Annotated in this window: 67 protein-coding genes (2 of these 67 cut by a window edge); 31 read left to right on the top strand and 36 right to left on the bottom strand. The window is 66.2% G+C overall.

Translation table 11 applies throughout. From position 1 onward, the window contains the following. Both QTI51_RS04175 and QTI51_RS04170 read left to right on the top strand, forming a co-directional pair. Positions 1-175, top strand: the 3' end of a protein-coding gene (locus QTI51_RS04175) for a phosphatidate phosphatase App1 family protein (RefSeq protein WP_286512687.1). The gene continues 977 nt to the left of window position 1, outside the view; only the last 175 of its 1,152 coding nucleotides appear in the window; the start codon falls outside the window, past its left edge; the stop codon is at positions 173-175. Positions 176-325: 150 nt separating this feature from the next. After that, complete coding sequence (locus QTI51_RS04170; protein ID WP_116908074.1) at positions 326-565, top strand: hypothetical protein; 240 nt, start codon at positions 326-328, stop codon at positions 563-565. 21 nt (positions 566-586) lie between these two features. On the opposite strand, the gene gdhA is transcribed toward QTI51_RS04170, so the two are convergent. Beyond that, positions 587-1,930 carry an NADP-specific glutamate dehydrogenase gene (gene gdhA / locus QTI51_RS04165; RefSeq protein WP_116908075.1) on the bottom strand — a complete coding sequence of 448 codons (1,344 nt, stop codon included), beginning with the start codon at positions 1,928-1,930 and terminating at the stop codon, positions 587-589. A gap of 173 nt (positions 1,931-2,103) precedes the next feature. Beyond that, positions 2,104-5,292 (bottom strand): EAL domain-containing protein, encoded by a 3,189-nt coding sequence (locus QTI51_RS04160; protein ID WP_116908076.1) that lies wholly within the window; start codon positions 5,290-5,292, stop codon positions 2,104-2,106. A gap of 389 nt (positions 5,293-5,681) precedes the next feature. Here QTI51_RS04160 and QTI51_RS04155 point away from each other — a divergent pair, with 389 nt between their 5' ends. Both QTI51_RS04155 and QTI51_RS04150 read left to right on the top strand, forming a co-directional pair. Continuing rightward, positions 5,682-6,953 carry a tyrosine-type recombinase/integrase gene (locus QTI51_RS04155; RefSeq protein ID WP_286512690.1) on the top strand — a complete coding sequence of 424 codons (1,272 nt, stop codon included), beginning with the start codon at positions 5,682-5,684 and terminating at the stop codon, positions 6,951-6,953. Between the two features lie 60 nt (positions 6,954-7,013). Then, the gene (locus QTI51_RS04150) at positions 7,014-8,270 is read left to right on the top strand and encodes a hypothetical protein (RefSeq protein WP_286512692.1); all 1,257 of its coding nucleotides are present in this window, start codon (positions 7,014-7,016) and stop codon (positions 8,268-8,270) included. Positions 8,271-8,339: 69 nt separating this feature from the next. Here QTI51_RS04150 and QTI51_RS04145 read toward each other — a convergent pair whose 3' ends face one another. The 27 genes from QTI51_RS04145 to QTI51_RS04015 all read right to left on the bottom strand — a co-directional run bounded on the left by QTI51_RS04145 (position 8,340) and on the right by QTI51_RS04015 (position 36,036). Beyond that, entirely contained in the window at positions 8,340-8,873 is a 534-nt protein-coding gene (locus tag QTI51_RS04145; RefSeq protein ID WP_286512694.1) for a hypothetical protein, read from the bottom strand. Continuing rightward, positions 8,870-9,160, bottom strand: a complete 291-nt coding sequence (locus tag QTI51_RS04140; protein ID WP_286512696.1) for a ubiquitination-like system serine protease family protein — start codon at positions 9,158-9,160, stop codon at positions 8,870-8,872. Before QTI51_RS04140 ends, QTI51_RS04145 begins: the two co-directional genes overlap by 4 nt. Before the next feature lie 17 nt (positions 9,161-9,177). Continuing rightward, positions 9,178-9,774, bottom strand: a complete 597-nt coding sequence (locus QTI51_RS04135) for a glycoside hydrolase family 19 protein (protein ID WP_286512699.1) — start codon at positions 9,772-9,774, stop codon at positions 9,178-9,180. After that, positions 9,771-10,256 (bottom strand): hypothetical protein, encoded by a 486-nt coding sequence (locus QTI51_RS04130; RefSeq protein ID WP_286547590.1) that lies wholly within the window; start codon positions 10,254-10,256, stop codon positions 9,771-9,773. Before QTI51_RS04130 ends, QTI51_RS04135 begins: the two co-directional genes overlap by 4 nt. Further along, entirely contained in the window at positions 10,256-10,729 is a 474-nt protein-coding gene (locus QTI51_RS04125) for a hypothetical protein (RefSeq protein WP_286512702.1), read from the bottom strand. The genes QTI51_RS04130 and QTI51_RS04125 overlap by 1 nt, the downstream gene beginning before the upstream one ends. Positions 10,730-10,731: 2 nt before the next feature. After that, positions 10,732-10,956: a hypothetical protein gene (locus tag QTI51_RS04120; RefSeq protein WP_286512704.1), complete on the bottom strand. Its 225-nt coding sequence runs from the start codon at positions 10,954-10,956 to the stop codon at positions 10,732-10,734. Between the two features lies 1 nt (position 10,957). After that, entirely contained in the window at positions 10,958-12,847 is a 1,890-nt protein-coding gene (locus QTI51_RS04115; RefSeq protein WP_286512706.1) for a hypothetical protein, read from the bottom strand. After that, complete coding sequence (locus QTI51_RS04110; protein WP_286512708.1) at positions 12,840-13,250, bottom strand: hypothetical protein; 411 nt, start codon at positions 13,248-13,250, stop codon at positions 12,840-12,842. Before QTI51_RS04110 ends, QTI51_RS04115 begins: the two co-directional genes overlap by 8 nt. Further along, positions 13,247-14,698: a LamG domain-containing protein gene (locus tag QTI51_RS04105; protein WP_286512710.1), complete on the bottom strand. Its 1,452-nt coding sequence runs from the start codon at positions 14,696-14,698 to the stop codon at positions 13,247-13,249. Before QTI51_RS04105 ends, QTI51_RS04110 begins: the two co-directional genes overlap by 4 nt. A gap of 3 nt (positions 14,699-14,701) precedes the next feature. Further along, positions 14,702-15,898: a hypothetical protein gene (locus tag QTI51_RS04100; protein ID WP_286512711.1), complete on the bottom strand. Its 1,197-nt coding sequence runs from the start codon at positions 15,896-15,898 to the stop codon at positions 14,702-14,704. Between the two features lie 17 nt (positions 15,899-15,915). Continuing rightward, positions 15,916-19,497, bottom strand: coding sequence for a hypothetical protein (locus QTI51_RS04095; RefSeq protein ID WP_286512713.1), 3,582 nt, complete (start codon positions 19,495-19,497; stop codon positions 15,916-15,918). Between the two features lie 2 nt (positions 19,498-19,499). After that, entirely contained in the window at positions 19,500-19,892 is a 393-nt protein-coding gene (locus tag QTI51_RS04090) for a hypothetical protein (protein ID WP_286512715.1), read from the bottom strand. Positions 19,893-19,894: 2 nt separating this feature from the next. Next, positions 19,895-22,741 carry a phage tail tape measure protein gene (locus tag QTI51_RS04085; RefSeq protein WP_286512717.1) on the bottom strand — a complete coding sequence of 949 codons (2,847 nt, stop codon included), beginning with the start codon at positions 22,739-22,741 and terminating at the stop codon, positions 19,895-19,897. A gap of 124 nt (positions 22,742-22,865) precedes the next feature. Next, complete coding sequence (locus QTI51_RS04080; RefSeq protein WP_286512719.1) at positions 22,866-23,657, bottom strand: phage tail tube protein; 792 nt, start codon at positions 23,655-23,657, stop codon at positions 22,866-22,868. 24 nt (positions 23,658-23,681) lie between these two features. Continuing rightward, positions 23,682-24,092: a hypothetical protein gene (locus tag QTI51_RS04075; RefSeq protein WP_286512721.1), complete on the bottom strand. Its 411-nt coding sequence runs from the start codon at positions 24,090-24,092 to the stop codon at positions 23,682-23,684. 2 nt (positions 24,093-24,094) lie between these two features. Then, positions 24,095-24,391 (bottom strand): head-tail joining protein, encoded by a 297-nt coding sequence (locus tag QTI51_RS04070; protein WP_286512723.1) that lies wholly within the window; start codon positions 24,389-24,391, stop codon positions 24,095-24,097. 11 nt (positions 24,392-24,402) lie between these two features. After that, positions 24,403-24,735 carry a DUF2190 family protein gene (locus QTI51_RS04065; protein ID WP_286512725.1) on the bottom strand — a complete coding sequence of 111 codons (333 nt, stop codon included), beginning with the start codon at positions 24,733-24,735 and terminating at the stop codon, positions 24,403-24,405. A gap of 37 nt (positions 24,736-24,772) precedes the next feature. After that, positions 24,773-26,806 (bottom strand): prohead protease/major capsid protein fusion protein, encoded by a 2,034-nt coding sequence (locus QTI51_RS04060; RefSeq protein ID WP_286512727.1) that lies wholly within the window; start codon positions 26,804-26,806, stop codon positions 24,773-24,775. 56 nt (positions 26,807-26,862) lie between these two features. Then, a complete protein-coding gene (locus tag QTI51_RS04055) occupies positions 26,863-28,392 on the bottom strand; it encodes a phage portal protein (protein WP_286512729.1) in 1,530 nt (509 codons plus the stop codon). A gap of 4 nt (positions 28,393-28,396) precedes the next feature. Then, positions 28,397-28,609 carry a phage head-tail joining protein gene (locus tag QTI51_RS04050; protein WP_286512731.1) on the bottom strand — a complete coding sequence of 71 codons (213 nt, stop codon included), beginning with the start codon at positions 28,607-28,609 and terminating at the stop codon, positions 28,397-28,399. 89 nt (positions 28,610-28,698) lie between these two features. Beyond that, a complete protein-coding gene (locus QTI51_RS04045) occupies positions 28,699-28,962 on the bottom strand; it encodes a Mor transcription activator family protein (protein ID WP_286512733.1) in 264 nt (87 codons plus the stop codon). A gap of 37 nt (positions 28,963-28,999) precedes the next feature. After that, entirely contained in the window at positions 29,000-30,952 is a 1,953-nt protein-coding gene (locus QTI51_RS04040; RefSeq protein ID WP_286547589.1) for a phage terminase large subunit family protein, read from the bottom strand. An 8-nt stretch (positions 30,953-30,960) separates the two neighbouring features. After that, on the bottom strand, positions 30,961-31,569 hold the full coding sequence (locus QTI51_RS04035; RefSeq protein WP_286512736.1) for a hypothetical protein: 609 nt from the start codon (positions 31,567-31,569) through the stop codon (positions 30,961-30,963). Between the two features lie 2 nt (positions 31,570-31,571). Continuing rightward, complete coding sequence (locus QTI51_RS04030) at positions 31,572-32,351, bottom strand: hypothetical protein (protein ID WP_286512738.1); 780 nt, start codon at positions 32,349-32,351, stop codon at positions 31,572-31,574. Further along, positions 32,341-32,592: a hypothetical protein gene (locus QTI51_RS04025; RefSeq protein WP_286512740.1), complete on the bottom strand. Its 252-nt coding sequence runs from the start codon at positions 32,590-32,592 to the stop codon at positions 32,341-32,343. The genes QTI51_RS04030 and QTI51_RS04025 overlap by 11 nt, the downstream gene beginning before the upstream one ends. Positions 32,593-32,885: 293 nt before the next feature. Then, positions 32,886-35,327 (bottom strand): DUF5906 domain-containing protein, encoded by a 2,442-nt coding sequence (locus tag QTI51_RS04020; RefSeq protein WP_286512741.1) that lies wholly within the window; start codon positions 35,325-35,327, stop codon positions 32,886-32,888. A 172-nt stretch (positions 35,328-35,499) separates the two neighbouring features. Continuing rightward, positions 35,500-36,036: a phage regulatory CII family protein gene (locus QTI51_RS04015; RefSeq protein ID WP_286512743.1), complete on the bottom strand. Its 537-nt coding sequence runs from the start codon at positions 36,034-36,036 to the stop codon at positions 35,500-35,502. 20 nt (positions 36,037-36,056) lie between these two features. On the opposite strand from QTI51_RS04015, the gene QTI51_RS04010 reads away from it, so the two are divergent. Together QTI51_RS04010 and QTI51_RS04005 are read left to right on the top strand one after the other, a co-directional pair. Further along, positions 36,057-36,329 (top strand): hypothetical protein, encoded by a 273-nt coding sequence (locus QTI51_RS04010; RefSeq protein ID WP_286512745.1) that lies wholly within the window; start codon positions 36,057-36,059, stop codon positions 36,327-36,329. Between the two features lie 72 nt (positions 36,330-36,401). Further along, on the top strand, positions 36,402-36,770 hold the full coding sequence (locus tag QTI51_RS04005; RefSeq protein WP_286512747.1) for a hypothetical protein: 369 nt from the start codon (positions 36,402-36,404) through the stop codon (positions 36,768-36,770). Positions 36,771-36,825: 55 nt separating this feature from the next. Here the strand turns inward: QTI51_RS04005 and QTI51_RS04000 are convergent, their stop codons facing one another. After that, positions 36,826-37,095, bottom strand: coding sequence for a hypothetical protein (locus tag QTI51_RS04000; protein WP_286512749.1), 270 nt, complete (start codon positions 37,093-37,095; stop codon positions 36,826-36,828). Between the two features lie 30 nt (positions 37,096-37,125). After that, complete coding sequence (locus QTI51_RS03995) at positions 37,126-37,431, bottom strand: hypothetical protein (RefSeq protein WP_286512751.1); 306 nt, start codon at positions 37,429-37,431, stop codon at positions 37,126-37,128. A gap of 98 nt (positions 37,432-37,529) precedes the next feature. On the opposite strand from QTI51_RS03995, the gene QTI51_RS03990 reads away from it, so the two are divergent. After that, positions 37,530-37,760 (top strand): YnfU family zinc-binding protein, encoded by a 231-nt coding sequence (locus QTI51_RS03990; RefSeq protein ID WP_286512753.1) that lies wholly within the window; start codon positions 37,530-37,532, stop codon positions 37,758-37,760. Between the two features lie 55 nt (positions 37,761-37,815). On the opposite strand, the gene QTI51_RS03985 is transcribed toward QTI51_RS03990, so the two are convergent. Continuing rightward, complete coding sequence (locus QTI51_RS03985) at positions 37,816-38,076, bottom strand: carph-isopro domain-containing protein (RefSeq protein WP_286512755.1); 261 nt, start codon at positions 38,074-38,076, stop codon at positions 37,816-37,818. A gap of 73 nt (positions 38,077-38,149) precedes the next feature. Here QTI51_RS03985 and QTI51_RS03980 point away from each other — a divergent pair, with 73 nt between their 5' ends. The 17 genes from QTI51_RS03980 to QTI51_RS03900 all read left to right on the top strand — a co-directional run bounded on the left by QTI51_RS03980 (position 38,150) and on the right by QTI51_RS03900 (position 46,045). After that, positions 38,150-38,827: a LexA family transcriptional regulator gene (locus QTI51_RS03980; protein WP_286512757.1), complete on the top strand. Its 678-nt coding sequence runs from the start codon at positions 38,150-38,152 to the stop codon at positions 38,825-38,827. A gap of 170 nt (positions 38,828-38,997) precedes the next feature. Further along, positions 38,998-39,198 (top strand): hypothetical protein, encoded by a 201-nt coding sequence (locus QTI51_RS03975; RefSeq protein WP_286512759.1) that lies wholly within the window; start codon positions 38,998-39,000, stop codon positions 39,196-39,198. 3 nt (positions 39,199-39,201) lie between these two features. Continuing rightward, complete coding sequence (locus tag QTI51_RS03970) at positions 39,202-39,561, top strand: hypothetical protein (protein ID WP_286512761.1); 360 nt, start codon at positions 39,202-39,204, stop codon at positions 39,559-39,561. Then, the gene (locus QTI51_RS03965; protein WP_286512763.1) at positions 39,558-39,761 is read left to right on the top strand and encodes a hypothetical protein; all 204 of its coding nucleotides are present in this window, start codon (positions 39,558-39,560) and stop codon (positions 39,759-39,761) included. The genes QTI51_RS03970 and QTI51_RS03965 overlap by 4 nt, the downstream gene beginning before the upstream one ends. After that, positions 39,758-39,895: a hypothetical protein gene (locus QTI51_RS03960; protein WP_286512766.1), complete on the top strand. Its 138-nt coding sequence runs from the start codon at positions 39,758-39,760 to the stop codon at positions 39,893-39,895. The genes QTI51_RS03965 and QTI51_RS03960 overlap by 4 nt, the downstream gene beginning before the upstream one ends. Then, on the top strand, positions 39,892-40,308 hold the full coding sequence (locus tag QTI51_RS03955; RefSeq protein ID WP_286512768.1) for a hypothetical protein: 417 nt from the start codon (positions 39,892-39,894) through the stop codon (positions 40,306-40,308). Before QTI51_RS03960 ends, QTI51_RS03955 begins: the two co-directional genes overlap by 4 nt. Before the next feature lie 115 nt (positions 40,309-40,423). Continuing rightward, positions 40,424-40,597 carry a hypothetical protein gene (locus QTI51_RS03950; RefSeq protein WP_286512770.1) on the top strand — a complete coding sequence of 58 codons (174 nt, stop codon included), beginning with the start codon at positions 40,424-40,426 and terminating at the stop codon, positions 40,595-40,597. Then, positions 40,594-40,977, top strand: a complete 384-nt coding sequence (locus tag QTI51_RS03945) for a hypothetical protein (protein ID WP_286512772.1) — start codon at positions 40,594-40,596, stop codon at positions 40,975-40,977. The genes QTI51_RS03950 and QTI51_RS03945 overlap by 4 nt, the downstream gene beginning before the upstream one ends. A 21-nt stretch (positions 40,978-40,998) precedes the next feature. Beyond that, on the top strand, positions 40,999-41,340 hold the full coding sequence (locus tag QTI51_RS03940; RefSeq protein WP_286512774.1) for a YfdP family phage-associated protein: 342 nt from the start codon (positions 40,999-41,001) through the stop codon (positions 41,338-41,340). A gap of 3 nt (positions 41,341-41,343) precedes the next feature. Continuing rightward, positions 41,344-42,186, top strand: coding sequence for a DUF2303 family protein (locus QTI51_RS03935; protein WP_286512776.1), 843 nt, complete (start codon positions 41,344-41,346; stop codon positions 42,184-42,186). 4 nt (positions 42,187-42,190) lie between these two features. Beyond that, positions 42,191-42,883: a deoxynucleotide monophosphate kinase family protein gene (locus tag QTI51_RS03930; protein WP_286512778.1), complete on the top strand. Its 693-nt coding sequence runs from the start codon at positions 42,191-42,193 to the stop codon at positions 42,881-42,883. Between the two features lie 2 nt (positions 42,884-42,885). Continuing rightward, a complete protein-coding gene (locus tag QTI51_RS03925; RefSeq protein ID WP_286512780.1) occupies positions 42,886-43,359 on the top strand; it encodes a hypothetical protein in 474 nt (157 codons plus the stop codon). Next, positions 43,356-44,228 carry a DNA adenine methylase gene (locus tag QTI51_RS03920; protein ID WP_286512782.1) on the top strand — a complete coding sequence of 291 codons (873 nt, stop codon included), beginning with the start codon at positions 43,356-43,358 and terminating at the stop codon, positions 44,226-44,228. The genes QTI51_RS03925 and QTI51_RS03920 overlap by 4 nt, the downstream gene beginning before the upstream one ends. Then, positions 44,225-44,455, top strand: coding sequence for a DUF7220 family protein (locus QTI51_RS03915; protein WP_286512784.1), 231 nt, complete (start codon positions 44,225-44,227; stop codon positions 44,453-44,455). The genes QTI51_RS03920 and QTI51_RS03915 overlap by 4 nt, the downstream gene beginning before the upstream one ends. Beyond that, positions 44,452-44,895, top strand: a complete 444-nt coding sequence (locus QTI51_RS03910) for a hypothetical protein (protein ID WP_286512786.1) — start codon at positions 44,452-44,454, stop codon at positions 44,893-44,895. Before QTI51_RS03915 ends, QTI51_RS03910 begins: the two co-directional genes overlap by 4 nt. Beyond that, positions 44,892-45,521 carry a hypothetical protein gene (locus tag QTI51_RS03905; protein WP_286512788.1) on the top strand — a complete coding sequence of 210 codons (630 nt, stop codon included), beginning with the start codon at positions 44,892-44,894 and terminating at the stop codon, positions 45,519-45,521. The genes QTI51_RS03910 and QTI51_RS03905 overlap by 4 nt, the downstream gene beginning before the upstream one ends. Further along, positions 45,518-46,045 (top strand): hypothetical protein, encoded by a 528-nt coding sequence (locus tag QTI51_RS03900; RefSeq protein ID WP_286512791.1) that lies wholly within the window; start codon positions 45,518-45,520, stop codon positions 46,043-46,045. The genes QTI51_RS03905 and QTI51_RS03900 overlap by 4 nt, the downstream gene beginning before the upstream one ends. Before the next feature lie 2 nt (positions 46,046-46,047). Here QTI51_RS03900 and QTI51_RS03895 read toward each other — a convergent pair whose 3' ends face one another. Next, complete coding sequence (locus tag QTI51_RS03895) at positions 46,048-46,287, bottom strand: hypothetical protein (RefSeq protein WP_286512793.1); 240 nt, start codon at positions 46,285-46,287, stop codon at positions 46,048-46,050. Positions 46,288-46,319: 32 nt separating this feature from the next. Between QTI51_RS03895 and QTI51_RS03890 the strand changes: the two genes are divergently transcribed. The 7 genes from QTI51_RS03890 to QTI51_RS03860 all read left to right on the top strand — a co-directional run bounded on the left by QTI51_RS03890 (position 46,320) and on the right by QTI51_RS03860 (position 50,179). After that, the gene (locus QTI51_RS03890; protein WP_286512795.1) at positions 46,320-46,517 is read left to right on the top strand and encodes a hypothetical protein; all 198 of its coding nucleotides are present in this window, start codon (positions 46,320-46,322) and stop codon (positions 46,515-46,517) included. Continuing rightward, a complete protein-coding gene (locus QTI51_RS03885; protein WP_286512797.1) occupies positions 46,507-47,493 on the top strand; it encodes a phage Gp37/Gp68 family protein in 987 nt (328 codons plus the stop codon). The genes QTI51_RS03890 and QTI51_RS03885 overlap by 11 nt, the downstream gene beginning before the upstream one ends. Next, complete coding sequence (locus QTI51_RS03880) at positions 47,490-48,101, top strand: hypothetical protein (protein ID WP_286512799.1); 612 nt, start codon at positions 47,490-47,492, stop codon at positions 48,099-48,101. The genes QTI51_RS03885 and QTI51_RS03880 overlap by 4 nt, the downstream gene beginning before the upstream one ends. After that, positions 48,098-48,466 carry a DUF4031 domain-containing protein gene (locus QTI51_RS03875; RefSeq protein ID WP_286512801.1) on the top strand — a complete coding sequence of 123 codons (369 nt, stop codon included), beginning with the start codon at positions 48,098-48,100 and terminating at the stop codon, positions 48,464-48,466. The genes QTI51_RS03880 and QTI51_RS03875 overlap by 4 nt, the downstream gene beginning before the upstream one ends. Further along, positions 48,463-48,729 carry a helix-turn-helix domain-containing protein gene (locus tag QTI51_RS03870; protein WP_286512803.1) on the top strand — a complete coding sequence of 89 codons (267 nt, stop codon included), beginning with the start codon at positions 48,463-48,465 and terminating at the stop codon, positions 48,727-48,729. Before QTI51_RS03875 ends, QTI51_RS03870 begins: the two co-directional genes overlap by 4 nt. A 129-nt stretch (positions 48,730-48,858) precedes the next feature. Continuing rightward, entirely contained in the window at positions 48,859-49,644 is a 786-nt protein-coding gene (gene xth / locus QTI51_RS03865; protein WP_116908077.1) for an exodeoxyribonuclease III, read from the top strand. 4 nt (positions 49,645-49,648) lie between these two features. Continuing rightward, positions 49,649-50,179, top strand: a complete 531-nt coding sequence (locus tag QTI51_RS03860; RefSeq protein WP_116908078.1) for a hypothetical protein — start codon at positions 49,649-49,651, stop codon at positions 50,177-50,179. A gap of 84 nt (positions 50,180-50,263) precedes the next feature. On the opposite strand, the gene ntrC is transcribed toward QTI51_RS03860, so the two are convergent. The 3 genes in view from ntrC to QTI51_RS03845 are tightly spaced (at most 26 nt apart) and all read right to left on the bottom strand, a layout consistent with a single transcriptional unit that may run on beyond the window. Beyond that, positions 50,264-51,847: a nitrogen regulation protein NR(I) gene (gene ntrC / locus QTI51_RS03855; protein WP_116908079.1), complete on the bottom strand. Its 1,584-nt coding sequence runs from the start codon at positions 51,845-51,847 to the stop codon at positions 50,264-50,266. A 26-nt stretch (positions 51,848-51,873) separates the two neighbouring features. Then, positions 51,874-52,953 carry a nitrogen regulation protein NR(II) gene (gene glnL, locus QTI51_RS03850; RefSeq protein WP_116908080.1) on the bottom strand — a complete coding sequence of 360 codons (1,080 nt, stop codon included), beginning with the start codon at positions 52,951-52,953 and terminating at the stop codon, positions 51,874-51,876. A gap of 1 nt (position 52,954) precedes the next feature. Further along, a protein-coding gene (locus tag QTI51_RS03845; protein ID WP_116908081.1) for a hypothetical protein crosses the window boundary here: on the bottom strand, positions 52,955-53,246 show its 3' portion. It continues 224 nt past the right edge of the window; the window shows 292 of its 516 coding nt (coding positions 225-516); the start codon falls outside the window, past its right edge; it ends in the stop codon at positions 52,955-52,957.

The raw sequence follows: 53,246 nt of genomic DNA, 5'->3' as shown, positions 1-53,246 counted from the left end.
CGCGCAAACGTTTCGCGCGCACCCCGGGCGCATCGAGGCCATCGTGATCCGCGACGTGACGGGCGAAGACCGCCTGTCGCAGCGCTACCGCGAAAGCTTCGACGGCATCGCGCCGGTGCACTGGCACATCGTGCTGCCGGACACCACCGCGTGGCCGGTGCAGCCGCGAAACTAGGCCTTCGGTACACGCCGCGCAAACACCGAAACGTGTCGGCGTGCAGGCGGAAAGGCATGCGCCGCGCAGGGTTTAGAAAGCCTTTAGACAACGCTAATTGTTTGTGCGCAAAATGGCCGTCACGCCCTCAAACCCCCAAGGAGACGGCACATGTCCATGGAATTTCTTCGGGTGCTCGCCGAGCAGAAATTGCCATACGTCGTTCACACGCCCGCAGACATCGACAGGCTGCGCGTGCTGCGTGCGGCGGAGCTGGTAACGGCCTTCATTCCACCGTCGGACCGCGCGGGCGATGCGCGCGCGATCCGCCAGCTGGCGCAGGTCGAATCGATCACCGTGAAGGGCCAGCTGGCCTTGAACAAGGCCACCTCGGCGTTCATCGAACTCTGAGTCCAGCCTGCGCCCGGCGCGTCAGACGACGCCCTGCGCCAGCATCGCGTCGGCCACGCGCACGAAGCCGGCGATGTTCGCGCCATCCACGTAGCTCACGCGCTTGTCCTTGCCTTCGCCGTAGTGGATGCACGAGGCATGGATGCCCTGCATGATCTGCAGCAGCCGCGCATCGACCTCTTCGCGCGTCCACGACAGGCGCGCCGCGTTCTGGCTCATTTCCAGCCCCGAGGTGGCCACGCCGCCCGCGTTGCTCGCCTTGCCCGGCGCGTAAAGCACGCCGTGGCCCTCGAACACCTTCACGGCCTCCATGGTCGACGGCATGTTGGCGCCTTCGGCCACGCAGAGCACGCCGTTCTTCACCAGCATGCGCGCGTCTTCCTCGTTCAGCTCGTTCTGCGTGGCGCTGGGCAGCGCCACGTCGACCGGCACGTGCCACGGCGTGGCGCCGGCCACGAAGCGCGCGCCGGTGCGCTCGGCGTAGTCGCTCACGCGGCCGTAGAGGTGGTTCTTCACGTCCATCAGCACGGCGAGCTTCTCGGGCGTGAAGCCGTCCTCGTCGACCACGGTGCCGCTGGAGTCCGACACCGTCACCACCTTCGCGCCCAGCGCCATGGCCTTCTCGACCGTGTACTGCGCGACGTTGCCCGCCCCCGAGACGCTCACGCGCAGGCCGTCGAAGCTTCGGCCCTTGCGCTTGAGCATTTCCTGCGCGAAGTAGACGTTGCCGTACCCGGTGGCCTCGGGGCGGATCAGCGAGCCGCCGAAGCTCAGGCCCTTGCCGGTGAACACGCAGTCGGCGCGGTTGGTGAGCTTCTTGACCATGCCGGCCATGAAGCCGATCTCGCGCCCGCCCACGCCCACGTCACCTGCGGGCACGTCGGTGTCGGCGCCGATGTGGCGAAACAGCTCGCCCACGAAGGCCTGGCAAAAGCGCATGACCTCGCCCTGGCTCTTGCCCTTGGGGTCGAAGTCGGCGCCGCCCTTGCCGCCGCCCATGGGCAGCGTGGTGAGCGAGTTCTTCAGCGTCTGCTCGAAGGCCAGGAACTTGAGGATCGACAGGTTCACCGACGGGTGAAAGCGCAGGCCGCCCTTGTACGGCCCGATGGCCAGGCTGTGCTGGATGCGAAAGCCGCGGTTGACCTGCACCTCGCCATGGTCGTCCACCCACGACACGCGGAACATGAGCACGCGCTCGGGCTCGACCAGCCGCTCGAGCAGGCTGTGGGCGGTGTACTTCGGGTGCTGCGCGATGTAGGGCCAGAGGCTTTCCATGACCTCGGTCACGGCCTGCAGGTACTCGGGCTGTCCGGGGTTGCGCTGGGCGACATGGGCCAGGAAACCCTCGGCGGTGGCGTGCTTCATTCCAATCCTTCTATTTGCCAAATCGGTGCATAACCTTATGCGGATCTTGCATTTTGCCGGATAGGAGAACCAAATACGGGCACAAAGCCCCATTCAGGTGCAGACAAAGGCGCACCTACACCCTTGCCGCCCCAAAACATTGAAAACCGGCGAGCCTTCGGCCAGCCGACCTGTCAGATGGACGTCGCGCCCATGCGGCTGTCCTGCGCAATCCACGCCGCCAGCTTCGCGGCCGGCATCGGCTTGGCGATGAGGTAGCCCTGCAGTTCGTCGCAGCGGGCCGCGCGCAGGGTGTCGGCCTCCTCGCGCCGCTCCACGCCCTCGGCCACCACGCGCAGCCCCAGCGTGTGGCCCAGGCCGATGATGGCCCGGGCAATCGCCATGTCGGTGGGGTCGCCGAGCATGTTGTGGATGAAGGAGCGGTCGATCTTCAGCTTGTCGATGGGAAAGCGGTTCAGGTAATTCAGGCTCGAGTAGCCGGTGCCGAAGTCGTCGATCGACAGCATCACGCCCAGCGACTTCAGCGCGTGCAGCTGCACCAGCGACTGCTCGGCCGCGTCCATCAGCGTCGATTCGGTGAGCTCGATTTCCAGGTCGCCCGGCGGCACGCCGTGCAGGGCGATGGCGTCGCGCAGCACCGACACCAGGTCGCCCTCGCGCAGCTGCAGCGCCGACATGTTGATGGCCACCCGGATCGCGCCCAGCCCGTCGCGGCGCCAGGCCGCGTGCTGCGCGCAGGCCTGCTCGATGACCCACGAACCGATGGCCACGATCTGCCCCGACTCCTCCGCGATGGGAATGAACTGCGCGGGCGGCACCGGCCCCAGCTCCGCGCTCTGCCAGCGCAAGAGCGCCTCCACGCAGATCAGCTCGCCGCTGTGGGCGTCGATGCGCGGCTGGTAGTGCAGGCTGAGCTCGTCGCGCTCGATGGCGTGGCGCAGGCTGCTTTCCAGCTGCAGCCGTTGCTGGGCGCGCTCGTTCATCTCGGGCGTGAAGAAGCGCGCGGTGTCGCGTCCGCTGGCCTTGCTCTGGTACATGGCCACGTCGGCATGGCGCATGAGCGCGTCGATGTCCTGCGCGTCGTCGGGGTACACCGCGATGCCCACGCTGCAGGACACATGGATCTCGGCGCCGTCGATGTCGTGCGGCTGGCGAATCAGCTGGATGAGCCGGCGCTCGACCAGCGACAGGATCTCTTCGCCGTCGGCCACGTTGGCCAGCACCACCACGAACTCGTCGCCACCCAGCCGGCTCACCGTGTCGCCGGGCCGCACGGCCTGCGTCATGCGGTGGGCCACCGAGCGCAGCAGCGCGTCGCCCACATGATGGCCCAGCGAGTCGTTGATGTTCTTGAAGCGGTCCAGGTCGATGAACAGCACCCCCACGCGCTGCCCCTTGCGCTGCGCCTGCTGCAGCGCCAGCCCCAGCCGCTCGATGCACAGCGAGCGGTTGGGGAGCTCGGTCAGCACGTCGTGGTGCGCCAGGAAGCGGATGCGCGCCTCGCTGCGCTTGCGGTCGCTCACGTCGATGGAGGTAAAGATGTAGTGCGAGATGCGCTCCGGCCCGTCGCGCACCACGCTGGCCACCAGCCACGCGGGGTAGCTGTCGCCGTTGCGCCGGCGCACGCTGACCTCGCCCTGCCAGGTGCCACGCTGGTCGAGCACGGGCCACAGGTCGGCAAAGTGCAGGGTGTCGTCGCTCATGAGCCCCTCGGGCGGCTCGCCCACGAGTTCGCCCAGGTCATGGCCCGTGAGGCGGCACAGCGCGCGGTTGGCCGTGAGGATGCGGTGCTGGGCGTCGATGATCAGGATGCCTTCGGACGAGGCCTCGAACACCTTGGCCCAGAGCATCAGGCGCTGCTCCATCAGCTTCAGGTGGTTGATGGGCGTGAAGGCCGTGAGCAGCGCGTCCTGCCCCTGGTACACCAGCCGCCGCGCCGACAGCACGGCCCACGAAGGTTCGGTGCCGCCGAGCCAGCGCACCTCGAACTCGTCGACGGCGCCGCGGTCGGCCAGCTGCTGGAAGAAGCGCGAGCGCACGCCGGGCGCCACGCCCAGCGCCCACGGGTCGCGCGTGCCGCCGCCCAGCCAGGCCTGCGCGCTGGGGTTGGCGTTGAGCACCTCGTGGTTCGGAATGGCCGTGACCATCAGCGGAATCGGAATGGCCGCCACCAGGTCGCGCTGCGCCTCGGCCGCGCGGGCGCTGGCCGCGAGCTCCTGCTGCGCCTGCCGCTCGCGGTCGAGCTGCGCCAGCATGTCGTTGAAGCCGAGCACCAGCACGCCGATTTCGTCGCCGCTGTCCCAGTGGGCGCGAAGGCTGTGGTCGCCGGTGCGGCGCACGGTGTCGACCACGCCCGAGAGCCGCCGCAGCGGCAGCGAGATTTGCCGCGCCACGTAGAACACCGCCGTGAGGATCATCAGCAGCAGGAACAGCGCTGTGCCCAGGTGCATCCACATGCGCGCGAAAAAGCCGTGCTCGCGCGACGTGAGCATGGCGTTCAGCTCGCCGACGGCGCTGAACCAGGCGCCGTCGAGCTCGGCGAACAGCGCCTGCTGGGCCGTGTCGAAGGCGGCCAGCCCCCGGTAGTTGCCGCTGTTGTCGGTGCTGTCGCTGGACGCCAGCACCTCGCGCGAGGCCCGGCGGAAGGCCTCGATGCTCGCCAGCAGGCGGGCGCGCGACGGGTCCAGCCGCGCCTGCAGCGGCCCCTTGGCGGCGGCGAAGGCCTCGGCGTAGTCGCTCTTGATGCTGGCCGCGATGGCGTCGATGCGCCCTTCCAGGATGAAGTACTGCGTGCGCGCCTCGGTCGCTGCGAGCCCGCTGGCACCGGGCGCGTGCAGGCGCGCGGCCATGTCGGAGCCGAGCTCCAGCAGCTCGGGAAAGCGCAGCAGCACCAGCGACATCGTGTAGTAGCTGTCGAGGTCGGGGTCGAGGATGAGGTTCGACTGGTTGCCGATGCGCGTCACCAGCGCGCGGCCCTGCTCGAGCGCCTCGCGGGTGGCGGTCTCGCGCGCCGTGGTTCCGACGCGCCCGGCCTGCGACGCCGAGGCCAGCGACTCGCGGAACTGCTGGCTGAGCGCGGCGCTTTGCATGCCGTCGCCGTACTGCTGCTCCAGCTGCGCCAGCGCCTGGGGCGGCGCGGGCTTGGCGCCCTGCCAGCCGGCGGTGGCGAGCAGGGTCGAGCGCAGGCGGTCGATGTAGGCCGCGCCCGCCATCTCCTTGCGGCCGAAGTCGATGGCGATGAACTTCTCGTTGATGAGGATGCCGCTGATGAAGATCACCGCGCTCAGGTCGAGCAGGTAGATGACCAGCAACTTGCGGCCCACGCTCAGCCGGCTCAGGCGGCGGGTAATGAAATGCACCATATCCCTCCAGGAACAGGCACATGCATGCAATCTTTAGGCCTCTTTGTTGCGATTGGTGACAGATTTGTGGAAACAACCCTAAGAAACCGAAAGAGCCCTGCGCCGACTTCCAGCCCCGCGGCCTTTGCTAAGCTGTTCGCCGACTCTTTCCCACTCAACGAATCCTGGGTCCGTCGCCACGACGGGCACCACGCAGCCCCATGAAAATTGCCACCTGCAAGTTTCATTGGCGGTTCTGCATGTGTCACAACGTCGCAGAAATTTTCGCAAGTCGTTGATTTCTCAGGGAAAGATAGTTCCTCGTGAATCTCGATGTGTCACACTGGCGCACGTTGGCCGGGTAGCTAGGTGGGTAGCTAGACGGCCTAGCTACCCACCCTCTACCAACGATGGCCAAACTAAGTCACCTGCTTTCCGACCTCCAGATCAAGCGATGGATTGCCAAGGGCGCATCCGTCGCGAAGTCCGATGGGGACGGCCTGACGTTCACTTTGTCGAAGGGGGGCACCGCCTCGTGGGTGCTGCGCTATCGCCAGGGAGCGGGCACCCGCAAAGAAATAACGATCGGCAACTATCCTGACGTCAGCCTGGCCGCTGCGCGGGAAGAAGCACGAGCGCTCCGCGCGGCCGTCGACAAGGGCGCAGACCCGGCGCTGCAGAAGCAGGAACGGAAGTCGCGCGCCGCAGCCGCCTGGACGATTTCCGACCTTGTCGCGGACTACCGGGAGAAGGTGCTGCTCCCAAGCGTCTTCGCTACGGGCACGATCTACTACCGGAATGCGGACATTGACCAGCTCATCGTGCCCAAACTAGGTGCGCGCCGAGTAGACCAGGTGACCAGCATGGACATCGTCACGATGCTGAAGGACAGCAAGCGTTCCTGGGCGATGACCAAGCGCGCGCTCACGACGGCGTCGAAGCTGTACGACCATGCCTGCGGGCTGACCATCGTGCCAGCAAACCCGTGCACAGGCATCAAATTGACCGCGCTGAAGGGTCCAAGGCCAACCGTACGCAAGCGTGTGATGCTGGAAGCCGACGAACTCAAAGCACTGCTGTCTGGCATCGACTTCATCGGGCGCGAAAACGCGCTCGCGTTTCGCATCCTGTTGGTCACCTGCGTGCGCGGCGTCGAGCTCGTAAAGGCCAAAAAGACCGACGTAGATCTGGAGGCCGGCACATGGTGGGTGCCCGACGATTCTGTGAAGACTCGAGTGGGCTTTTCCGTGCCGCTGCCGACGGTTGTAGCAGACTGGTTTCGCGAGCTGATAGCTGTGGCCGGCGACTCCCAGTGGGTGCTCCCCGCACGCCGCATGGATCGCGTTCGCAACCTTGGCGATGTGCCGGTTGGGCGGACCACGCTGTGGGCCGCATTCAATCGCGCCTTCGAACGCGGGGACATCGACATACGTCGCTTCACGCCGCATGACACGCGCAGCACGGCCAAGGGGCACTTGCGCAATCTCGGCGTGTCACGTGAAATCTCAGAAATTGCCCTGAACCATAAGCTCAAGGGCATGGAGGGCATTTACGACGTCCGCGAAGAGATTCCAGAGCGGCGCCAAGCCCTTGCGATCTGGGCCGACTACGTGGTTGCTTGCGAAACGGGCCAGCCGCCACCGTCACCGGAAAACGTCTTTCCCCTCAAACGCGCCGCTTAGTGCCTACTCGCGCCCCATCCATGCCGGCCGACACGGCTAGGATCTAACAATAACGCTCATATGCTCAGCGATCTCGATGAACTCATCCTTAAATGTCCGGATCCACAATCTCGGGCCTATATAAAAGAAGCCATCATTTGTTATAAAAATGGCGCGTATCGTTCGGCAATAGTATCAACTTGGATCGCGATTTGCTTTGACTTGATTGACAAGATTAGATCATTGGCAGAAGCCGGTGACGGGGAGGCAATCAAGTTGAATGAGCAATACGATAAGATAGTTGCGAGCAATGATATTGTTGAGGCATTAAAGTTCGAGAAAACACTACTTGATGCCGCCAAAGACAAGCTTGAATTCTTTTCTAGCCTTGAATACACCGATTTGAAAAGAATATCGGAAGATCGAAATAGATGCGCACATCCCTCGAAAGATAGAGACGCGCTAGCATTTGCGCCCACCTCAGAACTTGCACGCCTACACATTGTCAACGCGGCCCATCATGTTTTAACTCAGCCCCCTGCACAGGGCAAAGCAACGCTCGAGCGTCTTGCGACCGACCTGCAGTCGGCGGCATTTCCGGCCAAACCAGACGAAGTACGGAAGATCTTAGAAAACGGCCCACTCGGGCGTCCGCGTAAAGCTCTTCTTAGAAATTACATCATTCTCGTACTGAAGAACCACCTCGATTTGGGTGCGAAATTCAAGACCCGCGGCCGTATGGCTCGTGTCCTCACCGCGCTGGTGGAGATTCATCCGCAGCAGAGCCGAGAAGTGCTTACCGCAGAGGTTAAGAAATTCATCAATTCTGCCGACGACGAAAGTTTGACGAGGATTATTCGACTCGCTATACATCAAGAGATTTGGCCTCTCCTCGAAGATACGGCGCGAATTAAATTAACGTCTTATGTCGAAAATATTCCTAGCGACAAGTTAGACTTTTTTGATGAATTAATTGACTCCTATTTGGAACCGGCTTCATCTGTCAGACTGGCTCGTGCCACTTTGAGAGAGCTTTTAGCCTGTATCTGGATTACTATTCCTGCAGCGGCTGCGTCGCGAATGATTCGCCTCCTTCGATTTGCAAAAAGCTCCGAAGATATTGCTGGAATTGCGGACTATTTGAAGGCTTACAGCGACGATATTCTTGAGGCCCATATCCATCAGCTGATGGAAGTATCAAATGCCCGATCTACAGTGGCGACCAATCGGTCAATAGCGCGGCTACTGGAGGAAATCGGAAAGCGCGATGACGAGTGGAGATCGTTTATAGACACTGCGGCGACTAAAGCAGGCCTTATGCAATTCGTGAGTCTTTAGCATCAGCCTCACAGGTTCGATTCCTGTCGACAGCAACACAAACCTGTTGATTTTCAACAGGTCTGAAGCTCAAGGAACGAGCATCAAGGATCGATCGTTCGCCACTGTGCTGAGCAGAAGCTGCACCTCGTTGTCTCGCCCTTCAACAACGAGTCGGCCTCGCTCAAGAAGCTCTCTACTTCGCGCAGCCATGGCTGCGAGGACCGCGGATCGATCCGCGACACGCTGGCAGGCAGCGGGGTCGGTTGAGGCCTGCTCGCGATCACGGGCGGCGTAGTCGGCATATTGCTGGCGCACCCGGCCAAGCTCAGCAGCAACAGTGCGGCCGCGGCCGGCCAGCACCTCAAGGCGGATTTCGTACGCATCAGTGTTTTCCTTTTGGGTCTTTGCATGCGAGGCCACCAGCGTCACGGTGCGCTGCAGGTCGGCCAGCGCGGCGAGCGCTCGAGCGGTGTTCTCCTTCGCCCGCTCGCGCTGTTCGACTGCCAGGCTAGCGAGCGCGGCGGCTGTTCGAGCGTGCTCTATGCCTGCCGTGGCGAGCGCAGCAGCGAGGCCGAGCCCGAGGGCCCAAAGCGCCTCTGTTTTGAAGTCCGGCAGGATCATGGTTTGATTTCCGGCAGTTCCACCGTCTGGCCAGCCAGCCGGTGCGTACAGTCGCCCAGGAACTGGATTCGGCCGTCTGTCACGAAGGAGTGGCAGCACTCGGGCGGGTCACCGGGCTCAGGAACGAATGAAGGATCAACGCGGCGGCCAGTGGTCGCGAGCACCGATGGCGAAAGCGTGGGCTTGTCGGCGTCGCCGTTCCACTGCCAACCGCCGGGCCCGGTGCTCACAGCATGCTTGCAATCACAGGCCGGGCAGTGGAACCACGCGTAGTTCGGGTCCGTCACGGATGGATGGGCCAGCCTCATTTGCTCAGCACCTTGTAGGCGCGCGCGGTCGCCGCCTTGCGCTCCACCAACTTCAGCCGCGCCTCGCCGTTGACGCGTCCGGTGACCTCGTAAATGTCGCCGCGCTCAGCTGCCGGTAGGCAACCTTTGTAAGCGGCGAAGAACCAGCACGCGGTGAGCGCTGCGTGCTTCGGCACCAGCACCAGCGCGGGGTCGACGACATAGTCGAAACCCAAGGCCGCGCTGGCGGCCCGGTAGGCGTCGAGCCACGTGAGCTGGATGAGCCCGCGCCCGTGGTAGCCCTTGTACCGCAGCAGGCTGAGTGCTCGCGCGTTACGTGAAAAGTCATCCGCGCGGTATTGACCTTTTACGAACAGGCTGGGGAACACCGCACGCAGCCGGTCGGCCGTCGTGTAGTAGAGGTCTTCCTCGACCACCGACAGCGGCCCGTTGCGGCCTTCGGACTCGATGGCCACTTGGCCGAGCAGGCACGAGACAGCGTTCGGCGTGGTGATGCGAAAGCGTTGCAGCGCTTCGCTGAGCGGCGCAGCGTAGCGCTCGGCATATGCCGGCGCGGCTCCTGTGCAGGCGATGAGGGTCTGGGTATCGATCATGGTGCGGTTCCTCCTGTGTTGGGACGCCCGGGCATGTAGCGCTCGAGCATGGATTCGATGAACTTGGCATTGGCGAAGCTGGCGGTGAGCACGAAGCCCAGCGTGGTCCAGACCTCGAAGGACGCTTGCCGGCTGACGATGAATGCCAGCGTGCCGGCCAGCCAGGCGCCGGCCATGTGCGAGGCGCACATCAGCCAGGGCCGAAGCAACGGCTTGTCGGGCGCGGCCGACAGCTCGCGGTCGATGCGCATCAGCAGCGCGGTGGCGCCGGCCAGGCTGGAGATAACCAGCGCGAGCACCATGAGCACCGGCGGGATGTTGAGCGGATCGGAAAGGCTCGACTGCCCCACCGCGGCGAAGGCGGGCAACGCCAGCAGCGGCAGCCAGATCGCGGCGATCAGCCCCCAGATGATCCGGCGCAGCTTCGGTGCCGTGAGCTGCTGGCTCGGCTGGGTGGCGATGCGGTCGTGTAGTTCTTTCATCATGTGCGTAGGCGATGGCGCTGGAAGAGGTCGAGGAAGGCAACGAGGGCGGCGAACACGGCGTCAATCCAGAACGGCATCGCCAGCGCGCGCCACCAGCCACCGCCTCCGGCGATGAAAACGTAGGTGAGGCACATGAGGCCCATCGAGAGCGCCACGTAGATCAGGTGGCGCGAGCGCTTCGCGCATCGCAGGTGGAACCTGTCGGGCAGCATGTCGTTGACCACCACGTCGACGATGCCGACCGCGGCGACCACGGCAAGGAAGCCGACCAGCCACCAGCCAGGCGGGCCGCTTTGTGTGATGAGCCGGTGGGTGAGCGCGTCGGGCTCCCAGGCGATCACGGCGATGCTGGTGAGCGAAGACAGGGCCACATACAGGCGCGTGATCCAGTAGCGCGGCAACGTGCTGATGTGGTGCCTGCCGAGGGCGTGAAGGTCACCCCAGTTCGAATTCGAGCGGCCGAAGTTCATGGTCAGATCTCCACGAACACGGGCGGCATCGCGGGCGCCTTGCCCTCGATCACGCCGTCGCGCACGAACACCTGGTCATCGACGGCGGCCGTGCCGCGCGCCACCAGCACGCCGCCGCCAGGCAGCACGACGGTGGCCACGTCGCCCACGATGCCGCTGACGGTTCCGATCTGCAGCGGCGTCGACGGCAGCATGCCGAGAAACTCGAGATAGCTGTTGGTGCTCATGTCAGGCCTCCGGATGGGTTTCGAGGATGAGCGTCTGGCGCAGCGTCGGCCGCTGCCAGTCGAGTCCGGTGCTGCGCACCAAGCCAAGGTGCGACTCGGCGCCGTCCTCGTAGCGGACCATCGCGCCCGGCAGGATGAGGCCGGTTTCCGGCAGCACCTGCAGGCGCAGGCTCACGCTGGCCTGCAGGCCCGTGTCGCCCAGCACGGCGAGGCCGCGCTGCTGCGCGCCGTCGCTGTGCGTCATCAACGGGTGCGTGACCATCGGCGCGATGCTGTCGCCGGCGGTGCCGGCGCGCGTGATCTGCCCGAGCACGCCGGCGGCGTTGGCGCCTGCGACGAACACGCGGTTGTAGTCGGGCTTCGGCGTGTACTCGATGCCCTCGACGGATACCGCGGCCGCAGGCAGCACAAAGTCAGGTGCGACCGTGTTCCAGTGCCATGGCGCCACCGGGTAGCGCGGCAGGATGCGCAGCGTGGCATCCGCGCGGTGCGGCTGCACGATGGCGCCGGCCGCGCTGGCGATGTCGAGGACCGCATCGATGTGCGTGCCCTGAAAGTTCCACGTCCCGCCCGGCACGGCCCAGTCGGTGATGCCGAAGTCGATCCCCCACCCGATGCCCACGCCGTTGTAGGTCAGGGCCAGTTCCATGAGCTGCGCGATGCTGCGCGGCGCTGCGGACTGGTGATTGAGCACTGGCGAGCTCGGCGCGCCCAGCATCGCCGCGCGGCCCCTGCCCTGCACCTGCACCTTCGCGTCGGCAAAGCGCCGGTCGCGGCGGTAGTTCTCGGCGGCGAGCCGGTACTGCACGCCGTTGACGGTGGCGAGGATGTCGACCGGGCCCGAACGGATGTCCCGCTTGATGATCGGCAGCGCGGACCACGGCAACGTGGCGCTCCACTGCCAGGTCCAAGAGTCGGCATCGAGGCTCATGGCAAATGCCGTTGCTTCGAGCGCCTCGCCGCTGTCCACGCGCACGAGCGTGATGTTGTTCTGCACGATGTAGGCCCTCCTGATGGGCACGGTGATGGTTTCGCCGGGTTCCGGCTCGGAGTGCCGCTCGCAGATGAACACCAGCGTGGTGCTGTACTGCTGCTGCACGTCGAACACGAGCGTGGTGGACGGGACATAGCAAGGGTCGCCGGTCGGCGGGGTGATGACCGATCGGCCTGGAAGCGGATGCATGGCCGCCTGCCAGCGCGTGAGGCGGCCCACATCGAGCTGAAGCGCAGCGCCGAAGCGGTCACGGTGCGCGAGCTGCACCCCGACGGCTTGCTGCCACCGCGCAGCCACCTCGCGGCGCATGCGGCTGGCCTCCTGATGCCGAACGCCTACCGGGCGCGTTGCGAGCTGCGCCGCTGCCTGCCAGCGCACCGAGCCGCCAGCGCGCACGCGCAGGGCTTCCTGATGCCTTGCGGCTGTAGCGGCTTCCAGTTGGCGCGCGGCCTGGTAGCGCAGCACCGCCGCAGCGCGCGCGCGCTGCGCGTCCTGCCAGTTCACGGCCACACCACCGACGAGCGGCGCGGCCTTCTGCCACCGCGCCAGGGTGGTTGCACGGGCGGGCGCGGCGTTCTGATGGCGCGCGAGGGCACCGGCCTCAATCTGTCGTGCAACCTGCCAGCCGGCCGATACCTTGCCCATCAGCGGGCGAGAAACCGCGCTCGAGTAATTCGCCGTGCCGCGCACCATGAACGCGGGCAAGGGGATACCACCCGAGGCCAACACGTTGGGCGGGCGCTTGACCAGCGCGCCACCCGACAGCATGAACGCCGGCAGCGGGATGCGGCCGAGCGCATGGGCCGCGCCGCTGGCCGCCTCTTCGGGCTCGCCGAACACGAGCACGTTCGGCGGGCCGTCGAGCGGCGAGCGACGGAAGACGAGGTCATCAACCACCGATGACCACCCCGCTGATGAAGAACGTTCCGCCCTGATACAGCTTCGCCTCGGGGTCGCCTTCCGGCGGGTTCAGCACAACAATCTTCACCTGCCCGGTTCCCGAGGGGCCGCTGATGCTGAAGTCCGCCACCCAGGTGCCGTTCGCGAGCATCAGGCGACCCCACGTCGCAATCCCCGTCGCAGACACCATGTCGCCGGCGCTGTCGGCCTGCGCAAGCGCGAGCTGCCCGCTGTCCACGGCGCCGGCCGGCACCGCGAGCAGGACTGAAGCGAGCAGCGTCGTAATGGCGCCGCCCTCGCCCGGCTGCGCGCCGCCGCACACCTGAAAGCGTGCATCGGTGCCGAGGTAGGCCAGCAGGCCGGGCCCGCCCAGCATGGCGTTGATGGCGAGCACGTTCATGCCATCAGCTCCACCTTGCCATTGGCAAGGGTCAACCCGTCCGCGACCACCGCGCGCTTTCCGTGGGCCTCGTAGTAGGCGAGCACGGTGTATCCCTGCAGCTCATCGACATACTGAAAGTCGTAGCTGCCATCGGCCTTCGACCATTGCTCACGCATCACCAGGCCATCGGTCTCGCGCACGAGGCGAACGCGGCACGCGTAGGGCTTGTTCAGAGGATTGACATAGTCCAGCGTGAAGCCGCGCACGCGGCCAATGCCATCGCCAAGCACGCCGGTGAGATAGTCTTTACGAGCGCGGTGCAGCCGATGAACCTTGGTTTCGCCGTACACCATCGGAACGCTTGCGGCCGAAAGCATGCGAACAAGCTGCGGGATTCTTGGTTCGGCGTACTGGTACCGCGGCAGTGCCACCGCTGGCGGCACGAATGCCGCGGTGTATCGCGCATACTGCGTGAATCGCACGTCGAAGAGCTGACCCACGAACCCACGCGCCGAATTTCTCGGGTCAAACCCGACGGTGACCGGCGTGATGTTGTCGCTCACCGTGGGCGCACTCGCCGAGGCGACCGCCACCCCGTTTACATACATCGTCAGCGCCGATCCAGAACGCACACCAGCGAGGTGCACCCAGGCATTGAGCGGGCATGTCGTCGGGCTTCGGGCAAAGACTTCGCCACTTCCTGTGCCAACCTGGATGAATGGAAAGCCGCCGCCGTCAAGGCTCATGACGAACCCACTGAGATAGCCGGAATTGCCCCGCGAGATGATGTAGTTCGGGTTGGCTGCAAGCGAGGTGATGTAGACCCATGCCTCGACGGTGAAGTCGAGAGCAGAGCCCACCAAGGTGTCGGTGCCGAAGCTCACGTTCAACCGGCCCGTGCCATTGAACAAACCAGACACCGGGTTGAATTTGAGGTTGGCAGCGGAAAAGCTCGCCCCACCAACAACCTCGACGGCATGCCCCCTCAAGTCACCGAACGAGCCCGCCATGGGCAGATGCAACCGGGTCAGGTAGGCGAACGTGTCGACGCTCGACACCGACGACAACCGCGCGCGCACACCCGGCCAAGCAAGGCCGAAGAAGACCGAGAGCGTCGTCCAGGTCGTGCCGTTGTCCGACCACTGCAGCGTGACTGCATAGAGAAACTTCTCGGGCGTCGCGGCGGCCCCCACGGCCATGTCGGAGACGTCTTGAGGACTGACCCCAAAATCCCAATAGAACTCGACGCCAGCGGCAACGGCTGCAGCGCTCCACGCCGCCCCTGTGCCCAGGTCGTCGTCCTTCAGATTCGCCAGAGTGCCAGAGGCCGGGGCCACGTTGCTCGTGAGAACAGCCGCAGCATCTGCCTGCGCAGTGGCCACCACAAGACGAAGCTCAGATAGCTCAAGCCCTTGCGCCGATTTCGCCTGGACCGATACGGCCCGCCAGTACCGATGTGCTGCCATCGCTTAGCGCCACGGGCCCGTGATATCGATGAAGCCCACGCCAGTGTTCACGTTCGTGGACGCCGAAGCCAGCGCCGTCGTTGGGGCCAGCACCTGCAACGTGCGCCCCGCGAATGCGCCGGCGCCTGGCACGCGGTCCAGCTGCTTGAACACGTCGAATACCTGCGATTGAGGCGAGGACAGCACGCCAGGAAGGTCGCCACGCGGCGGCGCCGTGACCAATTGCGCGACATAGCGACGAGACAGCAGTAGCGAGCCATCGATGACGCTGGGAAACGCTCCCAGTGCGCCGTCCGATCCTGATGTGAAAGTGTTGGTCCCGATGTACGGGATGGTGCAGTGGAGCAACGAAGACCCCAGACCTGCATAGCTGCGAGGCATCGCCATCTGCAGCCCCACGCCGGTGAACACCTGGTTGTCGGATGCCCCTGTCGGGCTGCCGGTCTGCGTCGAATAGTTCAGCACGCATGCGTATGCGTCGCCCCCCGGCTTGTACGCCAGCAGGTCGCCAAAGCATCGCGTGGTCGAACCGAGGTTGGCGGCGTTGGTCGGCTGAGCCACCATCGGCGAGAAATAGAAGATCCGCGCATCCGCGTGAAGTGCCCAAGGAACGGCTGTCGTATTGGCCACGGAGCTTTTCGCCCAGGCACCACCGCCGCTGATCTGGACGGCGGTGGGAAACGAACCGGTGCCCGTGTCCACGTCGGTCATGGCCTCGTAGCCGACGACGCGAGCGATGGTCGTGCCGGTGTCATCGACGCGAAGCAGCATCTTGGTGCTGGCCGGGTCGAGACTGCGATACACCGCCTTGTTCGTGCCGGCGAACACCTTCTCCCACCCCGCCGGCGCCATCTTGAATGTGATCGTGCCGGCGGCGACGCCGTCCGCCATGGCGGTGGCGAACTTGACAACGCCGGCGCCGACCGCAGTCACCTTCTGCTCGCCGTTGAGCGAGGCATAGGCGCCGGTGATACCGGCGATCAGGATCACACCATCGAGCTGCGCGCTGTGCGAGCCCGTAAAGGCCAGCGAGGCCACGCCGCCGGCAACCGTGAGCCCGCTTGCGGTCTTGAGGTCGAAGCCATTCACCAGCACCGCATCGAGCAGGCTGATGAGGGAACCAGCCGTTCCGGACAGCGCAGGCGCGCCGGTCATCGTGCTGTTGAAATTCTTGACGGTGGTGTCAACGACGGAAGTCATGCTTTTCCTTGTGCGAATTACGGGCGGTCCACGCCAATGAGGACCAAGATTTCAAAGCTGTCGTCGAGCACCGTCTCGGCGCCCATCTGCACGGTGCGCGTGGGCACGAAGGGGAACGTGGCGGCGATGGTGTTGAAGCGGATGACATGGCCCGCGGCCCAGCCGGAGCCGAAGCCGGCGGCCGGAATCGTCATGTAGGGCACGCCCGAGGGGCCGAGCGGCGAGCAGTCGGCCGTAAGGCTCTGTCCGGTCACGATCTGCCCGACGTGCTCGCCAATCAGGTTGTAGGTCGTGCCGCCGGTGTTGATCTGGATGCGCCACCGCTCAGTCACGGCGCCCTTGTTCGTGACCGTGATCGGGTTGTCGATGTCGTTGAACGTCGGGTCCGCGGCGTTGCCAATGAGCGCATCCGACCAAGCGCCCGTCCACGTCTGCTGATCGAACAGCAGCGATACACGCGCCTTCACGTCGCCCATGCGCAGCGCGCTGCTCACGTAACTATCGCCGGCGGTGTAGGCGTGGGAAACCTTGCCCGCGAAAGCCAGCCGGCCATCGATGCCCACATCCGAGACCGTCAGCATGTCCTCGATGCGGTGCTCGTAGATGATCGGCTGCACGTAGCCCGACACGTCGGTGAACGTGACCGTGCCGGCGTCGAGGTTGCGCGTGTAGCCCGTCTGGATGGTCACGCCGTCGCCGCCGATGATCTTCGCGCGCGACAGCCGCTCACGGCCAGCGCTGAGCGTTTGCCCGTTGGACACCACCACCGGCGCCTGCCGCTTGGTGTTGTGGATCACGGCCAGCTCGCCCTTGCGGAAGATCGGCACGCGGCCGTCAGGCGGCAGGCGCACCGGATCGATGCCCAGCAGCGTGGCATCGACGGGCAACGTCGTGTAGGCCACGGCGTTGTACCGGATCGTGCTCGCGAAGACCGGGACGGGCTTCCAGATCTTGCCGTCGCTGCCTACGGCATCGGCCGAATACCAGATCGCGCCTTCGTTGCCGGCGGCCGTCACCCAGTCGCCGAAGCGCACCTTCCCCACGCCCGTGGCCGCGTCGAACGTGCCGTGCACGTTGGCGCCGTTGATGAAGCCCGAAGCATCGGCCGTGACGTTGATCGTGCCGCCGTTGAGCTTCGTCGCCAGTAGCTGCAGCGTGCCTGGGCTGACGGGCGCCACCGGCGTGCGGAACACCACGTACTCGACGGGCTGGCTGTCCAGCGAGGTCAACAGGCTGTTGACGACAACACCCGTCGAGGCGGTCGCCGGCCAGTTGGTCAGCGAGGCGATGTTGGTCGCGTAGTCGTAGGTGCCCGCCAGCGTGGCAGCGCCGGTAGCCGGGTCGAGGTCGGTGTAGATGCTGCCGGCCCGGTCGAAGTAGGTTTTCCCGCCGAATGTGAAGTTGACCGAGCCAGGCACGCCGGCCTCGCTGAAGTTGGGCAGCAGCTTGACGGACAGCTTGGGCTGGTTGAAGGTCTGGCTCTTTGTCGTGCCAGCACCCACCACCCGGAAATTCGCCGTCACCAGCGCCGACGAGTCGGTGGGCAGCGAGGCATTCAACACCGCATAGGCGTAGCCCGTGAGCGTGTTGCGGTAGAAGCCGGGCAGGTTGGGCGAGAGCACCGTGCCCAGCACGCCCAGCGGGCTCACCGCCCACTGCGGCACGGCCACGCTCACGACCGCTTCGGGGTACAGCTTCGCCACCCCGGTGGTGTAGTTGAGAGTGCCGAACTCGACACCGGCACCGTCCACCAGCTTGCCGGCGCCGTTGTCGGTCACGGTCTTGGTCGATGCGAAATTCTGCGGCACCCACTGGTCAGCCGGCACGCCGCCAGTGGACTGCAGCACGAGGTTCCAGTCGAGTGACAGGGACCGCGGCGCGATGTTGGTCTTGCCGAGGTTGAGCGTGATCGCACCATCTACGTCGCGCGCCGGCGCCGGGAAGGTCTTCGAGGACGGGTCGCCGTGGCTGTAGCCCACCGTGAAAGCCACGGCCGAGGCTGGCAGCACGTTCGGGCGGACTTCAATAGTGCTCGACGCATACGACACTGGGCCGGTGGCGTCACCCGTGAGGGCGCCGCTGCCGTTGTCGGTCGCATGGCGCGCGGCACCGTCGTTCCAGTCCACGGACACCGTGCCGGACTGCGCGGCCAGGTTGTCGAGTGCCAGCATGATCGACACAGCCGCCGTGAGCGTGCCGCTGCGGCTCTTGTAGTTGCTCTTCGCCGCCCAGGTGAAGATGACTTCGCTACCCACGTCCGGCAGCGCGCCGAGCGTCGGCAAGGCCGTGCCCGTCGCGAAGTCGATGGTGCCACTGCCGATGCTGGAGTCAGCGCCCGAGAGTCGGCCGCCGCCGTCGTCGGCCAGCTCGTACCAGTTGCCGCCTGCGCGGTACGCCACGCGCAGCGAGCCAGGCGCAGGGGGCGGCAGGATGGTCAGCGGGTAGTTGGCGCGCCGGTTCTCAGCCGTCACTGCGATGGAGGTCGAATCGGCCAGCTCGATGGGAGCGCCGGCCGGACGGAAACTGATCGTCTTGTTTCCCGTGATCGCTGGCGCGTCGCTCGCGAACGTCATCGCGCCGCCGGCGTAGTTCACAGTTCCGATGGTCAGCGCTCCCAGCTTGAGACGCCCGCCGTCGTCGGTCAGCGTGCCCGCCGAGGTTGCCACCGACAGGGAGCCCGGATAGGCCGGGTTGCCGAAGCTGATGATCGAATTGGGCCCGAAGGCAACGCCGGTGGTCAGCGACACCGTGCCTGCACCGGAAGCCACCAGCGAGGTCGCCGAGCCTCCCGCGGACCGGTCCGTAAGCGGAATTTCCGTGGTGGCGCTCGGCACCAGCTGCGTGGTGATCGTGTCCACCTTCGCCGACAGGTCGCCGATGCTCACGGGCACCGTGACCTTGGCAATGCTGTAGAACTTCGAGGCGTTGGCCACCAGCATCTTGTTGATCGCCGCCGCGGTGGCAGAACGCTCGAAGAGGCGGCTGGCCGCCGTGCCGGTGTAGTCGTTCTTCAGCCCGTCCACGATCTCGCAGACGCATACCTGCGCTGGGTAGTCCACGAACGAGCCGCCGCTGCTGTAGCTGTAGGTGCGCTGTTCCACGGCCACGTCGGAAATGCGCACGTACTCCGTCTTGCCCCCGCCGCTGATCTGCAGCGTTGCGTTGATGCTGGGCGGCGTGGCGCCCGGCCGCTGGAAGATCTGCAGCGAGCGCTGACCCTGCACGTGGTTGGACAGCAGGTAGCCGTTGAACTCTTCGCCCGGCGAGGTGTAGGCCTCGATGCGGTTCTGGATGCTAGCGCGGCGGTCGAAGAAGTCGCCGGTGTAGAACAGCGCGGCATTGACCTTCGGGTCCGCCGGCGGGCGCGAGATGATGACCACGCCGCCCAGCGCGGTGTCGGTGTTCATGGTCTGGATAACCGCCGCCACCTTCATGATGGAAAAGTCGCCCTGCGCGCGGTCCACCGCGGAGATGTCTTTGAAGATGGCATTGCTCTTGCCGTCCTCGATGAGCTTCGAGGTCGGCGCGCCGCCGCCCTCGGGCACGTCGTCCATCACCTGCGTGGTGACGAGATTGATATCGGATTCGTTGATGGCCATGGTCAGACGGTGATGAGCCGCACGGTGGCGACGTAGGGGTGGGTGCCGGCCGGAAGCTCGGGCCGCGAAATGGGATGCCCCGTGATCGGCGATTCGCCTGGCGCGAACTGCACGTCAAAGGTTCTGCCGTCGGCCAGGGTCAGGAGGTGGGTCGCCTCGGGTTCGGCAGCGCAGAGCGCGTGCAGCGCGATAAGGACCGCGCGCGCGATCCAGCCCGCGTCGTCGTCGCCAGTGAGCGTGATGGGCTGGCCCGCCAGGCGCACGGCAACGTCAAGCAGCAGCGCGCCGCTGACGCTGAATTCACTGCTTGCCTCGCGCGCGCTCCAATCGAACTCGTCGGACCAGACCATGCCGCGCGGAATCTGGATGTCGCCCAGGGTGTGAAAGTCGGCCATGGTCAGCGCCTCGCCACAGATCGGCCGCGGGCCAGGTCACGCAGCAGGTCGCTCGCCGCATCCTGGCTTTCGCGGTCCGCGAAGGTCAGCTTCTTCGAGCCGCCGCCGTCGAGCTTGATGTTGGTCACGTAGGTGGCACCGCCGGCAGAAATTGCGCCGCCGGTCAGCCGCTCTACCTCATCCTGAAAAGCGCGCATGGTGTTCTGCCAGGCCAGGTCGTCGCGACGGCCCTCCAGCGAGATCTGGCTGGCGCCATGCCGGTCGACCTGAGCGTTCTGCAGGGCGTTCTGCTTCAACGAAGCGATGACGGCTTGCAGGTCGCCCACGTCGTCGGGCGTGAGCGCGCCGGCGTTGAGCTTGTCGCGCAGCAGGAACATCAGGCGGTTGTCGACGGCGTTCTGGCCGGCGAGCTTGTCTTCGCGCGTGTCGCCGAGGTTGCTCTTGACCTGCTGGTTCGGGCCGATCACAGCGGGCGGCTTGCCTCGGTTGTCGTTGCCGGTCGGAATGAAATTGCCGTTGCTGTCGACGAAGCCGATCTGGCCGCCGCCGTGGCCGCCAGCACCACCGCCGGGGGCGCCCCCGCCGAAACCACTGCCCGGCCCGCCAGGACGGCCGCCGCCCTGCCCGGGTGCCGGGATGCCGGCCACGGCCTGCCCATAGCCCGCAGCGGCCCCTGCGGCGTTGTTGAAGCCGGTGACCAGACCCTTCAGCGCGGCCGAGGTCTGCACAAGCTGCAGCGTGGCCTTGCCGGCCGCGTCGACCTGCACGGTGTAGCCCTTGCTTTCGGCTTGCCCTTGCACCCAGTAGGGCACCACGCCTTCGTTCGCATCGATGGCGGCCTGCGCTGACTTGGCCCACGCTGCAGCGATGGCATCGGCACTGGCTTGGCCGCTGTCGCGGATCGTCTCGAAGTCTTGGCGAGCCACCTCCGCCGCATCGCGCAGTTGCTGCTTCGTTGCGACACCCACGCGTGCGAACGCCGCTTCAATCGCTTTGGCCTGTTCCTGCTGCTTTCTGGTGTTTTTCTCTGCTGCCGCCGCGGCCGCATCTGTGGCCTGGCGCAGCTGCACCATGACCTCCGCCGCGCGTTGCACGTTGCCGGTGGCGATGGCCTTGCTGTACTCCGCGCGCAGCGCTTCCTGAGTAGCCCTCGCCTTCTCGGCAGCAGCCGCCTGCTCGACCAGCAACGCGGCGGCTTGGCGCGACTTGTCGGCCGCGACGGCGTTGGCCTCTGCAGTGGCTTGTAGCTGGGTCGCGACGGCTGCAATTGCCGCAGCGCTCTTGGCGGCGCTGTCGGCGGCGGCGCTGGAGTCCGTTGACAGGCCACGATAACCAGCGCGGGCCGTCTCGGCTGCATCCGCTGCGGCCGCGAAGCTGGCTGCCGCCTTGACGCCCATCGCATCCGCGGCAGCGTTGAAACCTCCCGCCGCCTCACGGGCCTCCGCCGCGGCTTCGCTGTACCGCTTCGAGATTTCGCCGAACGTGACCTTGGCGGCCTTCTCTTGAATGCTGGCGATACCGTTGAGCACGGACGCGCCGACCTCCGCGAAGGTGCTGCCGATCCCATACACCGCCGTCAGCACCACGTTCACGCCGCCGGCCATCACGCCGTAAGCGAGCTTTACGACGTTGCCAGCGGTCTCGGCCCTCTTGCCGACGTCATCAAAAGTCTGCTGCGCCTGCGCCGAAAACGCGTTCAGTTTCGCAATGAGGCCGTCGAGGTCGAAGTTGGCAATGAAGTTCTTCGCCCAGGTGATCCCCGCTTGAAACGCGCCTGCGATGGCAGTGCCGAACTTCGCCACCGTGCCATCGTTGACGGCCCCGCGCAGAGAGCCGGCCAGTTGGTCTACTGCCTTCTGCAACACCGGCAGCACCGGGGTGCCAAGGGCGTTCATGGCGGTGTTCCATACGTTGCCCAAGCTCTTGATGGAGCCGTTCAGGTTCTCCTGCATGACCTTCGCGGTGGCTGCAGCACTGCCCCCGGCGTCATTCAACCCTTTGACCAGCTCATCCAGCTTGCCGATACCCTGATTCACCAGTGCGCGAAACGCCGGCCCCGCCTCGGTGCCCAAAGCGTTAATTGCACGCTCCGCGCCGGGCCCGCCTTTGGCAATCTCGTGCAGCGCCTCATTGAAGTTCACAGTGGTGATGCCCGCGGCGGCCAGCTCCGTGCGGAACTTGCTGGCCGGGTCGCTGAACTGCGCCATGATGCTGTTCAGAGCCGTACCGGCCCGGCTCGCATCGATCCCTGCGTCGGCGAACTTGCCGATGATCGCAACGGTTTGCTCCAGGCTCAGGCCCAGTGTATTGGCCAGGGGCGCTGCGTAGCTCAGCGCTTGCGCCAGGCCCGCCACGCTGGTGTTCGTGGCGTTGGCGCCTTTGGCGAGCACGTCGGAGACGCGCGCCGCGTCAGTGAATGACAGCCCGAGGCCGTTCACCGCCTTGGTGATGTACTCGGCCGAGACTGCGAGCTCAACATCTCCGGCCGCCGCCAAGTTGAGTACCGCCGGAAGCGTGCCGATGGCGTCCTTGGCGCTCAGTCCAGCCTTCGCAAGGTTCTCGAGTGCGCCAGCCGCTTCGACGGCGCTGTAGCGGCTGGTGGCGCCAGCGTCCTCTGCTGTCTTGCGCAGCAGCTTCATTTCATCGGCGCTGGCGCCGGTGGCTGCCTTGACGCGGCTGAGGGCCGCCTCGAGGTCCGCAGCGCCGCTCACTACACCTGCGAAGGCCCGCACGCCAAAGTAGCCCAGGATCGCCGCGCCAACGGCAGCAATCTTGTTCTGGAGCTTGTCGAACACCGCGGACGCATCGTCCTTGGCGTTAATCAGGATCTGGATCGGCTTGAAGGCCACGGGTTCACTCGTTCAATTGGACGGGTGCCGGCGGCACCGACGACGGCGGCGGATGGCGCCCCGAGGGGAGCGGCATTCGTCGCCACTGCGCGCCGCCCGCGGGCGGCGGGCGGGCGCTTAAGGGTCAGACCCCGGGGACCGGTCGGCCGTCGGCGTAGATCGCCTCCGCGTTGGCTGCCTTGAGCACTTCGAGGCCGAACTGCATCTGCACGAAGTCGGTACCGTCCGCGATGATCGGAAGGTCACCGGTCGGCGTGAGCGTCACCTTCGGCATGTAGAAGTCGCGGTTGGCGCCGGACGCGTTGTCGGCCACGATGCGAAGCGCGCCCTGCGTCTCGGCTGTTGCACCCGAGCGCACGGTCTCGTAGGTGCCAGCCACCGGCGTGTAGTCGAACTTCACATTGCCCGCGACAATCGCCCCGCCAACGATGATCTGCACGCGGCCGGTTTCGGGATCGACGTTGTAGTCGGTGCCCGCCGTGTACGGGGTCGAGGTGTCCGCGTTCTTAACGGCCACGGCCGTGACGTTACGCACGCCCAGCGGATTCGCCGCCTTCGCGCCGAGCTGGTAGAAGCGGCCGGGCACGACGGAACGCACTTCGCCCACCACGGCTGTGGCGGCCTGGTTGACGGTGGCGCGAGTGCCCGAGAGCCAAAGCGCGAAGTTCGCTGCGCTGAAGTTGTCGCAGTTCACCGAACCGGTGCGGTTCACCTCGACGATGAGCGATTCGTCCTTCTCGCGCAGACCCTTTTCCGAACTGAAGTGCTCGGCCTTGGTGGTCTCGATGGAGAGATTAAGGCCCGGGCAATTGCCCATGGCGATTTCGCCCGTCGGGTTACCGTTCGCGTCGAACGGGTCAAAGAACACACGCCCGCGGGGGATCGCGTATTCATTCTTTGCGTAGACCATGCCCATGATGAAGCTCCAGAAAATCGAAGATCACTCGCACCCGTCGTAGCGGGCCTGAGTGGAGAAAGTGAGGTCGAATCCCACGAGGCCGTCCTCGGGGTACTGCGGCGGCTGGATCTGCACCAGGCGCATGCGCTCCCATTGCCGCCCCGCCACCTGGCCGGGTGCCCAGTTGTGCAGCAGCGCCATGCAGTCTGCGAGGGCGGTATCCACCAGCGCCGCAACGTCGGTGCCGCGCTTCGCAACGAGCGTCACGCGCCAAGCACAGCGCACAGCTGCGGCGCCGGCCTTGCTGTCTGGCACGTCGCCATCGTCGAACGCCACGGACACGAGCGGCCAGCTATCGCGGCGGCCGGGGTCCGTCGCAAGGCCCATGACGGTCCAGGCCGGCGCGAGGCCTTCGCGCAGGCGCGTGGCGATGACGGCTTCAAGGGACAGCATGGTCAGAGGCTCCCGAGCAGCAAGCGCACGAAGCCAGCACCGTCCGCCTCGGCGGACATCACGTCGTAGGCCTCGCCACCGATCACGATGGAGCTGCCCCGAGCCAGCGTGCCAAGCACCGATTCCGGGCCGATGCACTCCGGCGCGGCAGCATCTACTGCGCCGTCGAAAGGAGCCGCAAACGGCTTCTCGAAGATCACTCCGACCTCGACGCCACCAACCACAGCCACTGCATTGCAGAGGCTGCCCAGCACGGCGCGATTGGCGCTGGCTTCGATGGCGGCGAAGGGAGCAATCATCGGCACGCGGCTTAGACGCTGACGCCGTTCAAACGGACGCGCGCGATGACAGGACCGTTGGTCTTCGCGAGGACGAAGACGCCGATCAGCGTGTTGTTCGTCGCGGTGGCCGTCACGTTCTTGGCCGTGTCGTCCCAGTAGGCCTTGGCGCCCACGGCACCCGTAGCGGCGGCAGCCGCCGTCAGGTCGAAGACGCCGGTGGTCTTCGCCTCGCCCTCGGCGCCCGCGGCATAGCTGCCGGCCGAGACGCCGAACAGCGAGCCGATGAGCACGCCGGCGCCGCCCAGGATGGCCGCCGCGGCGATGAAGGTGACCATGTCACCCGGTTGAACGTAGTTCTTCATGGTTCCGTTTCCTTTTGCTGTTGCGGGTGGTGGTGGATCAGGCGCCGTTGGCCTTGACCAGACCGCGGTACTCGAGGGCCTTGCCCGCGAAGTCCAGGCGCGCCTTGATCTCGGTGCCGTCGACCTCGAAGCCCTCGCGGGTTTCCGTGACCGGGCCGTCAGCGCCGTCCAGGTATGCGTACTCGACGGTGTCGATTGAGGCGTTGTCGGCGGCCAGATACCAGGCGGTGGCGCTGACCTTGTCCAGCTCGGGATCGACAACGACCGTGAGGGCGCTACGGCCCCCTGCGGCGAATTCGTTGATGCCGGCCTGGCTGGTCGGCACGTAGGCGTTGCTGGTCAGCTGGTAGGCCAGCGTCTCCAGCGCCGAGGGCACGATGAGGTACTTGGGCGCCAGGTTGAGCGACTCGCCCGCCTGGCCCACCTGCTTGCGCATCTTGGCGCGGCCGGCAGCCAGGCCATCGAGCGACAGCGCGGACCCCGCACCGGTCAGCAGGTTGCCGTGGTCGGCATGGAACAGCGGCTTGCCGTCGCCCATGTTCGGATTGCCGATCAGCTGCGCGTAGACCAGCGAGTTCTCCAGGCGCTTTGCGCTGGAGCCAAACATGCTGATGAGCCGGTCGAAGCCGCGCAGGTCGTCATTGATGATCGCCTGGCGGGTCATAGCCACGATGCGGCCGTAGGTGGCGAGCTGGTAGGTCTCGCTGCCGTCGCCGAAGGTGCCGTACTTGAACTCGCCGTGCTCGTTCACCTTCAGCAGCTCGGGGCCGGCGCCCATGCTGACCACCTGCACCGGCTTGAAGTCGGACAGGTTGGGAGCGCGGCGAGCCCAGACGGCATAGCTGGCCGGGAAGGCGGCGTAGACGGCGCTGAGGCGGCGCGAGGCCACGTTGGTGAACAGGGCGCCGAAGTCGCTGGTGGTGTGCATGCCCGCGGCGCGGACCTGCAGCATCTGGCGGCTGACGGTCATCTTGTCCATGCCGCGCGTGCTGATGCCGCTGCGCTCCAGATGCTCGCGGCCCATTTCCACCAGCGTCAGATGGCGGAACTGGCGGCCGTTGTCGGTCAGCTTGTGGGCGGGGTCGAGGCGCGAGAACAGCGCGTCTTCCATGCCGCGGATACGGGTTTCGGTCTCGTCGCTGACCGTGGCGATGCGAGTGTTCTGCTGGCCGCCCGAAGCAGCATCGCGCACCGCGATGGCGTTGAGGATGGCGTCCTTGGCGGCGGGCAGGTCGGCGCCTGCGCGGATGAGCTGCGCGGCCATGTGGGGCACGGCGTGACGCGTGCACAGGTCGCTGATGTCCGCGGCGCGCTGCGTCAGGTCGTCGGCGCCACGGGCTGCAGCCGGCGCGGCAGCAACGGCCGGCGCGGCGGCAGGGGCAGCGGCGTTTTGCGCTGCGGCGCCAGCCGGTTGACCCGCGCCTTGGTTGTCTTCGGGGGGCATAGAAGTGTCCTTCGGGTTGGATGCGGCCTTGCCGCGGGTGATGAATTCACAGGGTTCGGTGCGCGGCGCGCCGGGCTCGCCGGCGGACCGCGTCGACGCGCCGGGATCGGCCGGCACGCTCACGAAAGAAAGTTCTTGCGGCATCCAGCGCGTGGCAGTCCACAGCGGCATGGCGCCCTCTTCGGGCTCGTCGTCCACGAGATAGCGCTGAACCGAGTAGCCGACGCTGATGGCGCGCAGCACGCCTGCCTTGATGTCGGCGACGGTGCCGGCCTTGGCCGGGTCCGACGACAGGCGCAGCGTGGCGCGTGCCTCGTCGCCCTCGACCCACGCGCGCACCACGACGCCGAGCACGCTGCGCACGCCGCTGTACATGTCGTGGTTGTCGAGCACCTGCACCACGCCGGCCTCCACGCGCGTGAGGTCGATGGCGGCGGCGCTGACCTCCAGCTGTTCCTCGTAGCGCTGGCCGGTCGACCAGTCGCGACGAGCGACACGCGCCCCGGCCGAGAACACCACGTCTACGGTGTTCTCGGCCTCGTTGAACGTGGACGGCACCAGCGCGGCGGCGCGGACCTGGGCGGGCACGTCCTTGTTGCTGGCCTTGCGAGTGTGGAGTTGCGGCATAGGCACCCAATGTGCCAATCCAGCTGTCTCAAATTAAGGCAAACGTGAGACGATTTTTAAGCTTTCGCTTTTTTGCGCGATGGCTTGGTTTCGTCGTCGGCCGTTGCGGTGTTGCCGGTTGCCACCGCCGCGTCGGTGCGCCACCCGCTCAGCACATCGAGCACGCCGAGCGTGCGCAGCTTCTCGATGTCGCTGGCAAGCTCCTTGAACACGTCGTCCGGGTTGTATCCCCGCTGCCGCAGCTTCTCGCTGATGCTGGACAAACCGCCCGAGACCTCGGCCAGATCGGCGTTCACATCCTTCGATGGATCGACATACGACCACTTCGGCGTCGAGTGATAGAACAGGTAGGTCGCCCGATGCACGATGTCCGCCAGCACCGCCGCATCCTCGAACGCTCGGCAGACCCGGTCGCACAGGTTGGGCGCAAGCAGGCTCCACTGCTCAACCTCGGCTTCCCGGCGAAAGTCGAGCATGCGCACGCGCGCGCTGCTGAAGTTCACCTCGGTCACGTCGCCGGTCATCATCTCGTAGGTCACGCCGAAGCCAGCCGCAATGAGGTGGAGCTGGTGCTTGACGTACTCGACATAACCAGGCATCGCCTGAGGCTGCACGACCGTGAAGTTGGTACCGATGGGCATGCTCATGATGCCGCCACTGGCCAGCGCGCCGAGGGTTTCGCCCGTGCGCGGCAGCGCGCCAGCCGCCCCATTTCCTTCTGGGGCGGGCATGTCCTGGTTGGCCAGCAGCTCGATGCTGCCAGAGCCGAGCACGCTGATGCGGGCCTCGAGGTTCTTACGGTTGAGCTCGGCGTCCTCGTACAGCTGCAGGTCGCGCACGCGCGCAATTACTGGCGCGATGCGGGGGAAGCCGCGGCCCTGCCCCGCCCGGTCTGGCGTGAACAGGTGGATGATGTACTGCGCATCGATGCGGCGGCTGACCAGGCTGGCGCGCGAGAAACGCACGGCGTCGCCTGGGTGTTGGTCGAAGAGCCAGTAGGCCGACGCTCGCCCGAGCGGGTCGTACTCGATGCCGTTGACGATCCGCCCGCCCGTCGCAAGCTCCAGCGTCTTGTCCGAATCGAGAAAGTCGATTTCCAGCAGCTGCAGCTGCAGCGGCACGGTGAGGCCATCGCTCTTGAGCCGCGGGCGGAGACGAATGATGACTTCGCCGTCCTGTTGCATTGCACGGTATGCGGCGGCCTGCATGCCGTAGTAGTTCGTGCGGCCGTCGGCGTCGCACTCTTTCACCCACTTCGCCCACGCCGAGTTGAGCTTGTCCGCAGAGAGCGCGTCGGCCCATGTGGGCGTGATGCCCACGCCCACCACGTTCGCGACGAGCGAGCGCAGGCCCTGCGCGACATAGGGCACGTTCTGCACCAGCGCGCGAGAGCGCACGCGCAGCTCGCGGCCGTCGCGCGCGTGGTCAGCGTTTGCCGACGCGCCTGCGCGCTGAGGCACCCAGCCGTCTGCACGGCTGGCACCCTCGTAGGCCCGGTGCAGCATCTGCCGCGCAGCCTGGCGGCGCAGGCCACTGCCGGGATTGAAGTACCCGACGATGCGGTCAATAAGGTTGCGACGAGCCATGGCCTCAGAACCCCCGCATGGTCGTGAACGTGAATCTGCGGGGCCCGCCCTGTGCGGCCGGCGTGCCCGCTGCAAGTTCCTGGCGCGCCACGAGGATGGCCTGCCAGAGCTGGGCCATGTCCTGGTAGACGACCGTGCGGCCGTTGAAGCTGACGGATTTGTGACCGCTGTAGTAGGCGGACTCCATCTGCGTGAGTTGTTCGGTGGTGATGGCCATGAAGGCTCCGTGCGTCGGTGGCGTTGAGCACTGGACGCTACCGGCGCAGCTGTCTCAAGTTAAGGCAAAACTGAGACGTAATCGATGCATCAACTGCGGCGCGCGGTCTGCTTGAGCAGTCGATAGACGGTGGCGCGGCTGATGCTGAGACTTCTGGCCACCTCTGTGGCGTTGCGTCCGTTGAAAAGCGACAGCACCTCGCGCGCGAGCGCGGCGCGGTCGCCAGATCCGCGCGCAGCCACATAGACGCGCTCGCCCGCCAGATGCTCACGCAATGCACGCTTCGCCTTTGCGAATTGCGGGCCGGCCAGGTGCGGGAACTCGCGCAACAGGTAAGCAAAGACGTGGTCCACGAAGTCCACCTCAGCGAACGGTGGGCCCGGCGCGGCTTCACCACCGGCGGCCGAGCCCGAGGGGCGCGGGTCGGGTAGCGGGTCGGGCTCGGGCGACTGGGGCGGGTTGAGGTTCATCGATTTTCTGGAGTGGTTCCGAAGGGGTGTTTGCAGGGGCCGGCACATGCGCGATTACCGGGGGTTCAGGGTCGGTGGCGCGCGCCTGCAGCCGCTCCGCGGCGCGCTGCCAATCGGCACCGGTCCAACGGTGCAGGCGCAGCTCTTGGTGATGTGCTGCGGCATATGCGTAGTCCCAGGTGTCAAGCGGCTCGTTGCGCGCGCCGCGCCGTTTCACGAACGTGTTCTTCCTGGGGTCGTAGGTCTCGCTCACAAGCCCGGCGAAATAGCTGGGCTCGAGCTCGTCGCTGAAGTGGGTGAGCCGCTGGTCGGGCTCGCGGTCTGAATCGGTGGAGAGGCGACCGAACAGCCAATGCTTGATCGCCACGGTGCCCACCTGGTAGATCATCACGCCGCGCTTGTCGCTACGGCCGCGCCAGTCGACGTCGGAGAGCTTGCCCTTGCCCAGCACCGGCGCGTTGTTGTGCTTCGCGCCGTAGATGGCCATCGGCCGGCGCACAAGCCGACGCCGTGCATAGTCCTTCACCGCTTCCGTGCGGTGGCCGCCCATGTCGATGGCGACCGCTTCCACGCGCATCGTGGCGCCCCAGGCGTGCGCGATCGGCTTGTTGAGCAGCTCGGTGAGGCTGACCCACACGGCATCGTCGGCAGGGTCGCCCATCAGCTCGATGTAATCGATGACCCAGAAGGCCATGCCTCGGCCCCAACCGACGATCTGCACGGCCAGTCGGTTGTCTTGCGTGTCCACCCCTGCGGTGATGACCAGCACGCCGGCGGGCGCGAAGCGCAGCCGGTAGGGCTCGGCACGTTCCGCGATGGCGTTCTGCTTCACTGAGCGCATGGCCGGGTCTTCCCACGCCTCGGCGCGGCGGTCGTTGATGAAGGTCTTGATCGCGGCGATGTCGCCCTGCGCGTCGACCCACACCTGGGCCATCTCGGCCCAGCGCGGGCCGAGAGCGAAGCGGTAGTAGAGGAAGCTCGCGCGGTATCCGCGGATGCTGCGCTCTGGAAAGCGCGCGACCCACTCGCCGCGGTCCACCATCCGGTCCTTATGGTGTTCCTCGATGTCGGCGCCGCACTCGGGGCAGGTGCACCAGGCGCGCGTGACACGGCCATCCGTGCCCACGGCCCAGTGAAAGGCCTCCCACGCCAGCGGGTGCATGTGATCGCAGTGCGGGCACGGCACGTGGTACTGGCGCTGGTCGGACTTTTCGTACTTCGCTTCGAGGCGCGAGAGGCCCTTGATTTCGGGCGTGCCCACCGAGGCCCGCTTCGAGGTGGCGGGGAACGCGCTGTTGCGGCCGTCGAGCAGCGCATCGGGATCGTCGCCAGTGGGCAGGCTTGACGCGACGCTGTCGTATTCGTCGACCAGCACCAGCCGCGCGCTGGTGGACTTCAGCCGCTTGGCGTTGCCGGTGTGCTCCATGTAGAGCTGCCCGCCGGCGAAGTCCTTGAAGCCGCGCGTATTGCTGGAGTTGCGCGATGCCGTCGAGGTGAGCGCATCGATGCACGCCTGAGTTTCGTCAAGCAACGGGTTCAGCTTCTGGTTGATGAACTTGTTCATCGACACTTCACCCGGCAGCACCACCATGATCGGCCCCGGGTCCTCGCACATCGTGTAGCCGATCACGTTGGTTTCGATCTCACTCTTGCCGAACTGGATGGGCAGCACCGCCACCATCTCGCGCACTGGACTGCTCGCGCTCATGCAGTCCATCGGCTCGCGCAGCATGGGACTGCGCGCCGTCAGCCACTTGCCCGGCAGGGTGCTCGCCTTACTGCTGAGGATGCGGTGCTCATCGGCCCACTGTGAGACGGTCTTCGGTCGGCGCGGTTGGATGGCGCGCGCGGCGGTGTGGAACAGGCCATGCACTTCCATGCCTACCGTCCCAGCTTCGAGAGGTCTTCGGACGCGGTCTGAAGCGCGTAGCGTATTTCGGCGTTGAGCAGCGAGCGGACCTCAGCTTCATCCACGGCCGCGGCCAGCGCCGGCGCCAGGCGGTGCGCGATGCCTTCGATGGACGTGCGCATGACGGTCATCACTTCGCTGAGCACGGCGCGCACCTCGCTCGCCTCGAGCAACTCTTTCGCGCGGGCCCGATAGGACAGCTCGGCCTCCTGAGCGGCGAAGTGTTCGCGCTTCGCCTTTGACACCTGAAAGTCAAACCCGGGCGGCACCGGCCCGTCAGTGGCCGCCGCGGCGTCGGCATCTGCGCCGTCGTAGGCGGGCACCTCCGCCGCCGGCCCGGTCGGCGCGTGCGACGGGCCCGCCGCACGCTCGCGCCGCGTCTGCGCGTGGCGCTGTGCCACGCCTTGCTTGCTCGGGTCTTCGGTGGCGCGCACCCGCGCCATGCTCTCGGCGACCATGACGCGCTTGCCGTCAGGCGCCATCACCAAGCGGCCGTCCTTGTGCAGCTGGTAGGCGTAGGTCCGGCCGTAGCCGAGGTGGGCGGAAAACTCCGCGATCGTGAGCAGGTTGCTTTCGGCCATCGTCACTCCCCCGCCGCCTGGCGGATGCGGAAGCGCAGGCGTCGCTGCAGGTAGGCGTCAGCGCCCGCCTTCTGCGCGATGGCGTCCATGCTCAGACGCGAGCGGTAGACGCCGCCGCGCACGAACATGACCACCGGTTGGAGCACCGAACCGTGCGTCCCGCTGGCGGCCCAGATGCCGGGCGCGAGGTGCGCCGTGGCACCGCTGCGCAGCCGACCATAGGCGACGAAGTACCGGCGCCCGGCCTGCTTGGCTGTGCCGCGGTGCACGGTCGCGCGGCGGCGCGCTGTCATGTTCGCGCGGTAGCCCTGTTCGCCAAAGGCTTGGAAGTAGCTGATGAGCTGCACGAGGAACGCGCCGCGTAGGTTGCCGCGCCCGTCGTCGCTTCCCGGGTAAGGCATGCGCGGGATTGCGGTCTGGAAGCCGGCTGGCAGGATGCCGGCGCGGCGCAGCGCCACCTCGCTGCGCTTGTCGCGGCGCGTGCCGCCGAACTCCTGCGCCTGCAGGATCTGCTGCGGGTCGATGCCCTTGCCCCCGTAGTAGGTCGGCTCGATGGCCACGCCGAGCTTGTCTGCTGTCGCCTTGCGCACGAAAACGCTGTTGACCACGTAGGGCGTCGGGCGGTCGAAGACGTTGCGGATCTCATCGCGCATCGCGCGGCGAACCATGAAGCCGGTGTCGTTCAGCGCGTCAGCATAGGCCGTGCGCGCCTGCTTGCCGCTCAGGCGCGAGAGTGATTCCCGCACGCTGTCCAGCCCCTGCAGCTTGAGGTCAAGTCGCATCGGATGCTCCCAGCGCGATACGCGCGTTTTCTTCGTTGATGGCACCCATGCCCTTGGCGACCCACTCCGGCGTGCCTGTCAGCGTGATCTGCATGCCGCGCAGGCCGGGAAACAGGTCGGGCTCTGCACGCAGCGCACGCACCAGCGCCCGCAACTCAGGCCACCCGTTCACCAAGCCGAGGAATTCCGCTGCATTGCTTTCCGTGCAGCGGATGACCCTCGAAATGATCTTTCCGTCCATCTCATCTTTCTTTGTGCGGTAAGTGGGGTGTGTCGTGCGGCATGCGAACGCACGTAAGTGCCTGTCAGCATTGGTGTGTGCGGCACGTGCGGTACGTGCGGTATGCAGGTGGGTGCGTGCATGCGCACACCTGCGCACCTGCACGCATGCCCGCACACGCACGCACATGTGTGGGAAAGCGTGACTCATACCGCACGTACCGCACGTCGTTGATTTCATTGGGTTTTTCAGCGCACGCGACACCGCACGGAGACCGCACGTACCGCACAAATCTGGGCGAGCTTCGGCGCGCATCACTTCTGCTCTCCAGAGCGATAGACCTTGAAGGCATCGCGGAAGACGCGGATGCGCTCGCCGAGAAATGCCTGCTCGTGCTCACCCGGGGGACACTCCCAGCCACCAGGCAGCCAGGTGATGGCGTGCGGGCCTTTCGTGCCGGCTTCGAGGTCGTACCGCTTGCGCTCCGACTGCGCGCCGTGCTTGCGCATGAGGGCGTTCGCAAACCTTGGCTGGTTGAGCGCGCGCAGGCCAACGCGGTGGCACCAGGCGCCGTACAGGTCGAACAGGTCGGAGCTGAGCGCGGGGGTGAGCAGCTTCGGCGCGCGCAGGCCCGGGAAGCCTTCGATATCGCCGTTCTCAAAGGCCTGCACGAAGCGGCTGGGGCTGTCTTTGCTAAGGTCGATGAGCTCGCGCTTGGCGTCGGTCATCGGCGGCAGAGTGCCCTCCGTGAAGTCGCCGAGGTCGAGGTGCAGCAGGTAGTCATGCAGCGCCGCGGCGCCGCCATCTGCCAGCTCGCCCAGCACGGCGCGATAGAACTCCGGGCTCAGCTTCTCGGGCGTCCAGATCACCGCATGGCGCCGGTCGTCGTCTTCGAGGACCACGGGCATCGCCTCGTTGCTCAGGAACACCATGTTCACGTGGTTGCGCTCGTCGTACGCCGACATGTTCTTCGGGTTGATGCGGATCCAGTCACCCGTGATGAACGCCTTGAGCTTGTTTTTGACGTGGTACAGATCGGACCTGGCGACCACCTCGTCGGCGATGAGAAAGAGCTTGCGGCTGGCCCAGTCGTTGAATTTGTCTTCAATGGCGCTCTGGTCAATCACCCGGCCGTAGCGGCCGTAGATCGCCATCAGCGCCTCGAAGAACATGTTCTTCCCGGTGCCCTGAGGGCCATGGATCACCAGGGTGGTCTTCATCTTTGCGCCCGGGTGCTGGATGGGATACGCGATCCACCGCAGCACCCACTGAAACAGCACCTCGGGCTTGCTGTCGCCGGCGCACATGTGCCGCAGCAACTCGAGCAGGTGTTCGCATTTGCCCGCGACCGGCGTAGTCGGCCAGCCGGCCCACAGGTTGCAGTGGATGTTCGGGTCGGTGCAGGCCGGGTCGAACCCGACCTCAGAGACACGCACCATCTGCTTCTCCGGGTTCTCGGCCCATGCTCGGTGCAGTTCGCGGCTCAGACACGCATCGCGCATATCGCCGAGGGCCACGAGAACATGTTCCTGGTGGTCGAACACTGTGCCGCCCTGGCCGTAGACGAGTGCATAGCGCTCGAGCAGCTCATCAAGCGATTCGATTGGACGCAGTGGCGCGAGCGCGGGCTTGTCGTCACGCACCCCGCCCCCCTTTGCCGGCTGTGCACGCGCTGCGCCTGACTGCTCGCGCCAGCCCAACGCCAGCACTCGGGCCTCTACCTGGACGCGCACGACATGCAGGCCCTCAGCCAGGTGCAGGTCGTTGAAGTCGTTGACCTTCTTGCCGTGCTCGAGCCAGTTGGAGCGCTGCGTCTCGGGATTGGCGAAGGCGGGCTTCATCCAGCCGCCGCCCACGGCCATGGCCGTAAGGCTGGCCGCCGACACGCCGGCGTTCACCGCCTTGTGCGGCTGGCCGCAGTGCGGGCAGGTCGGGCCATCCGCTACCCACACCCGCTGCCGGCATTCCTGGTTCTGACACTTCTGGGTGTTGTCGTCGTCCGCACAGATCAGCAGACGCGCGTGCTTGTGCCGCTTGCGCAGTTCGGCGGCCACCGGCTGCAGATTGCCAGCGTCGAAAGCCACCGCCACGGGCAGGCCCGTCGCCTCATGCAGGCTCGCCGCTGTGGCGTAACCCTCGGCCACCAGCATGATGGAGTTGCCGCCGCCCAGCAGGTGGAAGTGGCCCTTCTTCACGAGGCCTGCCGGCCAGAATTCTTTCTCCAGCCGCGCGCCCTTCTGCGCGCGCGAACGAATGATCTGCAGGCCATGCACGCGCCCGGCTGTGTCGAGCATCGGCACCACCATTGCGCCCTGCGGGCTGAAACGCACGCCGTGCGCCCCCACCCCCTTGCGCTGGAGGTAATCGCTGTCACCTTGCTCCGTGCACTTGCGCCAGGCGGCGGTCGCTCGGGCCGCGGCGCGGTCTGCGTCGGCCTGGCGCGCTTGCTCGGCGCGGCGTTTGTCCTCGGCCAGGCGCAGGCGCAGGCTCTCGCGCAGTTCTCTGCTGAGCTCGGTGAGGCGCAGCTCCACTTTCGTGGCGTTGTTGTCCGTGCCGCGCCAGATGCCGAAGCTGCCGACGAGGACATCCGCGCCGTTGTCGAGCCGCAGCTCGTGCAGCATGTACCAGCCGCGCCGCTCGCGATCATCGCCTTCCACCTTGCATCGGCGCATGCGGCCAACTTGAAGCGGCTCATCGCCGACCAGCAGACCGGCCCCGATCAGCTGCTTCAGCACGTCGTCGTAATTCGAGGCCATCAGTAAGTTCGCGCCCCTCTGACTACACACCGCAAGGGGTTCGAATTACCCTCATCGCACGAAGCCAGGGAGGACCCACGCTTCGGGCAGACCGTTGTGTCAATGCAACGTGGCGTCAATGCGACGCGCTGCGCCGAACGCGACGCGGCCACGGCACGCGGGGGGGTGGGGTTCACCGTCCACCTCCAGCCGGCTCAGCACGCATGCGGCCACGCAGCATGGCGAGCGTGTGGCCAATGAGTGCGAGCAGCTCCTGCGCCATGTGATCGGCACGGCGCATCTGGTTGCGCGAGACCTCATCGCCCACCAGCAGTGCATCAGCCACCGAACGGGAGAAGTCCGCGTGCGCCCCCTGCAGGCGAGTGAACGTGTCGACCGGATCACCGCCGGCCTGGTCGGGCGTGGCGCGCGAGCAGGTGTGGCCTAGCGCCTCGGCCATGGCATGCAGCACTGCGTAGTTGCCGCTGAACAGCTGCACGTCAATCAGTTCGCGCGGGTTCGGCTGATGGGTGCCGGTGTTCGGGTTGGCCTTGTGGGTGAGCGTGTTCGGGCTCATGCCCATTCGTGCAGCCAACGCGGTCACGCCGCCCGGGTAGCCGTGCACCGTGTTGTAGAACGCATCGAGGATGTCCTGCCCTGCCACGGTGGAGGGGAAGGGCTCGTCGGCGCCGTGGGCAAGGTGGGGGGGAACTGAGACAGTTGCTTTCATGCAAACCTCAAGAGGAAGAAATGGCCTGGCAGAACACCGAAGCACCGCCCACCCAGCTGGAACGCATCGAGGCGGTCGAGAACTTCATGCAGCAGCTGGTGCTGTTGTTGGAGGTAGAGCCGGACCTCACGCGGGAGACCATGGGGGCATGGATGCAGCTGTGCTCAGCCACCGCACGAGCGCATGGCATCGAGACGCCGCGGCAAACGCTGGCACTGGAACGGCTGCGCGAGCGCGTGCTGGGTGCGTCGGTCGACGTGGAGCGGGCACCGGCTGGGGCCTGGCTCTCGTGATGCAGGGGTGGGCGCCCGCGGTAGTCGGACAATGCGGTCACCACAACACCATTGCCGACGAGAGGGGCGCCCGTGAAACTCAGCGCGGACAAAAAGAAATTGCAACTGCAGATCGAGGGCGAGTTCGACGCTGCCGGCGTCGAGCAGCTCATCCGGGACTTGGCCGAACTGCGCCGGGACATGCAACCCGGCGTGCCGGCCACGTGGGAAGCGGCATTCCAAGCCGATTGCGGAGTGGAGCAAGAGGACAAGCCAGGCGTATCGGTTGGGCAGCGGCTAGACGGCACGTTTCGCCTCGCCATGAGGCATCGAGGGTTGGGATGGCTCTCTTTCCAACTCGACCAACGGACAGCGAGCGCATTGGCGGAGTTCATCGCCCAACGCTCGGCCCGGACAGAAGCAGGCAACCTCGCAGCCGACGAGGGCGGACGCGCGCACTGAGCGCAACCGCGCACCTTCCCCAGGAACAATCCAAAGAGATCCATCCGAGCGCACCTCACCGACCATGGGTTCCATCGTCGACAACGAACAGCTTGCGCTTGACCCAGCGGCGGAAGTGCCACTCGAGGGTGCCCGGGATCCAGGCGCGCGGCAGGCCAAAAATGCGCACGTACCAGGGGCGTCGCGGGACCAGCACCGTCGGCGTGGTGGACCACACCTCGAACCGGCGCACTACGTCGTCATCGATGACCAAGGGCATCACCTCGTCCGACAAAAAGTTCAGGCCGGCGAAAGCGTCGTCGGCACCGGTGGAAGCGCTTTTCATTTTTGCGTTGAGCGTGGAAGGTGGTCGCGGTTATCCGGCGGCAAGAGGCACCAGGCCGAGTGCGTCAAGAGCAGCAAGGCCCTCCGCACTCGCAGCCAGCAGGTCGTACAGCTCGCAGCTTGCCGAGAGCAACGCTCGTTCGGCGGCTGGCATCAGCGCAAGTCGAGCAGGCGTGAGATCTGCGCGGAAGCGCAGCGTGTGGCCCGCGCCCTCCGCCCACCGTTCTGCGAGCCTCCCAACTGCATGGGCATCCAACGGCAGTGCCACGCAGATGGGCACCTGTCGCGCAACGGGCGCGTCGTCGAGGGTGGTGAAGATGCGGTCGCTTTCAGACATGGGCGCCCTCGCCTTCGTTGCAATTGGAGGGTGGGCGCGCCCAGTTCCTAGAATCGAAGTTCTCAAGCATCGATTCCTCTTTGGAGAAGGACGCGCCCATGACCGGTTTTCTCGACAACGCCGAGATCGAAATTCCCTGCCCGAAATGCGGCAAGAAGAGCAAGCAGCGGCTCGGCCGGCTCAACAACAATTCGAGCATTCGCTGCGGCTTCTGCGGCACGATCATCGAACTCAAGACGGATGGTCCAGGCGGACTGGCCCAGGCCAAAAAATCGGCAGAGAAAAGCTTGGCGGACCTCAAGCGGTCGCTCGGCAAGCTCGGCCGTTAAAGATTCGCTCAGCCGCGCCAACTCCGCCGGGTCGAACGTGATGTTGGTTCGTTCGTCAGACATGGGCGCCCTCGCCCACGGCGACAGACGCCTTCATATCGGCCAGCTCGGGCCAGATGGCCTGCCAATCGTTGGGGAACAGCTCCTTGCGCGACACGATGCCCCGCGCTTCAGCGATGGGGGCCAGGCGGATCAACTTGTCGTCGGGGATTCGCCCCGACTTGCGCCATTCGGACACCGAGGGCTGTTTGATGCCGAAAAGCTCGGCCACCGCAGCGGTGCCGCCGAGAGCGTCAAGAAGTTGATTTACGTCCATGGCCGGAATATTAGGACTAGCTAATGACCAAGTCAATAGCCAGTCCTAACAAACAGTCTATTAGGCTCTCCTAATGCTCTCCGAACGATTGAAGAAGGCGATGGCCGAAGCGTCCATCACCCAAGCCGAACTTGCGCGACTGTGTGGCGTGAAGCCGCCCAGCATTCACGGCTGGCTCAGCGGCAAATCGAAGTTCCTGCGCGGCGAGAACCTGCTGAAGGCGGCGAAGGCTCTCAATGTCTCGCAGCAGTGGTTGGCAAATGGAATCGGGCCCATGCACGCCACGCCAGAAGATGTGAAAAGCGAAGAGATCGATCTGGACAGCCACCCCGATCTTGAACCGGTGCGAGTGGTCAAGCTCCGACTTCAGGCCGGCGTCAGCGGCTTTCTTGTTGATCTTGACGAATCAGAGGCAGCGCCGATCTTTTTCCGCTCTGACTGGCTGAGACGTCGAGGCCTCAAGTCATACAACCTAGTCGCTATCAAAGTGGCGGGGCACAGCATGGAGACAACGCTGTTCGAAGACGACGTGGTGGTTGCGAATACCGCAGATCGAGAGCCAAAGGATGGCGAGGTTTTTGCGGTCAACTACGAAGGTGAACCCGTCGTTAAACGCATGATCCGCGAGGACGGCCTGTGGTGGCTGTCGTCGGATAACCAGGACCAGCGGCGGTATCCAAAGAAGCAGTGCCGGGACGAGGCATGTCTTGTCATCGGCCGAATAGTGCACCGTCAAAGCGAACGAATTTAGGGCAGCGCCCTCCCCAAACTTAAGCCGCCCAAGGGCGGCTTTTTTGCGGCCGTGAGTAGCGCAAGGTAGAACGATCGGCCGTAAAGTTAGGAGAAGCTATTGACATAGATATTAGCTAGTCCTAATATTCGATCCAAGCGCTGCATCCCGCAGCCACCTTGGAGATGACGATGGCGAAACTCCCCGCGACGCGCAGCTACCGCTGCTTCTTCGTTCCCCGTGATGGCCTCGGCCACCTTGCCCCCTCTGACACCGGCGCCCGCCCCTTCGTTCAGCTGAAGGCTGCGAACGCTGAAGCCGCCTTCATGAGCGCGCACCACGTCACCGGCTGCCCGGTGGCTGAAGTCGAACGCATCGAACACGCGGCCTGAGCCATGAAGGCCCCGAGCAGAAAGGCGCGCAGCGTGGTGCTGGCGCCCATGTCGGAAACAGCGGCTCAGCTGCTGCACCAACTGGTGCAGGAGGCAGCCGATGCGGCTGCGCCCGCACCGGGCTCTATCGTCCTGCTGCCGCCGGCCAAGCTGGAACACGAGTTGCAGTTCAGCAGAGACCACCGTTTCGTTGCGTATTCTGCCGACGCCAGCACGAGCGTCGCCTGGACCAAGTATCCCAACAGCAGCATGCCGCAGTGGTACGGCACCGAAGACCGGCGTGATGCCGAGGGGCGGCGCTGGGTGCGCACGATGTGGGGCATCGTCGACGACTTCGGCACGCTCGTTGAGGTGCCCGCGTGAAGCCCGCGCTTCGCCTCTGCACGCCCACCGGTTCGCGCGCCATCACGCGCCGCGCCGCCGCCGGCATGCTGCGCGCGTCCCGCGTGCTGCAGCAGCGCCGCATCGGCTACAGCGTGGTCTACAGCCGCCGCACGGGCATCGTGCACGGCGAGGGCCCGCGCGGTGATTGGCAGCTCGAGCACGTCCGAGGTGCCGCATGAACGAGCTGCTGATGCTTGACACCGAGCTGTTCCTCGAAGCTTGCGAGGTGCAGGAATTCGAAGGCGAAGCGGCTCAGAAGGCCGTGGCCGACGCGCTCGCGGGTGATGACCTGGTGCTGGAGCAAGCATCGTGAGCGCAGGCACCGACAAGTACAGCCCCATGACGCCCGAGCAGCGCGAGAAATGGCTGAAAACGAGGCTGTTTCCGGTAGAGCTGTGGCGCAGTGGCCCTGATTCCACGCCGCTCGTGTGCCCGATGCCCGACCTCGCGCAAATGCGCACCTATGCGGAGGAGGTTCCACCGCATATCCGCGCCTCGGGCTGGTACGCAACTCGCCGCCGGTACGAGCAGCAGAGCATCTACGCCGACAACTTCAGCGGCATGGGCCGCCAAGCCATTGCGTCGGTCATCAGCGCCGGCCGTTACTCGGGCCCGTTGGCCGAGTTCATGGCGGCGGCATGCCCGCGAACAGTGCTCCGGCTGTTGGACCGCATCGACCACCTCGAACGCGAACTCGCAGCGGCCAAGGAAGGCACGGCGCCGTGAGGACCTCGCCTGTACAGCCCGCCCCGGGCCCGATCAAGACCGTTGCGATGCTCGCGACGCCCGCAATCATGGCCGCCGTTGGCGCGGCCCTGCTCGTCTACGGATGGTGCACACCATGATCGTCATCGTTCAACCCACGCGGCGCCGCCGCCCGCGCGCCGAGGTGCCCACCGGGCCCATCGGTGGCCTCACCGACCCGCGCTTCAAGTACTCCAGCAGCGTCGCCACGGACATCAGCAAGACGTTCCGCCGCGTGCGCGCCGAGCAGCGCAAGGGAGCCCGGCTGTGAAGTCGAGCGGCGTGTTTTTCCTGCGCGGGCGCCCGTCCAGCGTGCGGCTCACGTCGCCTACGGCCGGATCTGTGCCTGGCTGGATCTTCTCGCTCGGCGAGCGCACCAGCGCACGCGGCGTGCAGCTGTTCACCGCCATCTGGCGCGGGCCCGACGCGGACCGCTTCGTTGCGGCCAATCCCAACCTGCGCGCCGGCGACTGCTTGAGCCTTGAGCTCGACCGACTGCACGCCACGGGCAATGAGCTGTGCGCGCACATCACCCGCTGCGAGTTGGCGCCCAAGCGCTGGCCCGAGCCACCCCACACCGATGGTGCCGCAAGCACTGCCGGCGCCCCTGCCGCGCGTTCCCTCGCGAGCGCCGCGGGCCACTTCCACTGAACCACCTGGAGATTCACACCAGTGAAAGCGTTTTCTCTTTTCCTCGTCGAGCTGAACGAGGGCAGCACGCATGCGGCCCTCACCGGCGACCTCGCCGACCTGCTGCGCACCGTGCAGGCCACGGGGCGCGCCGGCTCTCTCACCATCAAGGTGAAGGTCGCACCGGCCACCCGCAGCAACAGCGGGTCGGTCGACAAAGTGACCATCACCGCCGACCGGAAGCTGGAGCTGCCCAAGCCCGAGCAGCCGAGCGACTTCTTCTGGCTCACCGAAGACGGTGAGACCTCCCGCAATCACCCGCGACAGCAAGACCTGCCGCTGCGTGACGTTTCCGCCAGCCCCCAAACCTTCAAGGAAGCCTGATCCATGGACGCCATCAACGCGCCTACCGCACAACTCGTGCGCGACCTCACCGCTGCTGCGGACGTCGTCAAGCATGTAGGCGATACCACGCACCTCGTGGTCCCGCCGAACTACCAGGTGAGCGACATCACCAAGGCCATCGAACTCGCGCAGAACGCGCCGGACCGCAAGCGCGGCACGGTAAGCCTGGGCGACCTGCCGAGCCTGCTGGTCTACATGAAGGACCAGGGCTGCCAGCCCTGCGGCTACGTGTACGCCGACCCCGACGCACGCACCATCACCGCGGTGTTCAACGACGCGAAGGCCGGCCCGGGCTGGCGCGACCACCGCGCGGTGTTCGCGGCCCTGCTCACGCCCGAGGCAAAGCGCTGGATCGAGAAGAACGGCCATGTGTTCGGGCAGACCGAGTTCGCCGAGTTCATCGAAGACAACATGGCGGACCTGCAGGGCGAAGACGCGCAGAAGCTCCTGACCGTGGCCACCACCATTGCCGCGTCGACGGGCATCAACTTTTCCAGCGCAAAGCGCCTGCAGGACGGCCAGACGCAGCTGACCTACAACGAGTCGATCAACGCGACTGCGGGCGCCGACGGCGCGCTGGCGATTCCGAAGACCTTCACGCTGGGCCTGCGCCTGTTCAAGAACGGCGCAGGCTACAAGCTGACGGCCCGGCTGAAGTACCGCCTCCACAGCGGCGCCGTGAAGTTCTTCTACGAGCTGGAGCGCCACGAGAACGCCATCGATGACGCCTTCGGCGACTACATCCAGCAGGTGCGCGACGCGAAGATCGACGGCGGCGCCGAGGGCGAGCTGCTGGGCTATACGGTCCTCATCGGGAAGGCCTGACGCGATGCAGCACATCCTCGGCCTCACCGGCTTCGCAGGCGCCGGCAAAGACACAGTGGCTGACCTGCTGGTGGCGCACGCGCGCTTCCGAAAGCTCGCCTTCGCCGACGCGCTGCGCGCCGAAGTGGCCGAGGGCTTCGGCGTGTTGCTGAGCGACCTGGCGGACCCGGCCATCAAGCACCGCCCCGCTCTCTCGCTGTGCATGCGCCGCGCGCCGCGCGACTTTCTCGCCGCCGTGGTGCTGTCGCTCAGCGTGGCTGCGCCCGACCATCGCACGCCGCTCAGCAACGAGTGGCTCGACGAGCCGCGCACGCCGCGGCAGATCCTGCAATGGTGGGGCACCGAATACCGCCGCGCGCAGCACGACCGCTACTGGACGCGCCTGATGGCTTCGCGCCTGGTGGCGTACCAGCGCGACGGCGAAACCCGCTTCGTCATCACCGACGTGCGCTTCGACAACGAGGCCGACATGCTGCGCGCCGCCGGCGGCAAGCTCTGGCAGGTCACCCGCCCGGGCTCCAACGGCAGCGCAGAGGGCGCGCACATCAGCGCGACCGACGGCAGCCGCTTCAAGCCCGAAGCGGTGATCGCCAACAGCCACGACGTGCGCCACCTGCAGGGCGTGGTGCTCACCGAGTTCGTGGCGCGCGAATGCAGCCTCGACCCCGCGCACGTGAAGCTGACCGTGAGCGCATAACCATGACGCCGTCCGTCCTCACCGAAGAACTGGCGGCCGTGCTGCGCACGGTTGCCCTCGCCGACCTGTGCGAGCCCTCGACCATTGCCAAGGCCCACGGGCACGCGGTGGCCGAGCAACTCGACCAGCTGCACGCCGTCGGCCTGGTGATGCGCCAGGGCGCGCGCCGCCCCGACCGCACGCGCACCACGCTTTACACCATCAGCACCACCGGCCGCGACCGGCTGCAGGCCTACGACGCGGGCTTTCGGCATCGCATCACGACCGGCACCAGCGTGCCTGTGGTTGCTGCCGCGCGCACCGCGCATCTCACGACGCGCGGGCTCTACACCGGCGCCGAACTTCAGCCCTACGACGGCCGCCCGGGCGCCATGGATGCCTTCGCCTTGCCCAGTCGCATGGGCAACCGGCTGCACTACCGCTCCGGCGAAGTCGCGCCAGCGCACGCCGGCACCGCCAAGGAACACGCCGCATGATCGAGGTCACCCGCCCCGCGCTGCGTTACCACGGAGGCAAGTGGAAGCTCGCCCCTTGGCTGCAGCAGTTCTTTCCCCCTCACCGCGTCTACGTCGAGGCCTTCGGTGGCGGCGCATCCGTGCTGCTACGCAAACCGCGCGTGTACGGCGAGATTTACAACGACCTCGACGGTGAGGTTGTCAACGTTTTTCGCATGCTGCGCGACCGCGGGCCCGAACTGCAGGAGCTGCTCGCGCTGACGCCGTTTGCACGCGATGAGTTCGAAGGCGCCTACGAGGGCGCCGAGGACGCGCTGGAGCAAGCGCGTCGCAGCATCGCGCGATCGTTCATGGGCTTCGGTTCAGCTGCAGCCACAGGCGAGCGCAGCGGCTTTCGCGCCAACAGCAATCGCAGCGGCACCACGCCGGCGCACGATTGGGCCAACCTATCCGACGCAGTGCCGGCTCTTATCGAGCGGCTGCGCGGCGTGGTCATCGAGAACCGTGATGCGATGGCTGTGGCCACCCACCATGACAGCGCCACCACGCTGCATTACTTCGATCCGCCCTACGTGCACAGCACGAGGTCAGGAAAGGTCCGCGGCACCGCCACTGCGGGGCGCGCCTCCGGCAAGGCCTACCGACACGAGATGGACGACGACGCCCACCGCGCGTTCGCACTGGTGGCTCGCAGCCTTGAGGGCATGGTGGTGCTTTCTGGCTACCCGTGCGCGCTGTATGAGCAGCTCTTTCACGACTGGGAGCGCTTCGAGCGCCCCTCGTTCGCCGACGGCGCGCGCATGCGCACTGAGGTCGTGTGGCTGAACCCTGCTTGCTCCATCGCGCTCCACCGCGCGCGCGGCGGGCTCTTCGCAGACGGCGCGCAATGAACCAGACGCGCACCCAATCGCTCGTCGAGGCCGCTGCAAACGTGCTGGTGGGCTACCTGGTCGCCCTCGTTTCGCAGCTTCTCGTGTTCCCCCTGTTCGGCATCCACGTGCCGCTCTCCAGCAACCTGGCCATCGGCGCGTGGTTCACCGTAATCAGCTTGGTCCGCAGCTACATCCTGCGCCGCTGGTTCAACGGGTTGAAGTTCAAGAAGGCGCCAGCAGCATGAAGCGCACCCTCAAGGATCACACCGCGTGGATTGGCGTGCTGGCCGCGCGCCAGCAGATGGCGGAGCCCGTGGCTGACGACATCATGACGAAGCTGCACAGCGCCTTTAAGGACCTGCAGGCAGGCAGCACTGACGACGACCTGTTCGACCGGCTAGCTGCCGCCATCAACGTGGGCTTGCTGCGCGCCGAGCAGATCGCGCCGGCTTGCGTCGACGCGATGCTGGCAGCGCAAGACGCGCTCATCCGGTGCGATGACATTCGCGGTCGCCATGGCCGCTACGGCTTCGACGGGCCCGGGCTCGCGGCGATGGTCGCCGGCCTCGACCTCTACGAAGAAATGGTGCGCAAGAGCACCCCTCAACAGATGCGACTGGCGATGACCGCCTCGCTCGCACGCATGCGCCGCCAGGTCGCGGCAGAACAAGGACAACGGGCATGACCCCCCAATCCATCACCATCACCCTGCGCCAGGCCGAGCAGCTGCTGGCATTCTTCGGCGGCCACGATGCCGAAGTCACTATCGCGCGCGAGTCGCCCGGACTGCCGGCCGGCCTGTACGCATGGCTTACCGACGACCCGGGGGAAGGGTCTGCATATCTCGGCACGACTGAGGTGGACGACGACCTGGCCGACAAAGGACGGCCGGGCCCGGTCGCACAGCTGGCCGTCGTGATGAAGCTGGCCGACGACTACGCGCACAGCTATGCCTTCGTGGGCGACGACTCCATGCCGCGGGCGCGCGAGGCGCTGCAGACCGCACTGCGCGCCTTTCTGCCCGGTGGATTGGCTCAGCAGGAACGCGAGCAGCCTCAAACCGGGGCGGCGGATGCAGCAACGATAGCGGCGGACTTCGCCGACGGCGACACCTGCACGCTCATGGGCGTGCGCGCTGACGGTTCGACCGTGAACCTGGGCGCCGTGCCCATGCCGCCCCTGATGAAGGCGCGCGACGTGGTTCGTAGCTACTTCCCTGGCGACCCGGACGACGACATGACCGACGCGGCGATGGCACTCCAGTGCTGCCGCGAGGTCATCGACCACATGCGGAAGGCGGTGAAGCGATGAGCCGCCGCGCACCGATGGGCCTGCCAGCCGACAAACTGGTCGGCGAGACGCCCGCGGAATACGCGCGCCGTCAGAAGCCTTGGGGTACGGGCCTGCCGGCACTGGGCGCAGAGGTGGCGATCCTGCACGGTCGCGACGACGACGAGCACCTGTGCGTGGTCGTCGACTACGAGGTGTGGCCGTCCCTTCAGAAGCCGCACGACCCGTTCAACCACCGAGTGCTCGTGCACGTCGTCTACAAGGGGAGCGACATCCGCAACTGCCGCCATCTGCACGAACTGCTGCCGGTGTCGGAGCGCACCGTGGCCCGCTGGAATACTGGGCAGCATGCGCCGCACGAGCGCGGGCCCGACGGCAAAGAATGGGCGATCACCGATGCGGCCTACCGGCACGTCGAGGGCGCAGTGCGACTTGCAGATAGCTGCAGCGGCACTGCCCCGCTCTGGCACGGCTGGGCCTTGCGTGAAGCCTTTGCCGCTGGTGCCGAGTGGCAACAAGCTCGAGCTGGAAAGCAAAGCTCATGACCTCAATCCTCAAGATCGAACTGCCCCTGCAGCGTGCGGATGATCTGCGCGATGTCGGCGCGGTGCGTGCCTCGGTCTGTGACGACGCGGACAGTCCAGTTCGGACCGCCTTCCTCGGACGGAACACCGATCACCCCGCCTCGGTGCACGTCCGTCTGTTGGCCTCGAAGGCCCGGCAAGGCTTCGATGCGCTGAATCAGCATCTGCTGCAGCTGCTTGGCAGTGCGGGTCGGCTTGGCCATCTCATGTTCCCTCTTTTTCTGGAGCGCACATTTTGAACCTCCTCGACACCTCTCCCGAGCGCGAGCGCGCGCACGAGATCCAGGCCGTGCAGATGGCGGCCCAGCTGCTGGTCGACGCGGCGCGGGCCCGCGGCCTGGTGGTCACGATCCAGCTCGAGTCGCGCATGCCGCCGGCGATGGGCTCCTACGACATGGTGTTCGACATCCGGGAGTCGCGCCATGGCAGCTGACAGCAAGATCGAATGGACCGACCACACATTCAACCCATGGATCGGCTGCACAAAAGTCTCCCAGGAAGCCAGCGGCGGCGGCGGTTGCGACGGCTGCTACGCGGCAGTAAGCACCCCCGTGCGCGTGCTGCGGGGCAAGGGCATCGAGACCTGGGGCGCGCACGCCCCGCGCCATCGCACCAGCCAGTCGAACTGGGCGCTTCCGAAGCGTTGGAACGGGCAGGCGGAGGCGTTCTATGCTCAGCACGGCCGGCGCCAACGCGTGTTCTGCGCCAGCCTGGCCGACGTGTTCGACAACGCGGTGCCACTCGCGTGGTTGCACGACCTGTTCGACCTCATCGCCGCCACGCCAAAGCTCGACTGGCTGCTGTTGACGAAACGCATCGGCAACGTGAAGGCGAGGCTGAACGACGCAGGATGGCCGGTGCCGCTGCCTGACAACGTGTGGCTTGGCGCAACCGTCGTCAACCAGGCGGAGGCAGACCGCGACATCCCGAAGCTGCTTGCCGTGCCGGCGCGGGTTCGCTTTCTGTCGATGGAGCCGCTGCTGGGCGCCGTCAACATCTCCGACATCCCGGATCCCAAGGGCGGCATTTGCCTGAAACCGCTCGTTGGCCTGCGTTGGATATCGCTCGGGAACGGGCGCGTTGGCTGCCGCCCAGAGGCAGTCAACAAGATCGATTGGGTGATCGTCGGCGGCGAGAGTGGCTCCAGCGCACGCCCGATGCATCCCGACTGGGCACGCAGCCTTCGCGACCAGTGCGCAAACGCTGGCGTGCCGTTCCTGTTCAAGCAGTGGGGAGAGTGGGCAGAGGCTGGGCTGGCCCCACTGCACGCCCGCGCAGTGAGCCCATCAGGTATTGCGCGACCGTGCGAAGGCACGCACGCCATGTGCGAGGCCCTAATGGAGCGCGTGGGCAAGAAGGCCGCCGGCCGCCTGCTCGACGGCCTCGAATGGAACGAGGCGCCCCAATGAAAGAGCGCCCCATCCTCTTCTCCGCGCCCATGGTGCGCGCGCTGCTCGACGGCACGAAGACGCAGACGCGGCGCATGGTGAAGCCTCCGCGCGGCTACCGCTGGCTCGACCTGGCGGCCGGCACCATGGTCAACACCGGCGGCCACAAGATGCACCGCTCCGACCTCACCACGCCTTATGGCCAGCCCGGCGACCGGCTGTGGGTGCGCGAAGCTTGGGCGACGCACGCATTCCTCGACGATGTGGCGCCGCGCAAACTCACGACGGCCTCGGTTCACTACTCGGCGGACGGCACGATCCAGACGGGCAAGGGCCGCCCCAGCATCCACATGCCGCGGAAGTACAGCCGCATCGACCTCGAAGTGACCGGCGTGCGCGTCGAGCGCCTGCAGGACATCAGCGCGAGCGATGCCAAGGCAGAGGGAATCGAAGGCCAGTCCGCACATGGCCCTTGGCGCAACTACGGCCGCGACGGCTACTGGTTCCCTGAGGGCAAGGACACGGCTCCGGTTCTGAGCTATCGCAGCCTTTGGGACCAGATCAACGGCCCCGACAGCTGGGCCGCCAATCCATGGGTCTGGGTGGTCGAGTTCAGGGCCGCCCGATGACGGTGTACGTCGACGACATGAAGGCCAGGTTCGGCCGCTTGGTGATGTGCCACATGCTGGCCGACACCGACAACGAGCTGCACGCCATGGCCGGCCGCATCGGCGTCGCGCGCCGCTGGTGGCAGAGCCCGGAGAAGACCAGCGGCAGCCACTACGACATTGCGCTGAGCAAGCGCGCCCAGGCGGTCGCACTCGGTGCCATCGAAATCACATGGCGCCAGGCCGGCGCAATGAACTCGCGACGCCGGCTCTACGGGCACTTGGGCAAGCCGACCGACCCGTGGGCCGGCCTGTTCGCCGAATCACAAAAGCTTCGGGCCGCTGCCGCTGGCAGCCCCGCAATTTCCGAGGGAGAAACAGCATGAGCACCACCATGATCCAAACCGCACCAACGCGCACAGCCAGCAGCGTCGCCGCACCAACTTCAAGCCACTTTGGCACCATGTCAAACCAAAACTTCGCGGCGTTCCAGATCAACCGCGTTGCGCAGATGCTCGATGTTTCGCGCTCGACGGTGTACCGGCTGATTCGCGACAAACAGCTGACGCTGGTGAAGGTCGGCAAGCGCGGCAGCCGTATCACGGCCGAGAGTGTTTCGGAACTTCTCCGGGCGCGCGAGGCGACGTAGGCCGGCTAGGATGCGAAGTCGAAGTGCCGACGCAAGCCCGTGAATTTCGGGTAGCCAGCCGGGTAGCTAGGTAGCTAAAAGGCGCCATCAACCGCCCAAGTAGTTGATTTAAAACAGTATTTTCCGCCGATGAAAATTGCCACCTGGAACGTCAACTCCCTTACCGCACGCCTGCAGCACGTGCTCGACTGGCTCATTGCCAACCCGGTCGACGTGCTGTGCGTGCAGGAGCTCAAGATGACCGACGACAAGTTCCCGCTCGAGGTGCTCAAGTCGGCCGGCTACGAAGCCGCGGTGTTCGGCCAGAAAACCTACAACGGCGTCGCCATCCTGAGCCTGGCGCCGATGCGCGACGTGGCGAAGAACATCGGTGGCTTCGCCGACGAGCAGTCGCGCGTGATCGCGGCCACGGTCGACACCCCCTCGGGCCCGCTGCGCGTGGTGAACTGCTACTTCGTGAACGGCCAGGCGCCAGGCTCCGAAAAGTTCGCCTACAAGATGAAGTGGCTCGACGCGCTGCACGCGCTGCTGCGCGAGGAACTGGCCGCGCACCCGAACCTGGTGCTGCTGGGCGACTTCAACGTCACGCCCGAAGACCGCGACAGCTTCGACCCGGTGGGCCTGAAGGAAACCATTCACCACACCACCGAGGAACGCACCCACTTCAAGGCGCTGCTGGAGCTGGGCCTCACGGACAGCTTTCGCATGTTCGAGCAGCCCGAGAAGAGCTTCTCGTGGTGGGACTACCGCATGCTGGGCTACCAGAAGAACCGCGGCCTGCGCATCGACCACATCCTGGTGAGCCAGCCGCTGCTGCCGCATGTGAAGGGCTGCATGATCGACCGCGTGCCGCGCAAGTGGGAAAAGCCCAGCGACCACGCGCCCGTGGTGCTCGACCTCGACCAGGTCGCCTGACCCCATGAAGGCGCTCACCCGCACCGGCGGTCGCTTCGCGCTGCTGCTCGCAGCGCTGGCGCTGTCGGCCTGCTCGCTGCTGAAGCCCGGGGACAAGGCTGCCGAGAGCGGTCCGGGCGCCAGCCCCACGTCGCCCACCGACGAAGCCGCGCCCGGCAGCCGCGACATTCCCACGGTGCGGCTCATTACCGCGCAGACGCCGGCCGTGCGGGCCTACCGCAAGATCGGCGCGCGCCACATCTACAACAAGTACGCCGACCGCATCTACAAGGGCAAGATCCCGCCGCTGGTGTACGCGGTGGTGGTGGTCGAGACCGACCTGGACGCCAACGGCAAGGTGATGAACGTGACCTTCAGCCGCACGCCCAGCCATGCGCCGGAGGTGGCGCCGATGATCGCGGAGCTGATCAAGGCCACCTCGCCGCTGCCCAGCCCGGGCAGGCTGGGCGGCCACACCTACGTGGACACGTGGCTGTGGGACAAGAGCGGCAAGTTCCAGATCGACTCGCTCACGCTGGGCCAGCGCAGCCGCTGAAACACAAAAGACCCCGAAGGGTCTTTGTCACTCCGAACGACCCCGGAGGGTCTTTGTCACTCCGAAAGACCCCGGGGGTCTTTCTCACTCGATACCGAGTTCCTGGATCTTCCGGGTGATGGTGTTGCGCCCGATGCCCAGCTTTTGCGCGGCCTCGATGCGGCGCCCGCGGGTGTTGGTCAGCGCCGTGAGGATCAGCCGCGATTCGAAGCGGCGCGAGAGCACGTCCCACACATCGGTGCGCCCGGCCGCGAGCAGCGCCTGGGCCTCGGCTTCGAGGCCGCTTTCCCAGCTGCTGACGGCGCTTGCCACGGGGGCTTCGGCGTGTTCGGAGGCCGTTGCCGGCAGGTGCGCGGCGTCGCGTTCAAGCCCGCCTGCACCCGAGATGCCCGGAATGCCAGGGATGGCCGCGAGCGGCGCCGCTGCAGGCTGAGGCGCCGCCACCGGCGTGACGATGCCCGCGCCCGATGTGTCCTGCGGATGAAACTCGGCGGTGGAAACGGCCATGACCTCAGGCGGCAGATCTTTCGCCTCGATCAGCTGGGCCGGCGCCATCACGGTGAGCCAGTGGCAGATGTTTTCGAGCTGGCGCACGTTGCCCGGAAAGCCGAAGGTCGCGAGCTTGGCCAGCGCGGCGTCGGAAATGCGCTTGGGCTCGACGCCGAGCTGACGCGCGCTCACCTGCAGGAAGTGGCGCGTGAGCGCGGGCACGTCCTCGCCGCGTTCGCGCAGTGCCGGCAGGCGCAGGCGAATCACGTTCAGGCGGTGGAACAAGTCTTCGCGGAAGCCGCCGATCTTGACGCGCTGCTCCAGGTCCTGGTGGGTGGCCGCGATGACGCGCACGTTGGCCTTCACCGAGTTGTGGCCGCCCACACGGTAGAAATGGCCGTCGCTGAGCACGCGCAGCAGGCGCGTCTGCAGGTCGAAGGGCATGTCGCCGATTTCGTCGAGGAACAGCGTGCCGCCCTCGGCCTGTTCGAAGCGGCCGCGGCGCATGGTCTGCGCGCCGGTGAAGGCGCCGCGCTCGTGGCCGAAGAGTTCGCTCTCGAGCAGGTCCTTGGGGATCGCTGCGGTGTTGATGGCCACGAAGGGGCCGTTGGCGCGCGGCGAGTGCTTGTGCAGCGCGCGCGCCACCAGCTCCTTGCCCGAACCCGATTCACCGGTGATGAGCACCGTGACGTTGCTCTGCGAAAGCCGGCCGATGGCGCGGAACACGTCCTGCATCGCAGGTGCCTGCCCGAGCATTTCGGGTGCGGCGACCATGCGCTCTTCAGCCACTTCCTCGCGCTGGCTTTCGTCGACCGCGCGACGGATGAGCTCGACCGCGCGCGGCAGGTCGAAGGGCTTGGGCAGGTATTCAAAGGCGCCGCCCTGGAAGGCCGACACGGCGCTGTCGAGGTCGGAGAACGCCGTCATGATGATGACGGGCAGGCCGGGGTGCTTGGCCTTGATCTTGTCGAGCAGGTCGAGCCCGGAGCCGCCGGGCATGCGGATGTCGCTCACCAGGACCTGCGGTCCTTGCTGTTCGTCGTCGGCGGCCTGCTCGAGCGCGGCGAGCACCTCGCGCGTGTTCGTGAAACTGCGCGTGGGCAGGTCTTCGCGCAGCAGGGCCTTCTCGAGCACGAAGCGAATCGATTGGTCGTCATCAACTATCCAGATCGGCTTCATGCATCTCCTCTGTTGCCGGTGCTGCGCTATGGCAGCGGTATCAATATCTTGAAATCGGTTCGGCCCGGGACGCTGTCGCACTCGATCACACCGTGATGCTGCTGCACAAAGGTTTGTGCGAGCGTCAATCCCAGCCCCGTTCCGCCTTCCCTGCCCGAGACGAGCGGATAGAAGATGCGGTCCTTGATCGTGTCCGGCACACCCGGTCCATTGTCGATGACATGCAATTCCAGTGCCAGTCGATACCACTGCTTGTTGAAGATCACCTGGCGGGCCACGCGCGTCTTGAAAGTGATCTGCGCATCGCCCGCCGCGCGGCGCTCGGCGAGCGCCTGCGCCGCGTTGTGCGCGATGTTCAGCGTGGCCTGGATGAGCTGCTCGCGGTCGCCGCGGAACTCGGGAATCGACACGTCGAAATCGCGCTCGATGTGCAGGTCGCGCGGAAACTCCGCCAGGATGACCGAGCGCACGCGCTCGCACACCTCGTGGATGTTCACGTCGCCCACCACGTGCGGGCGGCGGTGCGGCGCCAGCAGCCGGTCGACCAGCGTCTGCAGCCGGTCGGCCTCGTGGATGATGACCTGGGTGTACTCGATGAGGTCGCGCGACTCGACCTCCATCTGCAGCAGCTGCGCCGCGCCGCGAATGCCGCCCAGCGGGTTCTTGATCTCGTGCGCGAGGTTGCGGATGAGTTCCTTGTTGGCCTGCGCCTGGTCGATGAGCCGCTCTTCGCGGTCTTGCCGCACCTGGTTCTCCAGCGGCGACATCTCGATGATGAGTTCGCCCTTCTTGTCGCCGTGCGCCAGCGTGACCTGCACGGGCATCAGCTCGTGGTTCACGCGGCGCAGGAAGGCCTCGTAGCGCAGCGTGGCGAAGTCGTTGCTGCTGGCGCCGTCGATGGCGGTGCGCAGCACCTGGGGCTCATGGAAACATGCGCCGAACTGCGAGCCCTCGAGGGTGCGTCGCGAGGTGCCCAGTGCGTCTTCGAGGCCTGCGTTGGCAAACAGCACGGAGCCGTTGCTGTTGACCACCGCGATCAGCGTGGACAGCAGGTCGAAGGACTGGAAGCGCGGATTGGCGCCGTTCGCCTTCTTCCCGAACACCATGTTATTGCGGCTGCTTCACGACCGGCAGGCGGCCGATTTCACGGCGAATGCCGGCAATGTCGCTCTCGTTGCGCGCGAGCTCGGCCTTCATCTCGGCCACGCGGTCGAGGTACTTCTGGTAGTTGCGGCCTTCGCTGCCCTGCTTCTCGGGCTCGCCGTTGTTGTATTCCTTCTGCAGCTCGGCCTGGCGCGACTCGGCCTTTCGGAGCTCGGACTCGAGCACCGAGCGGGCCTCGCCGTCGCGGGCGCGCTGGTCGACACCCTCGACACGCGGGCTGCCGGCCGGCGCACGC

This window comes from Variovorax sp. J22G73, assembly GCF_030317035.1.
Lineage (GTDB): Bacteria > Pseudomonadota > Gammaproteobacteria > Burkholderiales > Burkholderiaceae_C > Variovorax.
This window is presented reverse-complemented; position numbering and strand designations above follow the sequence as displayed.

What these genes read in the sequence shown, in the direction of transcription:
- QTI51_RS04170 (WP_116908074.1), top strand. Translation starts at nt 326, where the DNA reads ATGTCCATGGAATTTCTTCGGGTGCTCGCCGAGCAGAAATTGCCATAC.
- gdhA (WP_116908075.1), bottom strand. Translation starts at nt 1,930, where the DNA reads ATGAAGCACGCCACCGCCGAGGGTTTCCTGGCCCATGTCGCCCAGCGC.
- QTI51_RS04160 (WP_116908076.1), bottom strand. Translation starts at nt 5,292, where the DNA reads ATGGTGCATTTCATTACCCGCCGCCTGAGCCGGCTGAGCGTGGGCCGC.
- QTI51_RS04155 (WP_286512690.1), top strand. Translation starts at nt 5,682, where the DNA reads ATGGCCAAACTAAGTCACCTGCTTTCCGACCTCCAGATCAAGCGATGG.
- QTI51_RS04150 (WP_286512692.1), top strand. Translation starts at nt 7,014, where the DNA reads ATGCTCAGCGATCTCGATGAACTCATCCTTAAATGTCCGGATCCACAA.
- QTI51_RS04145 (WP_286512694.1), bottom strand. Translation starts at nt 8,873, where the DNA reads ATGATCCTGCCGGACTTCAAAACAGAGGCGCTTTGGGCCCTCGGGCTC.
- QTI51_RS04135 (WP_286512699.1), bottom strand. Translation starts at nt 9,774, where the DNA reads ATGATCGATACCCAGACCCTCATCGCCTGCACAGGAGCCGCGCCGGCA.
- QTI51_RS04130 (WP_286547590.1), bottom strand. Translation starts at nt 10,256, where the DNA reads ATGAAAGAACTACACGACCGCATCGCCACCCAGCCGAGCCAGCAGCTC.
- QTI51_RS04125 (WP_286512702.1), bottom strand. Translation starts at nt 10,729, where the DNA reads ATGAACTTCGGCCGCTCGAATTCGAACTGGGGTGACCTTCACGCCCTC.
- QTI51_RS04120 (WP_286512704.1), bottom strand. Translation starts at nt 10,956, where the DNA reads ATGAGCACCAACAGCTATCTCGAGTTTCTCGGCATGCTGCCGTCGACG.
- QTI51_RS04110 (WP_286512708.1), bottom strand. Translation starts at nt 13,250, where the DNA reads ATGAACGTGCTCGCCATCAACGCCATGCTGGGCGGGCCCGGCCTGCTG.
- QTI51_RS04105 (WP_286512710.1), bottom strand. Translation starts at nt 14,698, where the DNA reads ATGGCAGCACATCGGTACTGGCGGGCCGTATCGGTCCAGGCGAAATCG.
- QTI51_RS04100 (WP_286512711.1), bottom strand. Translation starts at nt 15,898, where the DNA reads ATGACTTCCGTCGTTGACACCACCGTCAAGAATTTCAACAGCACGATG.
- QTI51_RS04095 (WP_286512713.1), bottom strand. Translation starts at nt 19,497, where the DNA reads ATGGCCATCAACGAATCCGATATCAATCTCGTCACCACGCAGGTGATG.
- QTI51_RS04090 (WP_286512715.1), bottom strand. Translation starts at nt 19,892, where the DNA reads ATGGCCGACTTTCACACCCTGGGCGACATCCAGATTCCGCGCGGCATG.
- QTI51_RS04080 (WP_286512719.1), bottom strand. Translation starts at nt 23,657, where the DNA reads ATGGGCATGGTCTACGCAAAGAATGAATACGCGATCCCCCGCGGGCGT.
- QTI51_RS04075 (WP_286512721.1), bottom strand. Translation starts at nt 24,092, where the DNA reads ATGCTGTCCCTTGAAGCCGTCATCGCCACGCGCCTGCGCGAAGGCCTC.
- QTI51_RS04070 (WP_286512723.1), bottom strand. Translation starts at nt 24,391, where the DNA reads ATGATTGCTCCCTTCGCCGCCATCGAAGCCAGCGCCAATCGCGCCGTG.
- QTI51_RS04065 (WP_286512725.1), bottom strand. Translation starts at nt 24,735, where the DNA reads ATGAAGAACTACGTTCAACCGGGTGACATGGTCACCTTCATCGCCGCG.
- QTI51_RS04060 (WP_286512727.1), bottom strand. Translation starts at nt 26,806, where the DNA reads ATGCCGCAACTCCACACTCGCAAGGCCAGCAACAAGGACGTGCCCGCC.
- QTI51_RS04055 (WP_286512729.1), bottom strand. Translation starts at nt 28,392, where the DNA reads ATGGCTCGTCGCAACCTTATTGACCGCATCGTCGGGTACTTCAATCCC.
- QTI51_RS04050 (WP_286512731.1), bottom strand. Translation starts at nt 28,609, where the DNA reads ATGGCCATCACCACCGAACAACTCACGCAGATGGAGTCCGCCTACTAC.
- QTI51_RS04035 (WP_286512736.1), bottom strand. Translation starts at nt 31,569, where the DNA reads ATGGCCGAAAGCAACCTGCTCACGATCGCGGAGTTTTCCGCCCACCTC.
- QTI51_RS04030 (WP_286512738.1), bottom strand. Translation starts at nt 32,351, where the DNA reads ATGCGACTTGACCTCAAGCTGCAGGGGCTGGACAGCGTGCGGGAATCA.
- QTI51_RS04025 (WP_286512740.1), bottom strand. Translation starts at nt 32,592, where the DNA reads ATGGACGGAAAGATCATTTCGAGGGTCATCCGCTGCACGGAAAGCAAT.
- QTI51_RS04020 (WP_286512741.1), bottom strand. Translation starts at nt 35,327, where the DNA reads ATGGCCTCGAATTACGACGACGTGCTGAAGCAGCTGATCGGGGCCGGT.
- QTI51_RS04015 (WP_286512743.1), bottom strand. Translation starts at nt 36,036, where the DNA reads ATGAAAGCAACTGTCTCAGTTCCCCCCCACCTTGCCCACGGCGCCGAC.
- QTI51_RS04010 (WP_286512745.1), top strand. Translation starts at nt 36,057, where the DNA reads ATGGCCTGGCAGAACACCGAAGCACCGCCCACCCAGCTGGAACGCATC.
- QTI51_RS04000 (WP_286512749.1), bottom strand. Translation starts at nt 37,095, where the DNA reads ATGAAAAGCGCTTCCACCGGTGCCGACGACGCTTTCGCCGGCCTGAAC.
- QTI51_RS03995 (WP_286512751.1), bottom strand. Translation starts at nt 37,431, where the DNA reads ATGTCTGAAAGCGACCGCATCTTCACCACCCTCGACGACGCGCCCGTT.
- QTI51_RS03990 (WP_286512753.1), top strand. Translation starts at nt 37,530, where the DNA reads ATGACCGGTTTTCTCGACAACGCCGAGATCGAAATTCCCTGCCCGAAA.
- QTI51_RS03985 (WP_286512755.1), bottom strand. Translation starts at nt 38,076, where the DNA reads ATGGACGTAAATCAACTTCTTGACGCTCTCGGCGGCACCGCTGCGGTG.
- QTI51_RS03980 (WP_286512757.1), top strand. Translation starts at nt 38,150, where the DNA reads ATGCTCTCCGAACGATTGAAGAAGGCGATGGCCGAAGCGTCCATCACC.
- QTI51_RS03975 (WP_286512759.1), top strand. Translation starts at nt 38,998, where the DNA reads ATGGCGAAACTCCCCGCGACGCGCAGCTACCGCTGCTTCTTCGTTCCC.
- QTI51_RS03970 (WP_286512761.1), top strand. Translation starts at nt 39,202, where the DNA reads ATGAAGGCCCCGAGCAGAAAGGCGCGCAGCGTGGTGCTGGCGCCCATG.
- QTI51_RS03960 (WP_286512766.1), top strand. Translation starts at nt 39,758, where the DNA reads ATGAACGAGCTGCTGATGCTTGACACCGAGCTGTTCCTCGAAGCTTGC.
- QTI51_RS03950 (WP_286512770.1), top strand. Translation starts at nt 40,424, where the DNA reads ATGATCGTCATCGTTCAACCCACGCGGCGCCGCCGCCCGCGCGCCGAG.
- QTI51_RS03935 (WP_286512776.1), top strand. Translation starts at nt 41,344, where the DNA reads ATGGACGCCATCAACGCGCCTACCGCACAACTCGTGCGCGACCTCACC.
- QTI51_RS03930 (WP_286512778.1), top strand. Translation starts at nt 42,191, where the DNA reads ATGCAGCACATCCTCGGCCTCACCGGCTTCGCAGGCGCCGGCAAAGAC.
- QTI51_RS03925 (WP_286512780.1), top strand. Translation starts at nt 42,886, where the DNA reads ATGACGCCGTCCGTCCTCACCGAAGAACTGGCGGCCGTGCTGCGCACG.
- QTI51_RS03920 (WP_286512782.1), top strand. Translation starts at nt 43,356, where the DNA reads ATGATCGAGGTCACCCGCCCCGCGCTGCGTTACCACGGAGGCAAGTGG.
- QTI51_RS03915 (WP_286512784.1), top strand. Translation starts at nt 44,225, where the DNA reads ATGAACCAGACGCGCACCCAATCGCTCGTCGAGGCCGCTGCAAACGTG.
- QTI51_RS03910 (WP_286512786.1), top strand. Translation starts at nt 44,452, where the DNA reads ATGAAGCGCACCCTCAAGGATCACACCGCGTGGATTGGCGTGCTGGCC.
- QTI51_RS03905 (WP_286512788.1), top strand. Translation starts at nt 44,892, where the DNA reads ATGACCCCCCAATCCATCACCATCACCCTGCGCCAGGCCGAGCAGCTG.
- QTI51_RS03900 (WP_286512791.1), top strand. Translation starts at nt 45,518, where the DNA reads ATGAGCCGCCGCGCACCGATGGGCCTGCCAGCCGACAAACTGGTCGGC.
- QTI51_RS03895 (WP_286512793.1), bottom strand. Translation starts at nt 46,287, where the DNA reads ATGGCCAAGCCGACCCGCACTGCCAAGCAGCTGCAGCAGATGCTGATT.
- QTI51_RS03885 (WP_286512797.1), top strand. Translation starts at nt 46,507, where the DNA reads ATGGCAGCTGACAGCAAGATCGAATGGACCGACCACACATTCAACCCA.
- QTI51_RS03880 (WP_286512799.1), top strand. Translation starts at nt 47,490, where the DNA reads ATGAAAGAGCGCCCCATCCTCTTCTCCGCGCCCATGGTGCGCGCGCTG.
- QTI51_RS03875 (WP_286512801.1), top strand. Translation starts at nt 48,098, where the DNA reads ATGACGGTGTACGTCGACGACATGAAGGCCAGGTTCGGCCGCTTGGTG.
- QTI51_RS03870 (WP_286512803.1), top strand. Translation starts at nt 48,463, where the DNA reads ATGAGCACCACCATGATCCAAACCGCACCAACGCGCACAGCCAGCAGC.
- xth (WP_116908077.1), top strand. Translation starts at nt 48,859, where the DNA reads ATGAAAATTGCCACCTGGAACGTCAACTCCCTTACCGCACGCCTGCAG.
- QTI51_RS03860 (WP_116908078.1), top strand. Translation starts at nt 49,649, where the DNA reads ATGAAGGCGCTCACCCGCACCGGCGGTCGCTTCGCGCTGCTGCTCGCA.
- ntrC (WP_116908079.1), bottom strand. Translation starts at nt 51,847, where the DNA reads ATGAAGCCGATCTGGATAGTTGATGACGACCAATCGATTCGCTTCGTG.
- glnL (WP_116908080.1), bottom strand. Translation starts at nt 52,953, where the DNA reads ATGGTGTTCGGGAAGAAGGCGAACGGCGCCAATCCGCGCTTCCAGTCC.